This is a genomic window from Variovorax sp. P1_H2 (assembly GCF_056405295.1).
The window spans coordinates 1-44,935 of sequence record NZ_JBFUCJ010000047.1; the positions used below are offsets into that span (position 1 = coordinate 1).

A 44,935-nucleotide genomic window follows, 5' to 3' on the forward strand; every position below is an offset into this window, starting at 1 on the left:
TCGGACTGCTTATGCGACGAGCGGGGATCGGACGGGTCCTATTCTACCGAAATTCATCGTTAGACCCTCTATAAGTTAGTGGTCGCCAACCAAAATCCATGGTCCGAGCTGTCAAAAAAATTTCTTGGACGCTGCGGCCGGAACGCGACAACGGCCGAAAAATGGCCCCAAACCCGACTGCCGGGTGGGGCCACTTGACCGTTGATGGCCCCCACGCTCCCCCACTTCGTGTGGGTCGCTGCCCCCCGAGGGGGCGCAGCCCGGCTTGGGAGCGGCCCGGCGCCGGTCTGGCGCCCGCTCAACGAGCCGGCCGGAGCAGCGCGTATTGCGCCCAGTCACCGCGGCGGAACAGCAGGCTCACCGGCTTGCTCTTGTCGGCCTTGGCCAGCGCGGCATCGAACTCCTTCAGGTTCACGACCTCGACGTTGCTCACCGCGAGCACCACGTCGCCTTCGCGCAGGCCGGCGCGAGCGGCCGCATCGGTGGCGGCATCGATCCGCACGCCGCCCTTGAGCTTGAGCTCCTTCTTCTGGGCTTCGCTCAGGTCGCTGAGCACCAGCCCCATCGACTTGGCGGCGGCCGAGCCCGACGGCTTGGCCGCCGGCTCGTCGCGGTCGGCCGCGACCTTGGTCGGCTTGTCGGGCTCGATCTCGGCGATGGTCACGTTGATGTCGCGCAAGCTGCCGCGGCGGAACACGGTGATCGAGCTCTTGGTGCCGGGCTTGGTGTTGCCCACCAGGCGCGGCAGATCGCTCGGCTTCTCGATGGCCTTGCCGTCGAACTTGGTGATGATGTCGCCCGGCTCGATGCCGGCCTTGTCACCCGGCGAACCGGACTCGACGCCGCGCACCAGCGCCCCCTGCGCCTTGCCCAGACCGATCGATTCCGCCACGTCCTTCGTGACCTGGTCGATCTGGACGCCGATGCGGCCGCGCGAGACGCGGCCCGAAGTGCGCAGCTGGTCGGCGACCCGGGTTGCCTCGTCGATCGGGATCGAGAACGAGATGCCCATGAAGCCGCCCGAGCGCGAGTAGATCTGGCTGTTGATGCCCACCACTTCGCCGCGCATGTTGATCAGCGGGCCGCCCGAGTTGCCGGGGTTGATGGCCACGTCGGTCTGGATGAAGGGCAGGTAGTCGCCGGTGTCGCGTTGCTTGGCGCTCACGATGCCGGCGGTGACCGTGTTCTCGAGGCCGAAGGGCGAGCCGATGGCCATGACCCACTCGCCGACGCGGAGCTTCGACACGTCTCCGACCTTGACCGCCGGCAGTGCGGAGGCTTCGATCTTGACGACCGCGACGTCGGTGCGCTTGTCGGCGCCGATGAGCCGCGCCTTGAACTCGCGCTTGTCGGTCAGCGTGACCAGCACTTCGGAGGCGCCGTCGACCACGTGCGCATTGGTCATCACGAAGCCATCGGACGACAGGATGAAGCCAGAGCCGACGCCGCGCGGACGCTCTTCGTCAGGCGCCTGCGGCCGGTTCGGGCGCGGCCCCTGGCGCGGAACACCGGGCATCGGCTGGCCGAAGAAGCGGCGGAAGAATTCCTGCATCTCCTCGTCGGGCTCGTTGCCGGCCTGCGCGACCTTCTCGATGGTCCGGATGTTGACCACCGACGGGCCGACCTGCTCGACCAGGTCGGTGAAATCGGGCAGTGCCCGCGCCTGTGCATGCACCGGCGTCACGGGCAGCAGCGCGGCGGTCGAAGCGAGCGCGAGCGCGCAGGCCATCAGGGACGAACGGAAGGTGTTCCCCTTGATCTTGAGCATCATCGGTTTCTTTCGTTGGAGAGACAAAAACTGCCAGGGGCACGCCAGGCCGGCGCCGGGCCGCTCCCAAGGCGGCCTGCGGCCCCCTCGGGGGGCAGCGACCACACGAAGTGAGGGAGCGTGGGGGCCAGTTCAGGCCGGCGCGGGGCCGTCCCAAGGCCGCCTGCGGCCCCCTCAAGGGGCAGCGAGTACACGCAGTGACGGAGCGTGGGGGCCATGCTAGCGCGAGCGGACCAGGTTCTGTGCGAACGCATCGAGGGTCTGCGGCGGCACCTCGCCGACCGCGGTCAGCCACCAGTCGCCGTCCTTGTCGGTCATGCGGCGCGTCATGGTGTAGGTGGCGCCGAGCGCGAGCAGCACTTCCTCGGGCTTGCGTTGCGCATCGTAGGGCTCGATGAACAGGGACACGGTCGCCAAGCCATCCGAGAAAGTCCACTGCATCGTGTGGCCCAGTCCTTCGCCGCCCATCGGGCGACGGAAGGAACTGACCGGCCGGAAACCCGGCACCGGCCTGCTGAGCGCCCAGCCTTCGCGCTGCGCGGTGGTGCGCTCGAGTTCCGATTTCTCGACCCGGTAGCCGGCAGTGCTGCCCATCATCTGCGTCAGCGCGTGGACCTTGACGGGCGCATCGAGCTGGAGCTCGGAGAACGCCGACTGCTCGATCACCTTGTTGTCGCGATCGACGGTCTGCAGCTTGATCACCAGGCCCGAGCGGCGCTCGCTCCAGACCCGATAACCGAAGCGCAGCGCGTCGCGCGGCTCGATCTGGACCACGTCGGCATCGAAGCCGGCAACCCGGTCCTTGCCGATCGTGCGGACACCGTAGGATTCGGCGATCGACGAGTCGGGCGTGCCCGACAGATTGGGAAACAGCTCGAGGTTCTCGCGCTTCTCGCGCTTGACCACCTTCGAATCCGGCAGGAAGGTCACGACCTGGTCATTGCGCCGGAAGGTCGAGCGCGGCGGCCCCGACAGGGCTTCGATGCGCTCCATCTGCAGATCGCCCTCGCACACGTGCCAAATCCGTGCACTCGACAGGTTGCCGGCCGGCACCGAGACCACGAAGGTGCCGACATAGCTGCGCAGGCGCGCCGCGGCATGCATGCGCTCCAGCCACTCGACCACACCCATCGCGGGCGCGTCGCCGCCGGTCGCGCTGGGTACGCTCTTCACTGGCGGCGAGGGACTTCGGTTCTGGGCCAGCGACACCTGCGCCATGCACAGTGCAGCCACCAGAACCAGGAACCCGCGCGCGGAGATCGACATCGAATGAGTCATCGCAAGGACTGCAGACGCGCGCGTCAGCGCGACGGTCGATCGAAGGTAGCGTTGCGCAGGAATCCCGAGGGCATCTGCGAAGCGCCTCCTGCCTGCTGGTGTGCTTCGAGCAACTGGTCCAGCCGCGGATCGCGCAGCATGACCTGCGGATTGCCGCTGCCGATCGTGACCCGAGCCGATGCGAAGCTCGGGGCCGGCTGCGTCGGTGCCTCGGCCGTGGCGAACACGGCCGGTGCAGTCTGCTGCAGCGCCAACTGGGCGCCGGCGGGGCGGGAATCGGCGACGCCGACCCAGTTCCATCCGATCGCTGCGGCCGCCGCCAGCGAGGCCGCGCCGGCCACCAGCTTCCAGCGGAACACCGGTTCGTTGGCGGCTTCGACCCGTCGCTGCACCAACTTGGGCTCCGGCAGCACCGGCAGCAGGGCCGGCACCACCGGCTCGGCCGCCAGGCGGCTCTGGAAGCGCGACAGGAACGTCGAAGTGTCGCTGCAAGCGGCGTGGCCACCCGAACGCAAGATGTCACCCACCACGTGATAGGTCTGCCAGGTCGCGCGCAATTCGTCGTCGACGCAGAGTCTGCCGATCACCTGCGCGAACTCGTCGTCGCGCAAATGACCATCGGCGAGCGCGGAAACCTGCTCTTGGACTGTGTTTCTTTGGTTCATCTTGTTCACCTGCTTACCAACGCTTGCCCGACTGGTTGTCCAGCAAGGGCTTGACCCGGGCCGAAATCGCTTCGCGGGCGCGGAAAATCCGCGACCGCACCGTGCCGATCGGGCAGTTCATGACCTCGGCGATCTCTTCGTAACTCATGCCCTCGATCTCGCGCAGCGTCACCGCCTGCCGCAACTCCGCCGGCAGCGCTTCCATCGCCGCCTCGACGGCCGCAGCGATTTCGTTGGCTGCCATCACGGTTTCGGGGGTCTCGTCGGTGATTGGTTCGTTTCCGGGCCGGTAAGTTTCATCCTCGTCGTCAGAAGACGATCGCAGGGCACTCTCGGAGATGGTCGGATCGCGCTTCATGTCGACCAGCGCCTTCTTGGCCGTGTTGACCGCGATCCGATAAAGCCAGGTATAGAACTGGGCCTCGCCGCGGAACTGGTGCAGCGCGCGGTAGGCGCGAATGAAGGTCTCCTGGGCGATGTCCTCGACCAGATTGACATCGCGCACCATGCGCCCGATCAGCCGCTCGATGCGCCGCTGGTACTTGATGACCAGCAGCTCGAAGGCCTTCTGGTCGCCCGCGATGGTGCGCTGGACCAGCTGGAAATCGACCTCGCCCGGCCTGTCCGCTGCCGCAGGCGCATCGGTCTGGCCGGTGCCGGGCGGCACGGGGGGCGGGGAAACTGTCATACGCCGGGATGATGCACCGTGGATGCGCCTGTGTCCGGTTCGGCCGGAAGCACGCGCGCATGGAGCGCCCGGCGCAGATCCAGCCAGCGGTCCGGCAGGGCCTGGCGATCGACCCAGACCCAGCGCCGACGCCGTGCCGGCTCGTCCAGGCTCACCAGCAGCAAGGATTGCAGATCGAGCGCGACGCTGGCACGGGCGGCCTTGAGCGGCACGCCGCCGGAGATCGACCAGTGGCGGCCGTCGAAAGCCAGCCGGCCCGGCGCCGTGCTCTGCAGCAAGCCGGTCCATGCGGCCACGCCGGCCACGACGGCGCTCAGCGCCAGCATGGCGCGCCGCCAGTCGAAGCCCTCGGATTGCACCGACGCGAGCGTGACGCCGACGACGCCAAGCGCCCAGACAAGAACCAGAAGCCGTCGCGCATAGCGCGAACGCCCCACCGGATAGATCACCGACGGGGCGCTGTGCATGGGTCGGGAAATATCAAACGCGCTTGAACACCAGCGTGCCGTTGGTGCCGCCGAAGCCGAAGTTGTTCTTGACCGCGACATCGATCTTCATATCGCGCGCCTCGTTGGCGCAATAGTCGAGATCGCACTCGGGATCCTGATTGAAGATGTTGATCGTCGGCGGGCTCTTCTGGTGATGCAGTGCCAGCACCGTGAACACCGACTCGATGCCGCCCGCGCCGCCCAGCAGGTGGCCGGTCATCGACTTGGTCGAGTTCACGACCAGCTTCCTGGCGTGATCGCCGAAGGCGTTCTTGATCGCGTTGGTTTCGTTCAAGTCACCCAGCGGCGTCGACGTGCCGTGCGCATTGACGTACTGCACCTGGTCGGCGTTGACGCCCGCATTGGCCAGCGCCATCTGCATCGAGCGGCGCGGGCCGTCGACGTTCGGCGCCGTCATGTGGAAGGCATCGCCGCTCATGCCGAAGCCCGAGACTTCGGCGTAGATCCTGGCGCCTCGGGCCTTGGCGCGCTCGTATTCCTCGAGCACGACCACGCCGGCACCCTCGCCGAGCACGAAGCCGTCGCGGTCCTTGTCCCAGGGGCGCGAAGCCGTCTTCGGGTCGTCGTTGCGGGTCGACAGCGCGCGCGCCGCGGCGAAGCCGCCGAGCCCGAGCGGCGACACAGTCGATTCGGCGCCGCCGGCGATCATCACGTCGGCATCGCCGTACTCGATCATGCGGGCCGAAAGGCCGATGGCATGCAAGCCGGTGGTGCAGGCCGTGACCACCGCGATGTTCGGGCCCTTGAATCCATACTTGATGGAAACATGGCCCGAGATCATGTTGATGATCGACGCCGGCACGAAGAACGGCGACACGCGGCGCGGGCCGCGGTTGACCAGCTCGGCATGCGTGTCCTCGATCAGTGGCAGCCCGCCGATGCCGGAGCCGATGTTGCAGCCGATGCGCACCGCTTCTTCTTCGGACAGCGCGTCGCCGGTGGGCAAACCGCTGTCCTGCACCGCCTGGATGGCGGCGGCGAGCCCGAGATGGATGAAGCGGTCCATGTGGCGCGCTTCCTTCTCGGGGATGTAGTCCTTGATGTCGAAACCCTTGACCTCGCCTGCGAACTTGCAGGAAAAGGCGCTCACATCGAACTTGGTGATGGTGTCGATGCCCGAATTCCCGGCCAACAGGTTGGCCCAGGATTCGGCAACGGAATTTCCGACAGGAGCGAGGCAACCGAGTCCGGTCACGACGACGCGGCGTTTGGTCATGCCGGCAAACCTTTCTGGGAGCTGAGGCCGCTGGCCGGTGCGCGCAGGCGTTGAAACCGCGGACCGGGGCGACGGCGACTCAGCGCGGCCGTATCAGGCCTTTTGATTCTTGGTGGCGTAGTCGACGGCATTCTGCACCGTCGTGATCTTCTCGGCGTCTTCGTCGGGGATCTCGATGCCGAATTCGTCTTCGAGCGCCATCACGAGTTCGACCGTGTCGAGCGAGTCCGCGCCGAGGTCGGCGACGAAAGCCTTTTCATTGGTGACTTGGGACTCTTCAACGCCGAGTTGTTCGGCAATGATTTTCTTGACACGTGCTTCGATATCGCTCATTTTGTTCCCTCTGAGGGTTGTAGGTAATCGGTTGATTTTAGCCGGCCGCATTGTGGCATTTGCCGCACGGCCGTAGGTGAAAGCGCTTGCGTTCCCAGGGCTACATGTGCATGCCGCCGTTCACGTGCAGCTCCTGCCCCGTGACATAGGCGGCCTGGGGCGACGCCAGGTAGGCGACCGCGTGGGCGATATCGGCTGGCTTGCCGAGATGGCCGAGGGGAATCTGAGCCAGCAGCGCCTGCTGCTGGGCCTCGGGCAGGCTGGCCGTCATGTCGGTCTCGATGAAGCCCGGCGCGACGCAGTTGACCGTGATGTTGCGGCTGCCGAGCTCGCGCGCCAGCGCCCGCGTCATGCCCGCCACGCCGGCCTTGGCGGCCGCGTAGTTGGCCTGGCCGGCATTGCCGGAGGCGCCGACCACGCTGGTGATGCTGATGATGCGCCCGTAGCGCTGCTTCATCATCGGCCGGATCACGGCGCGCGACAGGCGGAACACCGCCTTCAGGTTGGTATCGATGACGGCGTCCCAGTCGGCGTCCTTGAGCCGCATGGCGAGCATGTCGCGCGTGATGCCGGCGTTGTTGACCAGCACGTGGAGCGCGCCGTACACCTTGACGATCTCGTCGATCAGGGCCTCGACGGCGGCGCCGTCGTTGACGTCCAGCACGCAGCCTCGGCCATCGAAGGCGGCGAGTGCGGCCGTGATCTTGGCGGCGCCCTCTTCGGTGGTGCCGGTGCCGATGACCTTGAGTCCGCGCTGGGCCAGCTCGAGCGCGATGGCTGCGCCGATGCCGCGGGTCGCGCCGGTGACCAGGGCAACCTGGCCTTCGAATTTGACAGTACTCATGAACAGAACCTCTGGGCCGGCGCTCAGGCGCCTAGCAATTGCCTGGTTTCGGCGAGCGTCGCCGGATCGTAGACCGCGGCCGCAGCCAGTGCCGGCGCGATCCGCTTGGCCATGCCGGCCAGCACCTTGCCGGGGCCGCATTCGACGATCGCCTCGAGCCCGCGGGCCTCGAGGGCCTGCACCGTTTCGACCCAGCGCACCGGCCCCGCCGCCTGGCGCACCAGGGCCGCGCGGATGCGCTCCGGGTCGGTCTCGACCGCGACATCGATGTTGTTGACGACCGGAATCCGGGGCGCCGCCAGCTGAATCGAAGCCAGCCGCTCGCGCAATGCCTCGGCCGCCGGCTTCATCAGGCTCGAATGGAAGGGCGCCGAGACCGGCAGCGGCAGCGCGCGCTTGGCGCCGTTGGCCTTCAGGACCTCGCAGGCCTTGTCGACCGCCGCCTTGCTGCCCGCGATCACGGTCTGCATCGGGTCGTTGAAATTCACCGCCTCCACCACTTCGGCGCTGCCGGGGCCGAACGAGGCCGTGACCTCGGCGCAGCCGGCCTGCACCTTGGCGGCCTCCATGCCGAGCACGGCGGCCATCGCGCCGACGCCCACCGGCACGGCCTGCTGCATCGCCTGGGCGCGAAAACGCACCAGGGGCGCAGCCTGCGCCAGGGTCAGGACGCCCGAAGCCACGAGGGCCGAGTATTCGCCCAGCGAATGGCCGGCCACCACCGACGGCTCGGCGCCGCCTTCGGCCCGCCAGGCCCGCCAGGCGGCGATCGCAGCGACCAGCATCACGGGCTGGGTGTTGGTGGTCAGGGCCAGGGCTTCCTTGGGGCCTTCGCGGATCAGGCGCGCGATGTCTTCATCGAGCGCGTCCGAGGCCTCGCGCAGCGTTTCGGCCACGGCCGGGTGATCGCCCCAGGCGTCGAGCATGCCGACGGCCTGCGAACCCTGGCCCGGAAATACAAAAGCGAAAGACTTCATGATCTTGTGTCTCCAAGACGCCGCCCGCTGCGGGCAGCGCGCTGTATCAATAGTTCAACRGCACCGCGCCCCAGGTGAAGCCGCCGCCGACGCCTTCGAGCATCAGCGTGTCGCCCTTCTTCACCTTGCCCGAACGGACCGCTTCGTCCAGCGCGAGCGGAATCGAAGCCGCCGAGGTGTTGCCGTGCTCGTCGACAGTGACGATCAACTTGTCGCGCGGCAGCTTGAGCTTCTTGGCCGTGCCTTCCATGATGCGGATATTGGCCTGGTGCGGAATCAGCCAGTCGATGTCGGTCTCGGTCTTGCCGGCCTTGGCCAGCGTGGCACGTGCGGCTTCCTCGAGCACCCGGACTGCCAGCTTGAAGACGGCCTGGCCATCCATATGCAGCAGCGGCTTGCCCAGCACCTCGCCGCCCGAGACGTGACCGGGCACGCACAGGATGCCGACATGCTTGCCGTCGGCATGCAGGTCGCTCGCCAGGATGCCGGGCTCGCTGCTGGCCTCCAGGACCACGGCACCGGCGCCGTCGCCGAACAGCACGCAGGTCGTGCGGTCATTGAAATCCAGGATCCGGGAGAACACCTCGGCACCGACGACCAGCGCGCACCTCGCCGAACCGGTGCGGATCATCGCGTCGGCCACCGTCAGGGCATAGACGAAGCCACTGCAGACCGCCTGGACATCGAAGGCCGCGCAGCCTGCGACGCCCAGCTTGTTCTGGAGGATCGCCGCCGACGACGGGAACACCATGTCGGGCGTCGAGGTCGCGACGATGATCAGGTCGAGGTCGCCGGCGCTGCGGCCGGCGGCCTCGAGCGCATGCCTGGAGGCCTCCAGCGCGAGGTCGCTGCTGGTGACTTCGGGGGCGGCGAAATGGCGCGCCCGGATGCCGGTGCGCTCGATGATCCACTGATCGGAAGTCTCGATGCCGCGGGCGGCGAGTTCCTTAGCCAGGTCGTCATTGGTCACGCGGCGGGGCGGCAGGAAGCTACCGGTGCCTGTAATGCGGGAAAAAAGGGTCATCAGACGTGGAGCGCCGGCGCGTCGGCCGGCACCGCCGGGTCTTGCCGCGCCAGCAATGGCGCGGCGTGGGCGATGCGGGCCCGAACGCGGTCGAGCAGGTTGTTGCGAGCGGCATCATAAGCGCGATCCAGCGCATGGCCGAAAGCCACCTCGTCCGCCGAACCGTGGCTCTTGAACACCAGCCCGCGCAGGCCGAGCAAGGCCGCGCCGTTGTAGCGCCGATGATCAAGGCGCTTTTTAAGCGCTTTTAGAACCGGATAGGAAACGATTGCCGCGAATTTACTGAAAATGCCATTCGAGTACTCGATCCTCAGGAAGTCGACGATCATCGACGCGACGCCTTCGGTGGCCTTCAGCGTCACGTTGCCGACGAAGCCGTCACAGACGACGATGTCGGTCGTGCCCTTGAAGATATCATTGCCCTCGACATTCCCGTAGAAATTGAGATCCTGCGAACTGGCCGCTTTTCGAAGCAGTTGGCTCGCCTTCTTGATGGTTTCGCTACCTTTGATGGCCTCTTCGCCGACATTCAACAGGCCGACGCTGGGCGACTCGTTGCCGGTCAAGGCGGAAACCAGCGCCGACCCGAGCACCGCGAACTGAAGCAGGTCCTCGGCGTCGCAATCGACATTGGCACCCAGGTCGAGCACGGTGGTGGCGCCGCCCTTGCTGTTGGGTAGCTGGGGGGCGATGGCGGGGCGGTCGATGCCGTCGAGCGTTTTCAGGAGATAGCGGGCGATCGCCATCAATGCGCCGGTGTTACCCGCAGAAATGGCAGCCTGCGCCGCACCATCCTTGACCTGCTGGATGGCGACCCGCATCGACGAGTCTTTTTTCTTGCGCAGCGCGACCTCGATCGGGTCGTCCATGCCGACCACCTCGCTGGCGCCGACGATCGTGGCGCGCGGATGCGAGAAACCCGCCAGCGCAGCCGGCGCACCGACCAGCAGCAGCGATGCTTCGGCGTGCCGCTCGAGAAAGGCCTTGCAGGCCGCGAGCGTGACGCGCGGCCCGTGATCGCCACCCATGCAATCAACGGCGAGCGTGATCACGGCAGGCACTGGAACGGAGGCTGAAGGTGTGGCCATCAAAACAAAGGCCCGACGCTACACATAGAGTAGCTTCGGGCCTTGGCCTTGGAACGGAGCTCAGGCTTCGGACTTGGTCTTGAGAACCTTGCGACCACGATAGAAGCCGTTCGGGCTGATGTGGTGGCGCAGATGGGTTTCGCCGGTGGTCGGCTCGACGGCGATGCCGGGCACGCCCAGCGCATTGTGCGAACGGTGCATGCCGCGCTTCGACGGCGACTTCTTGTTTTGCTGGACGGCCATGCTGGCTCCTGGAAATATGGGTGTGAGTTGGCGGTGTGCGTGCGGGGCGGCCTACGAATAGGAATGCGGATACGAAATCTGCATGAATCACATGCCCAACGGCGCGCGCGAAGCCCATGATTATAGCCCATCCGCATTGCCGTGACCAGTGCTGCGCTCGCGCAACGTCCTCGAGCCCTTCAGGGCTTCCCGGACTTGCCGGAGCGCAGGGCGCCCAGCACAGCGAAGGGATTGGGGCGGGCCGCTTCGGCGCCGTCGAAGTCGGGGTCCACGGCCGACAGCCGGGTCGGCTCCGGACAGACCTCGTGCCGCGGCGTGACCGGGATCTCCATCAGCAGCTCGTCTTCGATCAACACATGCAGGTCGAAATCACGGCTGGCGACCAGCACGTCCTCCTCGGACTCCTCGTCCTCGGCGGCCGCGGTGTCTTCGTCCGGCGCAAAGCGGAACCAGCGGTCGACCTTCAATTCGATCTCGACCGGCGAAAGACAACGCTGGCAGATCAAGGGCGCCTCAGCCTGCGCTTCGAGGTGCAGCCAGGACACTGGCCTGCCGTCGGCACCGCTGCGCGACTGGCCGGTGCCCTTCCACTGAACCGTCGCATCGGCGGCCGGGGCCGCCAGTTCGGCGCTCAGGCGCTCGAAGCCCGACAGCGGGTCGCTTGCGGAAAGGGTCGCTGCCGCGGCGGCGAAGCCGTTCACGTCGAGCCGGCCGGGGACAAATTCTTTGGTCATCCACGCCAGTCTAAACCGCTCGCGCACAATCACGCCCATGCAACGCCCCCTGATCCTTGCCTCGACTTCCCGCTACCGCCGCGAACTGCTGACTCGCCTGCACCTGCCCTTCGACGTCCAGGCGCCGGACGTCGACGAAACCCCACTGGCGCACGAGGCGCCGCGCGCCCTGGCCGAGCGGCTGGCACTCGAGAAGGCGCGCGAAGTGGCCCGCCGTTTTCCGCAGGCCGTCGTGATCGGCTCGGACCAGGTCGCGGACCTGGCCGGCGAGCCGCTCGGAAAGCCCGGCGACCATGCCCGTGCCACGGCGCAGCTGCGGCGGATGCGCGGCCAGGCCCTGGTCTTCCAGACCGCGGTCGCCGTGGTTTGCCAGGCGACCGGCTTCGAGGCGCGGGACCTGGCACCGGTGCGCGTGGTGTTCAGGCAGCTCGACGACGCCGCGATCGAGAAATACCTGCGCGCCGAGCAACCCTATGACTGCGCCGGCAGCGCCAAGAGCGAGGGCCTGGGCATTGCCCTGCTCGAGTCGATCGACAGCGACGACCCCACCGCCCTTGTCGGGCTGCCGCTGATCCGCACCGCCCGCATGCTGCGCGCCGCTGGCGTCGACCTGCTATGAGCGCCCTGCCCCTCGGAAGGCTCTACCTCGTCCCCGCGCCGCTGGATTTCGGCTGCGAGGAGCAGGCGCCGCTGGACGACGCGCTGCCCCGCGGCACGCTGGCGACTGCCGCCGGCATCACGCACTGGATCTGCGAGAACGCCAAGTCCGCCCGCGCCTACCTCAAGCGCATCGACGCCACCACGCCGCTGGCGGCACCGATGCAGGCACAGCAAATCCAGGAGTTGCCGCGCGAAGTCCACAAGAAGGGCGATCATGGGGGGCAGTTCGATGCACGGCCGCTGCTGGCCCCCGCGCTGGCCGGACACGACATCGGACTGCTCAGCGAGGCCGGGATGCCCGCGGTGGCCGATCCCGGCTCGTCGGTCGTGCGGGCCGCCCACGAGCTCGGCATCACGGTGGTCCCCTTGACCGGACCGGTGTCGCTGCTGCTTGGCCTGGCGGCCAGCGGGCTCAACGGCCAGAACTTCGCTTTCGTCGGCTACCTGCCGCAGGAGGCGGATGCGCGCAATCAACGCATCCGCGAACTCGAGGCGCTCGCCCTGCGGACCGGCCAGACGCAACTCTTCATCGAAACGCCTTACCGCAATGCCGCCCTGCTGCAGGCGCTGACGCAGACACTGCAGCACAACACCCGGCTGGCCGTGGCGCGCGGGTTGACGCTGGCGTCCTGCAACGTGCGCAGCGACACTGTGAAGAGCTGGCGTGGCAGGCCGCTGCCGGCCGACGAGCGCACGCCGGCGGTGTTCGCGATCGGCCGCTGACCGCCTCTTGCACATGGAGATCTCGAACCGCATGCGCTGGGCCGCGCGCGCGCAGTTCTTTTGCTCGGGCTTCGTGTTCGCGACCTGGGGCGTGCACATCCCGACCATCAAGGCCCACTACGGCGTCGACGAGGCCGAACTCGGCCTCGCGATGCTGGCCGCAGGCGTCGGCGCCCTGCTGGGGCTGACCCAGGCCAGCCGCTGGATCGGCCGCCACGGCGCCCGCCGCACCGCCGCCATTTGCGGTGTCACCTACGCCCTGCTGCTCGCCGGGCTGCTGGCGATGCCGGACTATCCGGCACTGCTGGGCCTGCTGGCCGTGTTCGGCATCGCCACCAGCGTGTTCGACGTGGCGATCAACACCGAAGCGGCGCAACTCGAGCTTCGAGACGGCCAGCCGCTGATGAGCGGCATGCACGGCATGTTCAGCCTCGGCGGCATGGTCGGCGCCCTGACCGGCGGTGCCGCGCTTGCGGCGGGCCTGCGGCCGCAGTTCCACCTTGTCCTCGTCGCCGCGGCGATGGCACTGACCATTGCCGTGGCCGCACGCTCAATGCTGCCCAGGGAAGCCACGGCCTCTTCCGGCGCAGACCACGGCTTCCGGTTGCCGCGCGGCACCCTGGCGCTGCTGGGCGTGCTGGCGGCGCTCGGCCTGGTTGCCGAAGGCGCGATCTACGACTGGAGCGTGCTCTACCTGCAGCAGGAACTGGGCAGCCCCCAGCAGCAGGCCGCACTGGCCTATGCGAGCTTCTCGGCCGCGATGGCGCTGGCCCGCTTCGGCGGCGATGCGATGCGCGCCCGCTTCACGCCGGCCGTGCTGCTGCGCGGCAGCGCGCTGCTGGCGGCAGGATCGATGGCCATGGTGCTGCTGACCGACCGGCCATGGCTGGCGCTGATCGGATTCGCCGGCGTCGGCGTCGGGTTCGCCAACGTGGTGCCGATCCTGTTCGCAGCCTCGGCGCGCGTTCCGGGCATGGCGCCGGCACGCGGCATCGCAGCGGTCTCGGCGCTGGCCTATCTGGGCTTCATGGCCGGCCCGCCAGTGATCGGCTTCCTGGCCCAGGCCAGCTCGCTGACCCACGCGCTGTATGTGGTGGTGGCCTTCGCCGCAGCGCTGGCGGCGTCGGCGCGCTACGCCGATCCGGCGTGAGTCTGCCACGGCGGAACGCGCCCCCTCTGGGGGCAGCGCGTACACGAAGTGACGAGCGTGGGGGCTCAGTGCAGCGCCGGCACGGCGCGCAGCGCCCGCACCGAGGCATCCCCGAGCGCGGCGCCGAACTTCTTGGCCAGCTTCTCGGCCACGTTTTCGCGCCGTGTGTAGTCGATCACTTCCTCGGCCTTGATGACCTCGCGGGCGACGAAATCGACATTGCCGAGTTGGTCGGCCAGGCCGAGTTCGATCGACTGCTGGCCGCTCCAGAACAGGCCGCTGAAGAGCCCGGGGGTGCCGGTCTTGAGCCGATCCCCGCGGCCGTTCTTGACCACCTCGATGAACTGGCCGTGGATCTGGTCGAGCATTTGCTGGGCATGCGCCTTCTGGGCGTCGTTCATCGGGCTGAAGGGGTCCATGAAGCCCTTGTTGTCCCCGGCCGTGAGCAGCCGGCGCTCCACGCCCACCTTGTCCATGAGCCCGGTGAAGCCGAAGCCGTCCATCAGCACGCCGATGCTGCCCACGATGCTGGCCTTGTCGACGAAGATCTTGTCGGTCGCGGCGGCGATGTAGTAGGCCGCGGACGCGCAGGTCTCCTCGACCACCGCGTAGACGGGCTTGTCGTACTTGGCGCGCATCCGCTTGATCTCGTCATTGATGATGCCGGCCTGCACCGGACTGCCGCCCGGCGAATTGATCAGCAGCACGATGCCCTTGGCGCCGTCGTCCTCGAAGGCCGACTTCATTGCCGCGACCACGAACTCCGCGCTGGCATCGGCGCCGGCGGCGATCTCGCCCTTGATCTCGACCACCGCGGTGTGCGGCGAGGCCTTCGCGGTGGACGGCGTGCCGCGCGACAAGGCGAGCCAGACCAGGAAGATGAAGAAGGCGAGCCAGCTCAGCCGGACGAAGGTCTTCCAGCGCCGAGTGGCGCGCTGTTCGCGGACGGCGGCAAAAGCCAGCTTCTCGAGCGTCGCACGCTCCCAGCCGGCGGATTGCGCCGGATCGTTCTTCGCCATGTTTCTCGTACCGTCTGCGGTAAATGTGGGCGCCGTGCGCTCGATAGGCTCGAAACCCTCGGGTTCCGTGCGGTTGGAATCGGTCATTTCAGAAGGCCAGAGCTTGAAGATTCCAGGCAGTATGCCAGTGCACCACGCCGTCCCGCTCGCTCAACGCGATCTTCACGAGCCCCCCGCGGCAGGGCCCGCCGGCGCATTCGCCGGTGTCGGGCTGGTAGACCGCGCCGTGCGTCGCGCACAGCAGCCACTGGCCGCTGTCGTCGAAGAAGCGGTCGGGCTGGAAGTCCATTTCCATCGCCACATGGCTGCAGCGGTTCAGGTAGGCATGCGGCGCGCCTTCGAAACGCACCGCGAAGGCCCGGCAGGTCTCGCCGCCATGCACCACATCGAAAGGAACCGCACGACCGCCCTCGACCAGGTCGGCCGAGTTGCAGAGGGGAATCGACTCGCTCATTGCAGGCTCAGGCGTTGTCGACCAGCCATCGCGAGAGCCCGGCCACCGAATGCGCCACGTGCAGCGGCGCCAGCGCATCGAAGCTCCCCGCCTCGTGGGCGCCATAGCTGACGCCGACGCTGGCGCAACCGGCATTGAGGGCCAGCTGCAAGTCGTGGGTAGTGTCGCCGATCATGAGCGTCCGCTCGGCCGGCACCTCGAGTTCTTCCATCAGTTCGAGCAGCATGCGCGGATGCGGCTTGCCGAAGGTCTCGTCGGCCGTGCGCGAAGCGTCGAAGCGATCGCGCAGCGACGCCGTGGCCAGCGCCTCGTTCAGGCCGCGGCGCGACTTGCCGGTGGCCACCGCCAGCTTGTGGCCGCGCCCCCGCAGGGCATCGAGCATCGGCAGCACGCCATCGAACAGCACCAGGTCGTCCTGGTGCTGCAGGAAGTGAAAGCGATAGCGGGCGCCGAGCTCGGGGTACTTCTCCTTCGGCACATCCGGCGCCGCGCGGGCCAAGGCCTCGGCGAGTCCGAGCCCGATCACCCAGGCGGCATCGCTTTCGCTCGGTCTGGCGCCGCCGACGTCGACCACGGCAGCCTGAATGCAGCGCGCGATCAGGCGCGTGGAGTCGTAGAGCGTGCCGTCCCAATCGAAGGCGAGCAGGTCGAAGCGGCGGGGTCGGATGTCAGTCATGGGCTTGAACGAAGGGATGGGCGGCGAGTGCATCGAGCGCAGCGGGAGGCATCAGCGCGTGCAGTTCAGGCGGCAGGTCGGCTTGCAGCGCGACACGCTCGGCGCTCGCAGGATGGGTGAACTGGAGCCGCCACGCATGAAGGAACATGCGCTTGAGACCCAGCTTCTGCAAGGCCCGATTGCGCTCGAAGACGCCATATTTGTCGTCGCCGGCGATCGGATGCCCGGCCGAGGCGAGATGGACGCGGATCTGGTGGGTGCGGCCGGTCTTGATGGTCACCGCCAGCAGGGAGAACTCGGCGCCATCGCCGGGAAGCGAAAAACGGGCCAGCACCTTGACCAGCGTGACGGCCCGCATCGCGTCCGGATGATCCTTGGCGACGACGCGGACCCGCCGTTCCCCTTCGGCCGCGCCCGCAGGCGCCGGCAGCAGATACTTGGCCAGCGGCGCGTCGAGCACCTTCTTGTTGGCGGGCCAGGCGCCCTCGACCAGCGCCAGGTAGGTCTTGCCGGTCTCGCGCTCGCGGAACTGGTCCTGCAACGCGGTCAGGGCGCTGCGCTTCTTGGCGACCAGCAGGATGCCCGAGGTCTCGCGGTCGAGCCGGTGCACCAGTTCGAGGAAGCGCGCCGCGGGCCGCGCCCGGCGCAGCTGCTCGATGACGCCGAAGCTCACGCCGCTGCCGCCGTGCACCGCGACACCGGCCGGCTTGTCGATCGCCAGCAGCGCGTCGTCCTCGAGCAGCAGCGGGAACTCGCGCGCCGGTGCCGCCGGCGCGCCGCCTTCTTCGGAGCGGGCCGACACGCGGACCGGCGGCAGCCGCAGCACGTCGCCCGCGGCCAGCCGCGACTCGGCCTGGGCACGCCCCTTGTTGATGCGCACCTCGCCGGAGCGGATGATCCGGTAGACGTGGGTCTTGGGCACGCCCTTGAGATGGCGGAACAGGTAGTTGTCCAGCCTTTGGCCGGCGGAATCCTCGTCGACCGTCAGAAAGCGAACTTCTGCCGCCGCGGGGACCGGCTTCGCACCTATAATGTTTTTCACCAGCGCGGTCTTGTAAGTGCTTGATTAATCAGAAGTTTAGAGCACTGCAGGAAGCGCTGTGAGGTCGATGCCGCTTTGAGGCAGCGTCCGCAGGCCACGCGCAAGAGCGCAAGGCGGCGGGCCCTGCAGCCGAGTCAAGCCGACGCCCACGAAACACCGATACGGAATACCCCAGCCGGCAGGCTCCAATCTGCCGGCGGATCGAAGCGAGTCCCTTGTGTTGATGCTGCTGATTCAACTGATCCTGCGCTGGCAAAAGCCGGCAGCGTCAGCCATTGAATCTCCGCCAGCGCGCGCCACCCCTGCGCCAGTTGCTATCAAAATAATAGCAAATCGACCCCACATGCGGCTCGCGCTCATCCACGCGCCCCCACCCCGTCTGACATCGAGTTGACTCTCGATGTGGTTGTCCGCGTCCGCGCGGCGGCCCCAGCAGCCTGGGTACAGCGGCAATTCCTTCGTTTCGCGAGCGTCGTCCGTGCATCGTTAGGTCCGTCATGGACCGGTAAGAGCGATACGAACAGACATAAGGACAACGCATCATGAAACGGATGCTGATCAACGCCACGCAGCCTGAAGAGCGCCGCCTGGCCATCGTCGACGGGCAAAAGCTCCTCGACTACGAAATCGAGATCGAAGGGCGCGAACAGCGCAAGGGCAACATCTACAAGGCCGTCGTGACGCGCGTCGAGCCCTCGCTGGAAGCCTGCTTCGTCGACTACGGCGAAGACCGCCACGGCTTCCTGCCGTTCAAGGAAATCTCCAAGCAGTATTTCGCCGAAGGCGTCTCGGCCAGCCAGGCCCGGATCCAGGACGCGATCCGCGAAGGCCAGGAACTGGTCGTTCAGGTCGAGAAGGAAGAACGCGGCAACAAGGGCGCGGCGCTGACCACCTTCATCTCGCTGGCCGGCCGCTATGTCGTGCTGATGCCGAACAACCCCCGCGGCGGCGGCGTCAGCCGGCGCATCGAGGGCGACGACCGGGCCGAACTCAAGGAGGCGATGGACCAGCTGGAGTACCCGAAGGGCGCCAGCATCATCGCCCGCACCGCCGGCATCGGCCGCTCGGCGCCCGAGCTCCAGTGGGACCTGAACTACCTGCTCAAGCTCTGGACCGCCATCGACGGCGCCGCCAAGGGCGCCAAGGGCGCGTTCCTGATCTACCAGGAATCCTCGCTCGTGATCCGCGCGATCCGTGATTATTTCAATCACGACATCGGCGACATCCTGATCGACACCGACGACATCTACGACCAGGCGCAGCAGTTCATGGCGCACGTGATGCCGGAGCATGCGGCCCGCGTGAAGCGCTACCGCGACGACGCGGCGCTGTTCAGCCGCTTCCAGATCGAGCACCAGATCGAATCGGCCTACGCCCGCACGGTGCAACTGCCGAGCGGCGGCGCGATCGTGATCGACCACACCGAGGCGCTGGTCTCGGTCGACGTCAACTCGGCCCGCGCCATCAAGGGCGGCGACATCGARGARACCGCSACCCGCACCAACCTGGAAGCCGCCGACGAGGTGGCGCGCCAGATGCGCCTGCGCGACCTCGGCGGCCTGATCGTGATCGACTTCATCGACATGGACGAGTCGAAGAACCGCCGCGAGGTCGAGAGCCGCCTGCGCGACGCGCTGCGCCAAGACCGCGCTCGCGTCCAGTTCGGCTCGATCAGCAAGTTCGGCCTGATGGAAATGAGCCGCCAGCGCCTGAAGCCGGCGCTCAGCGAAGGCTCGTCGATCCCCTGCCCGCGCTGCGGCGGCTCGGGCCACATCCGCGATACCGAATCGAGCGCGCTGCAGATCCTGCGCATCATTCAGGAAGAGTCGATGAAGGACAACACGGCCGCCGTGCATGTCCAGGTGCCGGTCGAGGTGGCGTCGTTCCTGCTGAACGAAAAGCGCCCCGAGATCGCCAAGATCGAGCTCAAGCAGCGCGTGACCGTGCTGATGGTGCCCAACAAGACGCTCGAGACGCCCAACTACAAGCTCGAGCGGCTCAAGCACGACGATCCGCGCCTCGACCACATCGAGGCCAGCTACAAGATGGCCGACGAGATCGAGGATCCGACCTCGGTCACGCGCCGTTCGCAGGAGCCGACCAACAAGCAGACGCCGGTGATCAAGGGCGTGCTGCCCGATGCGCCGGCGCCGGTGGCGGTGCCGAAGCCCGAGGCGGTGCGGCCGGTGGCAGCGGCGCGGGCGCCGGTCGCAGCGCCCGCACCGGTGGAAGTGCCCGCCAAATCGGCCGAATCCGGCCTGTTCGGCTGGATCAAGAGCCTCTTCGGGGGTGCCCCGGCGGCACCGGCTCCGGCTCCGGCCCCGGCGACGATCCCGGTGGAAGCACCGAAGCCGCGCCGCGATGGCCGCGGTGCGCGCGAGCGCGATGGCGAGGGCGCGCGCACGGCACGTGACGGCGAGCAGCGCCGTGGCGGCCGTGGCGAAGGCCGAGGTGCTCGTGACGGCGAAGCGCGCAGTGGCGAAGGCCGCGGTGGCGAACGCCGAGGTGGTCGCTCGGGAGAGCGCCGCGACGGAGAACGCCGCGAAGGGCGCGAAGCCCGCGGCGAGGCCCGCACCGACAGCCAGGTCCGGGAACAGCGCGAGCCGCGCGAGACCCGTGCGCCGCGCGACAGCGAGCGTCGCGGGCGCGGCGAGCGCCGCGATGGCGAGGCGCGCCAATTGCCGGCCGAAGCCACCGACATCCAGCTCGATGCCCAGGCACTCGCGCCGAACGCCGGCGAAGGCGGCGAAGCGGCCGGCCCCTCGGAACGCGCACCGCGCGGACGCGGCGAGCGCCGTGAACGCGGCGATCGCAGCGGCGATGGCGCCCGCGAACGCAATGGCGACATGTCCCGCGAAATCCAGGGCGAGGCCACCCCGGAAGGTGCTTCGAACGAGCGCGTCGCACGCAGTGGACGCGGCGAGGACCGCCCGCCTCGTGGCGAACGCGGCGACGGCCGCCGCGAACGGCGCAACGACGGGCCGGCACGCACGCCGGAAGCAGCGGGCGCGGCGGAATCCTCGCCCGCCGAGGCCGGTGCCACGGAGTTCGCCGCGGGCGACGACCAGGGCGAGACCGCGCCGCGCCGCGAAGGCGACGAGCGCCGCGGCCGGTCGCGCGACCGCTACGGGCGCGATCGCCGCGAGCGCGGTCCGCGCGAAGACGCCGGCGAAGCGATGCCGGCAGCTGCTGCGGCAGCGGTCGACGTCGAGGAAGCCGCCGTCCACTCGGCCCTGCCRCCGGCACCGGTGCGCGCCGAGCGCCCGGCCGTGGCGCCGGCAGCGCCGATCGTGGTCGAGGCCAAGGCCCCGTCCTCGCGCGCACTGCCGAAGGTCCAGCCCTTCCAACTGCCGCTCGACGAACTGGCCCAGGTCGCGGAAGGCTCGGGCCTGCACTGGGTCAACTCGGATGCCGAGCGCGTGGCAGCGGTTCGCGCGGCCATCGATGCCGAACCCAAGCCCCGGCATGTGCCACGCGAACGCCCGCCGGCGATCGTGATCGACGAAGGTCCGCTGGTGCTGGTGGAAACCCGCCGCGACCTGAGATCGATGACGCTGCCCTTCGAGGATGCAGCGCGCGGCGCCAACGCGCCGCACTGAAGCCAGGGGGAGGCGGCCAGCCTCCCTCCGCTTCACCCTTCAAGGGAGGCTGCGGCCTCCCTTTTTCGTTTTCGGGTCCCGCCGACCGCTGCGGCCTGCGTTGCCGGCGGCGCGTTCGTCCTGGCCGATCCATCGTTCGACGGCCGACCCGTTCATGGACGAAATGCGCCCATCGCCCATTCCGAGTGCTTGCTCACAAACGAATCCATAGGTACTAATCCTCAAAATCTCGAACGGCGTGCACAAACAACAGCTCGATGCCAGCTTGCATTAACATTTTGTCATACCAAAGGACTACACTCTTACACGCGATGTTGCGCTGCACCATTACCCTTTTCCGAGGGTTCTCACAGAGGAGGCAGCCTACGCCGTTTGGCGGACGATGTACGGCTTTAGTTGACACGACAGCGGCTGCGACATATGTTCAAATTCTTGCCGATAGTAGTAAAGCGTTACACTGCCACGCTCTAGTTTGAGGCAGCACCCGATACGGGGGAATATCAGATGTTTCGTTCCGATTCGACCGCCAGCGGCAACGTGGTCCGACGCTTCACCCCGGACGGCAGCGGTCCCTCTGCGCCCCCCGTTCAGGCCAGGCCGCGCCGGCTGTCGCTGCTCGAGCGCATCGTCAAGCGCAGCCTCGACATTTTCGGCGCCTTGTTCTTCTTTGCCGTCTTCGGGCCGCTCTACCTGCTGGTCGCACTGGGCGTGCTGATCAGCATGGGGCGCCCGGTGCATTACTGGCAGAACCGGCTCGGCGAGCGCGGCCAGCGCTTTCGCTTCTACAAGTTCCGCTCGATGGTCCGCAATTCGGATGACGTGCTGGACGAGTTCCTGAGCCGCAGCGACATGGCCCGCACCGAATGGGACACCTTCCAGAAGCTGGAGAAGGATCCGCGCATCACGCCGATCGGCCACTTCATCCGCAAGCTGAGCCTGGACGAACTGCCGCAATTCTGGAATGTTCTCAAGGGCGACATGAGCCTGGTCGGCCCCCGCCCCTGCATGGAGCGCCAGCGCAGCCTCTACGGCAAGGGCTGGGAACACTACTGTGCGATGCGCCCCGGCATCACCGGCCTGTGGCAGGTCAGCGGCCGGAACCGGCTGTCCTACGCCCGCCGCGTCGAGCTCGACGTCGAATACGTCAGCAACTGGTCGTTGTGGCTCGACATCAAGATCCTGCTGAGGACGGTTCGGGCCGTCATCACCGGCGAGGGGTCGCGATGAGTCGGATCCAGCCGGTGGTCCTGTGCGGAGGCAGCGGCACCCGGTTGTGGCCGCTCTCGCGCAAGACGCTGCCCAAGCAGTTCGCGCCGCTGGTCGACAACAAGAGCCTGCTGCTGCTGACGCTCGAGCGCTTGCGCCAGCTCAATCCGGAGGTGACCTGCGTGGCCGCGGAGGAGCATCGCTTCCTGGTGCAGGAAGCGATCGACGCGGCGCAGGTCAGCGGCAAGCAGTTGCTCGAGCCGGTGGCGCGCAATACCGCTGCCGCCATGGCCGCGGTGGCCTTGCTGGCCGACCCGGATCGGTTGCTGCTGTTCGCACCCGCCGATCACTACATCCCCGAGCCGGACCGCTTCGTCGCAACGATCCTGCAGGGCGTCCCGGCCGCCATGGCCGGCTACCTGGTGACCTTCGGTGTCGAGCCCTCCTTCCCCAGCACCGCCTATGGCTACATCCGCCAGGGTGACAAGCTCGACGGCGCGCTGGCCGAGGACGCGGGCCGCGCGGTAGCGGCCTTCATCGAGAAGCCGCCGGCCGAACGCGCCGAGCGGCTGCTGCTGGAAGGGGGCAATCTCTGGAACGCCGGCATCCTGCTGGTTCAGGCCAAGGTCCTGATCGCGGCACTGCAAGCGCATGCACCGGACATTCTCGAGAGCTGCCAGCTGGCCATCGCCGCCGTCGAGACCGACGGCGACTTCCTGCGAATGGACCCCGCGGCCTTCGGACGCTGCCGCAGCCAGAGCATCGACTATGCGGTGCTCGAGAAGTGCGACCGCGTGGCGGTGATCCCGTTCCAGGGCCGGTGGAGCGACGTCGGAAGCTGGAATGCGGTCGCCGACCTCCACGACACCGATGCCAACGGCAACCGCATCAGCGGCCAGGGCTTCGCCATGAGTGCGACCAACACCTTCATCCATGCGCCCAGCCGCCCCGTCGTGGCGCTGGGAACCAAGGACCTCCTGGTGATCGACACGCCCGACGCCCTGCTGGTCGTGCATCGGGAGTGCGCGGAGCAGGTCAAGGACGTGGTCGCCCTGCTGACCACGCACGGCCACAGCCAGGCCACCCGGCACCGCCGCATTCCGCGGCCATGGGGCGCCTACGACAGCATCGACGACGGCGAGCGCTTCGCGGTCAAGCGGCTGACGGTCAAGCCGGGCGCCCGCCTGGCCCTGCGGATGCACCACCACCGCGCCGAGCACTGGGTGGTGGTCAAGGGGACGGCGCGCGTGGTGTGCGACGACAAAGATGTGCTGGTGAAGGAGAACGAGTCGATCTACATCCCCGTGGGCGCGGTCTACCGGCTGGAGAACGCCGGCAGGACCGCACTCGAGGTGATCGAGGTCCAGACCGGCGGCTATCTGGGCGAGGACGACATCGTGCGCTTCGCCGACGTCGAGTCGCCCGGCACCGGCGACAAGAGAAAGCTCGCCTGAATTTCCGACGGCGACCCCAGGCGATATGTCAATGAACGAGTTGCAAAAGCGAATCTTCGTCGCAGGTCACCGCGGCATGGTCGGCAGTGCCATCGTGCGCTGCCTGGAGCAGCGGGGCTATGCCGCGATCCTCACGAGGAGCCATGCCGAGCTCGACCTCACGGACCAGGGGCAGGTGCGAGCCTTTTTTGCCGAAGAGAAGCCGCAGGAGGTCTACGTCGCGGCCGCGAAGGTGGGCGGCATCCACGCCAACAACAGCTATCCGGCCGAATTCATCTATTCGAACCTGATGGTCGAGGCCAACCTGATCCACGAGTCGTGGCGCACCGGCGTCGCCAAGCTGCTGTTCCTGGGCTCGAGCTGCATCTATCCGCGGCTCGCGCAGCAGCCGATGCCGGAGGACGCCCTCCTCACGGGCAAGCTGGAGCCGACCAACGAGCCCTACGCGATCGCCAAGATCGCCGGCATCAAGCTCTGCGAGAGCTACAACCGCCAGTACGGCTGCGATTTCCGCAGCGTGATGCCGACCAACCTCTACGGACCGGGCGACAACTACCATCCCGAGAACAGCCACGTGCTGCCGGCGATGATCCGGCGCTTCCACGAGGCGAAGGCCAGCGATGCCCCGACCGTCGTGATCTGGGGCACCGGCACGCCGAAGCGGGAGTTTCTGTATGTCGACGACATGGCGCGGGCCTGCGTCCACGTGATGGACCTGCCGCGCGAAACCTACGCGGCCCACACCGACGTCATGGCGAGCCACATCAACGTCGGCACCGGCGAGGACCTGTCGATCGCCGAACTGGCGCAAATGGTGAGCGAGGTGGTCGGCTACCAGGGCCGTATCCACTACGACACCAGCAAGCCCGACGGCACGCCGCGCAAGCTGCTGGACATTTCGCGCATCCGCAAGCTCGGCTGGAAACCGGCCGTGGCCTTGCGCGACGGCATCGCGACCGCCTACGAAGACTTCTGCAGCGAAGCACTGGTGGCCTGAAGCTCCGGCCGCCTTGCCGTGATTCAAGGATGAACGCTTCTTCCTCTATTTCCATCGTTCCGCCAGGCCTTGGCGGCGTGAGGGACTACGCCTCGCTGGTCAGCGGCGCGCTGGATGCCCCGCTGGTCGAACTGACGCCGGCCACCCGCATTGACGGCTTCGGGGGGCGTCTGTTGTTACTGCACCTCAGTGGCTACGGATACCAGAAGCGCGGCGCGCCCCTGTGGCTGGTTCGCGCGGTGCGCGAGATGCGGCCCCGTTTCGACAGCGTCGGCATCGTCTTTCATGAGCTGTTCGCCGTCGGCCCGCCGTGGCGTTCGGCCTTCTGGCTCACCGGACTCCAGAAGCTCGTTGCGCGCGACCTGCTGGCAATGGCGGATTTCTGGATCACCAGCCGGGAAGACTCGGCGCGCTGGCTGCTCGCCGGCCGGGCCAGGCAGGTGCCGCACCGGGTGCTGCCGATCTTCTCGACCGTTGGCGAGCCGGATGCGATCGCGACGCCGCGCAAGGACGAGATCGTCGTCTTCGGCACTCCCGGCGTGCGGGCGAGTGTCTATCGATGGGCTGGCGGCGAAATCTTCCGCTGTGCCGAGCGCAGGGGACTACAGATCCACGACATCGGCGCCGCATTCCCGCCCCAGAGCGCGCTGTCGACCCGCCTGGCGGCAAGCGGCGCCGTGGTGCACGGCAAGCTGCCCGCCGACGCGGTGAGCGCCCGGATGGCCGAGGCCCGGTATGGCGCGCTGGCCTACCCGGCCGAAGACGTCGCGAAGAGCAGCGTCTTCGCCGCCTATTGCGCGCACGGCCTCTGCCCGATCCTGCTGTCGCCCTCCGACCGCACCCGGGACGGACTCGTGGCCAACCGCAACTTCGCGTTCGGTTTCGAGGCACTTGACGACGCCGGCATCCATCCCGCCCGGGTCGGACGGGAAGCGAGGAAATGGTACGAGCCGCATCGGCTGTCGGCCCACCAGGCGGTGCTCCAGCAACTGGCGGCACAAACGGCACAAGCCCGTCGCAACACGGCGCTGRCCATCGCCAAGCCACCGATGCATGGCGTTGGATTGCGATCATGAGTCCGGTGCTTGTCACCCATCCGGGTCTGCAGCATTCGCACCAGCTGGCCCTGGCCCTTTACGAGCGATCGCTGCTGCAGTCGTTCTGGTCGGGCGTGCCCGTGGCCGCGAAGGGCGAACCGGCTCCCTGGTGGCTGCCCGAAAGATACCGTCAGAAGGTCCGCACCGTCGACATTCCCCGCGCCTTGCGCCGCCACCCGGCGCGCTTCCAGCTGGCCATGCGCGCCGCGCAGGCGATCCATTGGGGCGGCCCGGGTTCCGACGGCGCGCATCGCATTTTTCATTGGTTCGACGCCTGGGCAGCGCGGCAAATCCTCAAGCTCAGGCCCAAGGTGGTGGTCGCCTACGAGAACGCGGCGTATCACTCCTTCCAGGCGGCAAGGTCGGTCGGCGCGCGCTGCGTGCTGGATGCCGCGGCCTTTCACCATCAGGCGGCCAAGGAGCTCTTCGGCGGCTTCGACACCCCCTATACGCCCGAGATCAACCGCCGCAAGGATGAGGAGGTCCGCCTGGCAGACCTGATCCTCACCTGCTCCCCGCTGGCGGCGGAAAGCTATGTGTCGAACGGCGTTGCGGCGGACAAGCTGCGTCCCTTGCTGCTCGGCGCCGAGCCTCCGCAGGACATTCCGACATGGCAACCCAGCCGGGGCGCACCCCGGTTCGTCTTTGCCGGCACCCTGTGCCACCGCAAGTCGGTCGACGTGATCGTCGAAGCCTTCGGCCGCCTCCACGCCGAGGGCCTGCGCTACGAATTGCAGTTCATGGGCGGCGTCGATGACCCGGCATTGCTGGCCGCGGTCGAGGCAACGCCGAATGCCCGCCATCTCGCAAATGCGCCGCAGAAGGCGCTGTATGGGGTGCTGGCCCAGGCGGACTGCCTCCTGCTCCCCTCCCGCTCGGACTCGTTCGGAATGGTCGTCGCCGAGGCGATGGCCTGCGGTACGCCGGCCATCGTGTCGACCCAGACCGGCGCCAAGGCCATGATCGAGAACCATCCGGGCAGCGGCTGGATCGTCGAACCGGACGTAGACTCCCTGCATGCCACGGTGCGCCGGTTGATCGAGAATCCCGAACTCCTGCGGGCCGCACGGCCGGCGGCACTGCGCTCCGGCCAGGCATTCTCGTGGGCCAACTACCGAGACCGGGCGGGCCAACTGCTCGAGGAGTTCGTTCGATGAACAGCGCTGCGGCCTCCTTGCCGTTCGACCGGGTCCGCCGGGCTTCCCTGAGCCGGGCGGGCTACGTCTTTATCGCCGTCCTGCTGATCGTCGTGCTCGAGGGCGCGGTCCGCAAATGGGCCGTGTCGTCCGCGACGCTCCCGCTGATCCTGACGCGCGACCTGCTGGTCGCCTATCTGATCATGTCCGCGTGGACGCGAGGGCATTTCCGTCGGCAACCGGTCGCCACCGCGGTGCTGCTCGGATGGTCGTGCCTGGTCGTGGCCTGGGGCCTGCTGCAGCTCATCGGAGGAGAAAGCTCCCCGACCGTGCTGCTGATCGGCTTGCGCTTCTGGCTGCTCTATGCGTGGTTCGCGGTCGCCGCAGCCTCGTCGATGAACGAGGCCGACTACCGGGCCGCGTTGCTCGTCGCCGTGTGGTGCCTCGTGCTCATGGCGCCCCTGGCGGTGCTGCAATACCTGTCGCCGCCAGGGGCGCGCATCAACGCGCAGACGGAGGGAGACGAAGGTGCCATCTTCACGGTGGTCCCCGGCGTTGTCCGCACCACGGGCACCTTCAGCTTCACGCTCGGCTACGCGACTTTMCTGGCCATGGCGGCGCCTTTGGTGTTTGCCGTCGTCGGCGCGAGAAAGCGGACGAAGGCGCAATCGCTTTTTGCGACGGCAGCCCTTGGCTGCTTCGTGGCCGGCAGCGTGGTCAGCGGCTCGCGGGCTGCGATCATTTTCTCGGGCGCCATGCTGCTGGCCTACTTCCTGGGCAGGCTCTGGCTGGCGCGAGGCAAGGCGCGCACGCGCGCCGGGGTGACGGTCTTGCTGGGCCTGATGCTCGTTGCCGTCCTGCTCTATGCGTTCAGCGGCGCCCTCGAAACCACAAGCCAGCGCTTCGAGCAGGCCGCGGCCGGCGAGGACTTCCTGGGTCGGCTGCTGATGAACTTCATCGGCGAATCCAACGTCTACGACAACTTCACCTGGCTCGGCCAGGGTCTCGGGCTGGGCTCCAACCTGGCCGGCTTCGTACGAACCGGAAGCCAGGCATTCACGATCGCTGAAATCGAGGCCGGACGGATCCTGCTGGAAGGCGGCCTGATCGGCTATGCCTTCACGGCGCTCAAGGTGGTGGTCATCGTGGTCTGCATCGGCCAGAGCCTGCGCCTGGCCTACCGGCTGCGTTCGCCCTATCCGCTCCTGATGTGGTTGACCGTGGCCGTGGCGTTGCTCACCTGGCCGGCGATCGGCCAACTTTCGGCGCACGGCCTGCTGGGCCTCACGCTGGCCTTCGGCCTGCTCGTCTTCAGGCATCCGACGACCGATTTCTTCCCTTCTCGCAAGCCATCGACGTGAGACTGCTCCACCTGATCCCCTCGGTCGACCCCCGGGGTGGCGGTCCGATAGAAGGCGTGCTTCGCATCCATGAGGCGCTCGTTGGACTCGGCCACGACAGCGAACTGCTGTGCCTGGACGACCCGTCGTCGGCCTGCGTGATCGACTGTCCGGCGCCGATTCACGCACTGGGGCCGTCGCGCACCAGCTACCGCTACACCCCCCTGGCTGTCGATTGGCTGCGCGACCATGCCGCCGCCTACGACGCCGTGATCGTCAATGGCCTGTGGCAGTACACCGGCTTCGCCGCCTGGCGCGCGCTGCATGCGTCGACCACGCCCTATTTCGTCTACACCCACGGCATGCTCGATCCGTGGTTCAAGCGGCGCTATCCGCTCAAGCACCTGAAGAAGTGGCTGTACTGGCCCTGGGGCGAGTACCGCGTGCTGCGCGACGCGGCCGCCGTGATCTTCACCTGCGAGGAGGAACGCCTTCTTGCCCGCCAATCCTTCTGGCTCTACCGCGCCCGGGAAGTGGTCGGCTCCTACGGCACCTCCGAGCCGCCATCGGACGCGGCGGCACTGACCGAAACCTTCCTGGCCCGCTTTCCCGAGCTGCGGGGCAAACGGGCGCTGCTCTATCTCGGACGCATCCACGAAAAGAAGGGCGGCGACCTGCTGGTTGATGCGTTCGCCCGTGTCGCTGCCGATGCGCCAGACCTGCAACTGGTGATGGCGGGCCCCGGCGAAGAGGACCGGGTGCGGCAGCTCAAGCGCCGCGCCGTGGAACTCGGCATCGCGGCGCGCATCACCTGGACCGGGATGCTGCAGGGCGACCTCAAATGGGGTGCCTTCCACGCGGCCGATGTGTTCTGCCTGCCATCGCACCAGGAGAACTTCGGCATCGCCGTGGTGGAGGCCCTGGCCTGCGGCAAGCCGGTCCTGCTCAGCGACAAGGTCAACATCTGGCGCGAGATCGAGCAGGACGGTGCGGGCATCGTGGCCGCCGACACGCTGGCCGGCACGATCGACACCTTGCAGCGCTGGCTCGCACTGGCACCGGCGGAGGCGGCCGCCATGCGGGTGGCCGCGCGGCGCTCGTTCCGGCAGCGATTCCAGGTCGGCGAGGTGACGGAAACGCTGCTGCGGATCGTCAGCGACAACGCGCCGGCGCTCGATGCCCCGGCATCGTCGAAAGAACGCCGCCGCGGCGCCGGAATGCTGTCCGAGGGTCAATGAAACTTCTCGTCTACGGAATCAATTTCGCGCCGGAACTGACCGGCATCGGAAAATACACAGGCGAGATGGTCGCCTGGCTCGCAGCCAGGGGGCATGAGGTGCGGGTGGTGACGGCACCGCCCTACTACCCGGATTGGGCGGTCTGGCCAGACTACAGCGGCTCGCGCTACACCCGCGAGGACTGGCACGGCGCCACCATCTTCCGCGCGCCGCTGTGGGTGCCGCGCAAGGTGACGGGGCTGAAGAGGCTGGTCCACCTGGCCAGCTTCGCGCTGTCGAGTATTCCCACCCTGCTCGCGCAATGGCGCTGGAAGCCCGACCTGGTATGGGTGACCGAACCGCCGCTGTTCTGTACGCCGGCGGCGCTGGCCTTCGCGCGGCTGCGCTCGGCGAAGGCGTGGCTGCACATCCAGGACTACGAGGTGGATGCGGCCTTCGAACTGGGCCTGCTCAAGGGGGCCGGCGCACGCGCCTTCGTCTCCGCCGTCGAACGCGGCCTGATGCGCCGCTTCGACCGCATCTCGACGATCTCCCTGCGCATGATGGAGCGCGCGAGCAGCAAGGGCGCGGAGGACGCGCGGCTGGTCTCGCTGCCGAACTGGGCCGACGTGTCGGCCGTGCAGCCGCTGCGGGCGGCAAGCCCCTATCGCGCGGAACTGGGCATCAAGCCCGATGCCGTCGTGGCGCTCTATTCCGGCAACATGGGCGCCAAGCAGGGCCTGGAGCTGCTGGCCGAGATGGCCCGCCTGCTGCAGCATCAGCCCGGTCTCGAGTTCGTGTTCTGCGGCAATGGCGCCGGCCGCGCCAACCTGATGYAGCGCTGCGAGAAGCTCGCCAACGTGCGCTTCCTCGACCTGCAGCCGGTCGAGCGTCTCGGCGACCTGCTGGGCCTCGCCGACATCCACCTGCTGCCGCAGCGTGCCGACGCCGCCGACCTGGTGATGCCCTCCAAGCTCACCGGCATGCTCAGCAGCGGCCGGCCCGTCGTCGCCGGCGCCGGGGCCGAGACGCAACTGGGCAAGGTGGTCGCCCAGTGCGGCCTGGCCGTTCCACCCGACGATGCCCGCGCCTTCGCCGACGCGGTGCTCAAGCTGGCCTCCCAGCCCGAACTGCGCCGCGAGCTCAGCCTCCGCGCCCGCGCCTTCGCCGAAGCGAACTTCGACCGCGACGCCGTCCTCGCGCAATTCGAACGCGACCTGCAGGCCTGCCTGAAAAACTGAAAAGGCCGGCGAAGCCCGGCCTTGTTGGTGAAACACCGCGGAACCGGCTTCGCCGGGCCGCTGGTGTTGCCCCCGGCAGGGGGTGGGCGGGCTACACGCAGTGAGCCCAACCTGGGGGCGAGCAACAGCCACGCGGAACCGGCTTCGCCGGGCCGCTGGTGTTGCCCCCGGTAGGGGGTGGGCGGGCTACACGCAGTGAGCCCAACCTGGGGGCGAGCCTATTGCTCTTCCGGCAGGATGCTCTCGTAGTTGTAGTTGGTGTAGCGATAGCGGCCGTACTTGTAGGCAGCATAGGCCCGGCGGCTGACGTTCATGCCGTTGAGCAGCACGCCCGTGGCCGCCTTGCCGCCCATCGAAAGGCGCCGGGTGCTTTCCTTGAGCTCGCCCATCGTCGACAGGTCGGCGCGCGCCACCAGCAGCACGGTGCCCACGTGCGTCGCGATGGTGCTCGTATCAGCGGCCACCAGCACGGGCGGCGCATCGACCACGACCAGGTCGTATTGCTCGGACAGGCGCTCGAGGTTGGTCTTGAACGAATCCGACACCAGCAGTTCGGCCGGGTTCGGCGGCAGCTGGCCGGTGGCCAGGAAGTCCAGGCTGGGAACCACCTGCCGGTGCACGGTCTGCTGCACCGTCAGGCTGCCGGCGATCAGTTCGGACAAGCCGCCATGACGCTGCAGACCAAAATACTGGTGCGTGTGGCCGCGCCGCAGGTCGGCGTCGATCAGCAGCGTGCGCCGTCCGGCGGCAGCCATCAGCGCCGCGAAATTGGCGGCCACGAAGCTCTTGCCGACGCCCGGGGTGGGACCGGTGATCAGCACGCGGTTGTTGGGCGCCTCCAGCATCGCGAACTGCAGGGCCGTACGTAGGCTGCGCAGACTCTCGACGGCGGGGTCGTCGGCCTTTTCGATCGTCAGCAGCCGCACGCCGGTGGCTCCGCTCAGGCGTCGGGCGGCAATGGCCTGCTGCGCCGGGCTCATGGGAATGGTCGAGAACACCGGCAGGCCGATATCGCCCTCGACTTCGTGCGGATCGCGGATGCGCTGCTCGATGAACGCATTGCGGATGAAAGCGGCGCAGACGCCGAGGAACAGGCCCAAGGCAAGCGCTGCGGCCATGATGACGTTGCGGTTCGGCTTGATCGGGGCCCGCGGCACCACCGCCTCGTCGAGCACGCGAACGTTGCCGACCTTGCCCTCCTTCACCAGCCGCAGCTGCAGCGAGCTGTTGAGCAGCGACTGATAGAGCTCGGTGTTGACCTTGACGTCGCGCTCCATGCGCACCGCTTCCTGCTGGATCGCAGGCAGACCCTTGATCCGCGTCTGGATGCCGGCCATGTCGGCCTTCAACGCCGCGATCTGGGCGTCCAGCGTCTGCACCATCGGATGACTGGAAGTGAAGCGCGCCTCGAGCTCACGCCGGCGTTGCTGGGCGTCCAGCAGCCGGGTCTGGCGGTCGACCGCCTGGCCGAGGATCAGGGTCGCCTCCTCCGAGAAGGCCACGGTGCCCTTCTGGTTGCGATAGCGGTTGTAGGTTTCTTCCGCGGCCTCCATCTGGCGCTTGAACTGCGGCAACTGGACGTCGAGGAAGGCCAGCGTCTTCTGCGCTTCAGCCGCCTTTCGCTCGATGTTCTGCTGCACGTACTGCACGCCGACGGCGTTCAACACCTGGGCCGCACGGTCGGGATCGATGTCCTGCAGCGCCACGTTGATGATCCCGGAGGCCTTGACGCGCTCGCTCAGGCTCAGGCCCGATTGCAGCGAGATGACGGTCGGCAGCTTGGCGAGGCGCCGCAGGCTGAACTCGGCGCCCGGCTTGCCGTCCAGCTTGCTCACGACCAGTTCGATGGGCCCGTCCGGGGTCTCGGCCTTCAACGGCGTGCCGACCGAACCGACCAAGGCCTGAGCCAGGTGCGGGGAGCTCAGCGTGTACTGGCCGCCCCCCTTGGCAGTCACCTTGAAGAACGTCCCTTCCATCGACGTCGGCACGTCGAATCGAGACACCGCGATCTGCTCGGTGCCCGAGACATAGCCGCCGAAGCCCAGGAAACCCGGCTCCGACAGGCCGGTCGCCCGCCGCGTCAGCCAACCGCCGATGTAGGGAATGTAGTTCGGGCCGGCCACGATGTAGAGCTTGATCGCGTCCACGGCCTTGCCCAGCACCATCCGCGAGCGGATGATTTCCATTTCGGCGCTGGCGGGTGTCTTGAGGTCGATCAGCCCGCCGGCTTCGCTGAGGATGCCCTTGCCGCCGGGTTCCGGGTCTTCGACCTGGACCACCATGTTCGACTCGTAGACCGGACGCTCGAGGAACGCGTACGCGGCCCCGGCCAGGAACACAACCAGGGCGATGAAGGCGATCAGCCACTTGTTCGCCACCAGCACCTCGAGGTAGTGCCCGATGTCGAAATCCTCCTCGTCCGCCGTACCGAACGAACTTGGATTGGGTTTGGGAGTGAGAGAGGAATTCATCGACTGGATACTCTTGAAATGCGTTGGAGCCATTGCTGGGTACCGTCTTCGATGAGCGCCAGGGACCGCTCGAAGGAGGCACGGCCGGYCCGGTAGGGGTCCGGAATGTCCTGATCGCTGAACTCACAGAGACGAAATACCTTGCCGGAGGCAAACAGGTAGCGCTCTTCGACCGCGCGCCGCTGCGCGACGTCCATCACCAGGATCAGGTCGGCACGCTGGCAGGCGTCGAGGCTGATCTGCCGCGCACGGTGCTCGTCGATCGAAATGCCGCGCTGCTGCATCAGTTCACAGGCGATCGGGTCCGCGGGCTCCCCCACCAGGGCTCCGAGGCCGGCTGACGCCACCTGCGCGTCCGGCAGCGCCGCGGCGATCAGGCCTTCGGCCATCGGGCTGCGGCAGATGTTTCCGATGCACACGACGAGGATGTTCCGGATGGTCACGTCTGTTGCGACTAGCGGCCGGTGGCGGTGGTGCCGACGGACTGGTACGTGATCGCCGTGGTGGCGGTCGGCAGGATCAGGTTCAGGACGCGGTTCCACTGCACCAGAGGCACCGGGTCGACGTAGACCACGTCCTTCGCCTTCAGCGGGAAGCCCTCCGCCATCGCGATCGCCGTGGGCGTGCGAGCGTCGAGGTGGAAGATCGACTGGCCCTGCGCCTCGTTGCGAATCACGTAGATCTGGCGCGGATTGGCGGTGGTCAGGTTGAGGCCAGCCACTTCGGTCAGGGCATCGGTCAGGCTCAGCTGGCCATTGCGCATCAGCACGCCGGTCTGCGCGGTCGTCTCGCCCATCACGGTGACCTTTCGCTCGTCGCGGCCGCGCACATAGATCAGGTCGCCGGGGCGCAGCGGGATGCGGCTGGGGTCGACACCTGCATCGGCCATGGCCATCAGGTCGATGGGAATCGTCTTGCCGTCGCGCGTCAGGTTGATCGCCGAACGGTCGCCGTTGGGCGTCAGTCCGCCGGCACGATTGAGCGCCTCCGCCAGCGTCATCGGGATGTCGGAGAACAGCATCAGGCCGGGTGTGCGGATCTCGCCATCCAGGTAGGCGCGCTTGCTGCGGAAAGCCTGGACCCGGACGAACAGCTGCGGATCCTTGAAGACGCGTCCCAGGCGCTTCACGAGGACATCCTCGATCTCCTGGATGGTCATGCCGGCCACCTTCAGCGAGCCGACATACGGGAAGCTCAGGAAGCCGGTGCTGGAGACGATGAACCCGGCCGCGGGAGAAACGCTGGCGGCATCCCCGACCCCTCCTGGCGGACCGGCGCTGAACGTGATCTCTGGGTGGTCGTACACCACGATGCCGATCACGTCGCCCGGGCCGATGCGGTACGGCTCGACCGGGCCGACCAGGCCCATCACCTCGGGGCTGAGCTTGGTCTGACGGACGGCCGCGCGATGCGCTGCGATCAGCGTCGGCGTGATCTCGGTCAGCGCACCGGCCGGCGGCGGATCGATCTCGGCGGTCGAGAAGCCGGATGGAGAGACGGCCTGCGCGGCATCATTGCTGGCCGAGCGGAAACCCGGCGCCAGCGGCGCGCAGCCCTGGACCAGCAAGCCCACCGAAGCCAGCAGCACGGCATGTATTAGAAAATGCTTCAATTGCAGCTCCGCATCGTGACCCTGAAATGAATACTTTTGCAAACAGTTACGACTGTACATCAGGTCAAGAGGCTACTCAAACCCTTTCTTGGCTTATGACTTCTGGTGGAGGAAATATTCCCGGCAGCTGCCGAAATATCACGATTCCTTTGGAATCCGGGTCGGCTCCAATCGCCAAGCGGTCCTTATCGGAATGCTACGAATTCAATAGCATCCAACCCGCTTGAAGCAAGGCGGCGTCAGAGGCTTTCGGTTTGTGCCGCGCGCTTCCAGGCGGCCGAAGCCTGGTCGGCGTCATCGCGCGCTTCGGCCAATTGCGCCAGCGCCTGCCAGGCCCGGCGATGTAGGTTGGTGTCCTGCAGGCCCAATCCGGCCTGTGTGAGCAACTGTTGCGCCTTGCCCCATAGCTGCCGCTTCATGCAGGCCATCCCCGCCAGGTACTGCAGATTGGCATCGCGCGGGTTGTTCCGCTGCGCCGATTCGATGCGCGCCAGCCAGTCGGCATCGACCGAGTCGAGGCCGGCCTCGAGTGCCCGGACCAGTTTCACGCGCAGGGATTCGCCCAGGCTCTGCGGATGCGCGACCATGCGCTCCCAGACCGGCAGCAGCCAGGCGCGCGCCAGCGCGAGGTCGCCGCGCAGCGCGACCATGCGCTGGGCCGCGTGGATCGCGACCTCGGGCATCTCGCGCTCCGAGGCGTCGAACTCGCCCCAGGCGCGCAGCAGCTGGGCCGGATCGTGGGCCCCCGACAGCAATTCGGTGGCCAGTCCGCGCACGATGCTCTGCGCAGCGGCATCGGAAAAAGCCCGGTGCTTGGCCAGCAGCCGCGCGGTCTCGAGCGCCTCGAGGGTGCGCCGGTCCTGGCGCGCGGCTTTCAGCCGCAGGCGCAGCGCCAGGGTGCGGCGTTGCGCGCCCTGCGGCAGCTCCGCGAGCCGCGCCAGGGTGGCCGGCGCATCGCGGTCGTCGAGCGCCCAGCGGGCGGCACGCAGTTGCACGCCCTCTCGGGTTTCCGGCGCGACCATTGCGCCACGCTCGGCACTCTCGTTGAGTGCCTGTTGAAGGTGCGCATCGCGCGCCGGGCGATCCTGCAGCGACTGCGCGCTCTCGGCCGCCAGCAGGTGCGCCAGCACGCGCACCTGGAGCGCCTGCGGCAACCGGGCATCGAGCGCGGCCAGCCGCCGCTCCTGCACCAGTGCCGATTGCGCCGCCTTGCGCGCCCGCGAGAATCGGCCGGACAGCAATTGCGCGGCGGCGTCGAGCAGCGCCGAATGCAGCGCGCGCTCCTTTTGCTGCAACCGCCATTGGCGCGCCTGCCTGGGCAGCGAGAACAAGGCCGAGAAGCCCCGCAGCGCCAGGTGCAACAACACGAACACGGCGAACAGGAGCAGCAGCACGAGGTTGAGCGACAGGTCGACCCGCCAGGGTGGCCAGAAGACGGTGATCGTGCCCTGGTTGTTGCCCGCGAACAGCGCCACCGCGGCGGCGATGCCGAACAGGGCGAGGAACCAGAGGACGGCGCGCATGGCTTCGGGCCTGCCTAGCGGCCCGCGGCCGCGGTGGCGAGCGCGGCCAGCGTCTCGTCGACGCGCGGCGGCTCGCTGGTGCGGATCTGCGCCTGCACCTGCTGCACCAGCGTGGCTGCGGCCTGGACCCGGCGCGATGCCGGGTCGAAATAGCGGTTGATCGACACCGAGACGGCGGCCATCTCGCCGCGGGCCGTGTCGACTTGCCGGGACAGCAGGGCCAGCCGGGCGTTGAGCAGCTTCAGCTTGAGGTTCTCGCGCAGGAAGAAGGTCTGTTCGGGCGTCAGCAGCACCGCCTCGGGCCGCTCGATGCGCCCGACCCGCAAAAGCGAGCGCGCCTCGTTGCGCACCATCACCAGGAAGCGCTGCCACCAGGGCGCGTCGGCCGGCAGCGGCTCGGCCTGCCGGGCGTCGAGCCCGCCGCCGCGCATCGCCACCGCGTTGAGCGCCGGCAAGTCATCCACCGTGCGCATGAGTTCGTCGAGCTTCTGCAGCGCATCGGTGTTGTCGGCGCTGGCACTGCTGCGAAGGCGGTCCGCATCGTGCTGCATGGCGCGCTGCAGCGGCGCCAGGCGGGGTTGCGCGGCGCGCGTGATGCGCAGGTCGCCGGCCTTCAGCGCGGCCAGCAGCGGCTGCACGTTGCCTGTGACCTGGGCCTGCTGCAGGGCCAGCCGCACGGCGGCCTCGATGTCGATCACCAGATTCTCGTCGCGCGAGCGCGACAGGCTCTGCATCAGTTCCTCGAGCTGGGAGCGTTGCAGCGCCACCTCGCCGACCCGCGTTTCGGCTAGCGCCAGCCGGGCCGCCGTGTCCCGCACCACTTCCTGCGCCTGTCGCGCCAGGGTGCGGGCTTCCATCGACTGTGCCAGGGCATCGGCGCTCTGGCGCGCCAACTGCTCCTGCATGCCGCTGACCTTCTGCCAGAGTGCCAGCGCCATCAGCAGCGCGACCACGGCGACGATGCCGAGCAGGCCGAAAGCGAGCCGCGAGAGCAGCGCTGCCGCGGCCGCATGAGCGGCCGGCAAGGGAGCCGGAACCGGCGCGCGCAACGCGGGATCCGGCAGGGACTCGTTGAAGACGGGCGCGTCGCTCATGCCAGGGATTCTATCGACGCGACCAGTTCGGCCAGCGAAGGCCGCGACACGTGCACACGGCCGAATCCGGCGGCGCGGGCGGCCTCGGCGATGCGTTCGTGGGTGGCGAGCGCGCGCGCCGACTGCCAGCCGACGGTGGGCAGCAGCCGGCACAGGTTGGCAATCGCCTCCGAACTGCTGAACAGCCAGGTCGCGGCACCGCTGGCGCCCTCTGCCGCCAGCCGCCGCTCGGCCTCGCCGAAGGACGGCGGCAATCGACGGTAGGCCGCCACCGCATCGCAGCGGCCGCCGGCGGCCGTGATCTCGCGGGCCAGCCAGTCGCGACCCGCGGCCTGCCCCGCGGCATCGCCGCCCCGGACGATCAGGAGCCGGAAACCCGGACGCACCTGCGGCGCCACGAGGCGCCACAGGGTCTCGGAATCGAACTGCGGCGCATCGGCGGGCGGCGCGTCGATCGCCGACGCCGGCACGCCGGCCTCGCGCAGCCCCCGCGTGGTGCCGGGACCGGTAGCCCAGAATCGCAGCGTCGAAGGAAGGCGGACATCGATCCCGCAGAAGAAATGCTCGGCGGCCGCGGCGCTGACGAACATCAGCGCGTCATAGTCGGACAGGCGCTGCCAAGCGGCCTGCAGCGGCGCCGGGTCGTCGAGCGGCTCGATGGCGATCAAGGGCAGCGCCACCGCGTCCAGGCCCGCCGCGCGCAGATCGTCCACCCATCGCGCGGCCTCCCTGGCCGGTCGTGTGATCAGCAGCATGGACAAGCCGGACGCCGTCTCATTCCTGCAGCAGCCGCGCCGCCGCTTCGCCCAGCGCCGCGGCCTGGGCCGCATCGCCGGCCTCGGCCACCAGCTGTGCCCGCAGCAGCGGCGCCAGGCCTTCGGGATCGCCGAGGGCGGCATCGATGCGCAGGCGGCCATCGGGCTGCCAGCGCGCGTGCGCGGCGAGCGGCATCGAGCAGCTGCCGCCCATGGCGCGGCTGACGGCGCGCTCGGCCGCGGTGGCGAGGCCATCGGCGCGGCTGGCCAGCGGCGCCAGCAGCGCAAGCAGGTCGGCGCGGTCGGAGCGGATCTCGATGCCGAGCGCACCCTGCCCGGCCGCGGGCAGCATCGTGTCGGGCTCGAAGCATTCGCGGATGCGCCCTTCGAGGCCGAGCCGCTTGAGCCCGGCGGCGGCCAGGACGATGGCGTCGTACTGGCCTTCGTCGAGCTTGCGCAGCCGGGTGTCGAGATTGCCGCGCAGGGGCTCGATGCGCAGGTCGGGCCGCAGCGCTCGCAGCAGAACCACGCGGCGCAGGCTGGAGGTGCCGACCACCGCGCCTTGCGGCAGCTCGGCCAATGACGCGTGGCGCGGCGACACCAGCGCATCGCGCGGATCCTCGCGCTCGAGCACGCAGGCCAGCATGAAGCCTTCAGGCAGATCCATGGGTACATCCTTGAGCGAATGCACCGCGATGTCGGCGCGCCCTTCTTCGAGCGCGAGTTCGAGTTCCTTGACGAACAGGCCCTTGCCGCCGACCTTGCTGAGCGATCGGTCGAGGATCTGGTCGCCACGGGTGGTCATGCCGAGCAGCGCCACCGCATGGCCTTGTTCTTGCAGGAGGGCCTTGACGTGTTCGGCCTGCCACATGGCCAGGCGGCTTTCGCGCGTGGCGATGACGATGTTGCTCAAACCGTTTTTCCGTATGAAAGAGAGACTCGCGGGATGCTAGCATGTTGCGCCGCAGCAACGCCGGCATATCCCCAGCCCACGAGGAGATGTTTCGAATGAAGACGAGCCCCGCACCGGTTGCCGCGAAGCGCCGGACCCGTGACGAAGACCTGCCCCTGATCGCCGATATCCGGCTCCTGGGCCGCATCCTCGGCGACGTGATCCGCGAACAGGAGGGGGACGACAGCTACGCGCTGGTGGAGAAGATCCGCACCCTCTCGGTGGCCTTCCGGCGAGACGCCGACCATGCCGCGGACCGGGCGCTCAAGAACCTGCTGAAAGGACTCAGCGCCGCCGAGACCGTGAGCGTGATCCGCGCCTTCACCTACTTCAGCCACCTCGCCAACCTGGCCGAGGACCGGCACCAGATCCGCCGCCGCACCGAGGCCGAGCGCGCCGGCGACAGCGCCGAAGGCAGCCTGGAGATCGCGCTGGCGCGCATCCGCAAGGCCGGCATCAAGCCCGAGGCGGTGGTCGAGTCGCTGGCTCACAGCTACGTCTCGCCGGTACTCACCGCCCACCCGACCGAAGTGCAGCGCAAGAGCATCCTGGATGCCGAGCGCGCCATCGCGCAGCTGCTCACGGCGCGCGACGAGATCGGGCTGCGCCAGCGTGCCTTCGCTGCGGCCAAGGATGCGCTGACGCCGATCGAGTACGCAGACAACGAGCGCCAGCTGCGCACCCGCGTCACCCAGCTGTGGCAGACGCGCCTGCTGCGCTTCTCCAAGCTGACCGTGGCCGACGAGATCGAGAACGCGCTGAGCTATTACGAGGCCACCTTCCTGCGCGAGATCCCGCGGGTCTACGCCGAACTCGAGAAGGCCCTGGCCCACGGCGGCAGCGTGCCCTCGGTGGCGCCCTTCCTGCGCATGGGCCAGTGGATCGGCGGCGACCGCGACGGCAATCCGAACGTGACCGCCGAAACGCTCGAGTACGCACTGCGCCGGCAGAGCGAGCTGGCACTGCGCCACTACCTGACCGAAGTGCACTACCTCGGCGGCGAGCTGTCGCTGTCGGCCACGCTGGTCGACGTATCGGTCGAGATGCAGGCGCTGGCCGAGCGCTCGCCCGACAGGAACGAGCACCGCGTCGACGAGCCCTACCGCCGCGCGCTGACCGGCATCTACGCGCGACTGGCCGCCACCTTGCGCGAACTCACCGGCGGCGAGGCCGCGCGCCACGCCGTGAAGCCGCAGAACCCGTACCAGACGGCCGAGGAGTTCCTGGCCGACCTGCGCACCATCGAGGAGTCGCTGGCCGACAAGCACGGCAGCGTGCTGGCGGCGCCGCGCCTGCATCCGCTGATCCGCGCGGTCGAGGTGTTCGGCTTCCACCTGGCGACCGTCGACCTGCGCCAGAGTTCCGACAAGCACGAGGCGGTGGTGGCCGAACTGCTGGCCACCGCGCGCATCGAGCCCGCCTATGCAGCGCTGGCCGAGGAAGACAAGCAAGTGCTGCTGCTGCGCCTGCTCGACGATGCCCGGCCGCTGCGGGTGCCCGATGCCGACTACTCGGCGCTGGCCCGCAGCGAGCTCGCGATCTTCGCCACCGCGCGCAGCGCACGCGCACGCTTCGGCGCGGCGGCGATCCGCCACTACATCATCAGCCACACCGAGACGGTGAGCGACCTGCTCGAGGCGCTGCTGCTGCAAAAGGAAGTGGGCCTGCTGCGCGGAACTCTCGGCAACAATGCCCCCACGCTCGGCACTGACGTGTCCTCGCTGCCCCCCAAGGGGGCGCGTGCTGGCTTGGGGCGGCCCGGCGCTCAGCACGGCACCGCCACTTGCGACCTGATCGTGGTGCCGCTGTTCGAGACCATCGAGGACCTGCGCAACGCGGCGCCGATCGTGCGCGCCTTCTATGCGCTGCCGGGCATCCACGCGCTGGTGCAGCGCTCGGGCGCCGAGCAGGACGTGATGCTGGGCTACAGCGACAGCAACAAGGACGGCGGGATCTTCACCAGCAACTGGGAGCTGTACCGCGCCGGGCTGGCGCTGGTGGCGCTGTTCGACGAGCTGAATGCGCACAGTGGCATTGCCATCCGGTTGAGGATGTTCCATGGCCGCGGCGGCACCGTGGGCCGTGGCGGCGGCCCGAGCTACCAGGCGATCCTGGCGCAGCCGCCGGGCACCGTGCGCGGCCAGATCCGCCTGACCGAACAGGGCGAGGTGATCGGCTCGAAGTACGCCAACAGCGAGATCGGCCGCCGCAACCTCGAGACGCTGGTGGCGGCGACGCTCGAGGCCACGCTGCTGCCGACCGCCAAGGCGGCGCCCGCCGCCTTCGTGRCCGCGGCGGCCGAATTGTCGGCAGCCAGCATGGCGGCCTACCGCGCGCTGGTCTACGAGACGCCGGGCTTCGGCGACTACTTCTTCAGCGCCACGCCGATCCGCGAGATCGCCGAGCTCAACATCGGTTCGCGCCCGGCCTCGCGCAACCCGAGCCGCAGCATCGAGGACCTGCGCGCGGTGCCCTGGAGCTTCAGCTGGGGCCAGTGCCGCCTGACGCTGCCGGGCTGGTACGGCTTCGGCTCGGCGATCGAACGCYTCCTTGCGCAAGCCCCCAATCCGGGCGCGCGCAAGGAACGGCAGGCGCTGCTGCAGCGCATGTACGCGCAATGGCCCTTCTTCAGCACGCTGCTGTCGAACATGGACATGGTGCTGGCCAAGAGCGACCTCGCCCTGGCCTCGCGCTACGCCGAGCTGGTGGCCGACAAGAAGCTGCGGCAGAAGGTGTTCTCGATGATCGAGGCCGAATGGCACCGCACCTCCGATGCGCTGACGCTGATCACCGGCGCCAAGCAGCGGCTGGAGGGCAACGCCGACATGCAGCGTTCGATCCGCCATCGCTTCCCCTACATCGACCCGCTGCACCACCTGCAGGTCGAGCTGATGCGCCGCTACCGCGCGGGCCAGGTCGACGAGCGGCTGCAGAAGGGCATCCACATGTCGATCAACGGGGTGGCGGCGGGCTTGCGCAACACCGGCTGACGAACCCGGCCCGCAAGGCGAGAGCGGGTGGTGTCCGCTCTCTCCTACACCCATTCACGGCGAAGCGGATAAAAAGGCCATTGCAGAGGGAGTACCCTGGCCCGCACGTTCACAGCTCTCGCAATCGCGCGGCGGCTTCAGGGTCGTTCACAGGAAACTCCGCCATGTCATCCCCGCAATCGCTTGCCCGTTCCCCGATCGACTTCGTCAGCGGCGACTTCGACGCGCTGGCATCGCACATGCGACATTGCGCGCGGGCCCGGGGACGATGGTTCGCGGTGCGCAGCCATCTGCAGCAGGTGCGTTCAGTCGCCGCTGGCCGCATCGTGACGATGGCCTGCGTGGCCGGCGTGCTCGCCCTCGGACTGTTCGCGATCGCTTGAGCGCCGCAGCGGTCGTCGACCGACTCGACAGCCTCAGCCGGTACGCGCGCGACCTTCTCCTCGGGCCGCACGAGCCGGTCGAAGCGCCGATCCGCGCCGAGCTGTTCGGCGCCCAGCGCTTCGCGCAGCACGGCCACAGCCTGGCACGTGCGCAGGGGGTGCAGGCCGGTCCCTCGCGCGGCGACACCACGCCCTTCTTCCCGCGCGTCGACAAGAACCTCGAGTCGCTGCGCAGCGCCTTCGACTACATCGCGCTGATCTCGCAGAGCGGGCGCTACGTGTCGCCGGCAGCCGAATGGCTGCTCGACAACTTCCACCTCGTGGAGGCCCAGCTCCAGCAGATCCGCGAGGGCGTGCCGCGCCGCTACTACGCCCGCCTGCCGAAGCTCGCGGCGGCGCCGCTGGCCGGCCTGCCGCGGGTCTACGGCATCGCCTGGGCCTATGTCGCACACACCGACAGCGTGCTGAACAAGGCGCTCTTCACGGCTTTCCTCGATGCCTACCAGGACATCGATGAACTCACGCTCGGCGAACTGTGGGCGCTGCCGACCACGCTGCGCGTGGTGCTGCTGGAAAATCTGCGGCGGGTGGCCGAGCGCATCGCCGAGAACAAGGTGGCGCGCGAGGTCGCGCACGCGGCCTGGGACGCGGCCGATTCGCTGTCGCCGCACGAGCTCGACGTACTCTATCGCGCGCTGCAGAGCCGCGGCATGCAGGACAGCTACCTGACCCAGCTCTGGCAGCGGCTGCCGGTCGAGCACGGCGAGCATCCGCCCGCACTCGTCAAGTGGACCGAGCAGCACTGCCCGAGCGGCCCGGCGCTGATCGCCGGCGCCCAGGCCGCACAGGCGGCCGCCAACCTCACGGTCGGCGACATCATCACGACGCTGCGCATGATCGGCCAGGTCGACTGGGCCGACCTGATCGAACCGGTCAGCCGCTCGCTGCGGGTGCTGCGCGAACTGCCCAGCTTCGGCCGCGAGAGCGAGTTGACGCGCAAGMAGATCACGCAGGCGATGGAACAGGTGGCACGCAGCACCCGCCGGACCGAGCGCGAAGTGGCGCAGGCGGTGGTCGGCCTCGCGCTGCAGGCCGGCGCCGATTGCACCGGCGCCGAAGACGCGCAGGCAAGCCGCTGGTCGCAGGCCGAACGGACCGCCGGCTATCACCTGTTCGGCGAAGGCCGCGCCGGCCTGCTCGCCGCGCTGGCACCGGCGCGCGGCGATGGCGCGGCCGCGGCGGTGCGGCGCCACCGCCTGCCCCGCCATTGGCGCCTTGCACTCTATGTGACGGCCATCACCGCCGGCACGGCGCTGCTGCTGGCCACCTTGGTGCATGGCCTGGACCGAAGCGGCTGGCCCGACCCTCGCTGGCCCTCGCTGGTGGCCCTGGCGCTGATCGCCTGGCCGCTGTCCGAAACGGTGATCGCGCTGGTGCATCGCATCGTCGCCGAATCGACCCGCGTCCGGGCCTTGCCTCGGCTCGAATTCGCCGATGGCATTCCGGCAGCGCACCGGGTGCTGGTGGTGATGCCCTCGATGCTGAATTCGATCGACGCCAATGCCCAGCTGGCGCACCGGCTCGAATTGCACTGGCTCGCGAACCGCGAGGACCAGGCCCAGTTCGCACTGCTGACCGACTGGGGCGATGCCGACCTGGCCGCGATGCCCGGCGATTCGCTGCTGCTGGACGATGCCCTGCGCCGGATCGGCGCCCTCAACGACAGCTACCCTGCGCCTGGCGCCACCCCGCGCTTCCTGCTGCTGCACCGGCCGCGCACCTGGTCCGAGACCGAGCAGCGCTGGATGGGCTGGGAGCGCAAGCGCGGCAAGCTCGAGATGCTGCTGCGCCTGCTGGCCACCGGCGATGCCAGCGGCTTCCTGCCGGCGGCCAACGGCGCCCGGCTGGCGGCCCGCATTCCCTACGTGATGACGCTCGACAGCGACACCGGGATGCCGCCGGGCACGCTGCGCGAACTGGTCGCGGTGGCGGCGCACCCCCTGAATGCGCCGCACGTCGATGCCGTCGGCGGCCGCGTGACGGCCGGCTTCGGGGTCTTCCAGCCCCGCATCGTCACGCCGTTCCCGGAGCGCCAAGAGCGTTCCCTGTTCCACTGGATGTTCGCCGGCCAGTGCGGGCTCGACCCCTACAGCAACAGCGCCTCCGACATCTACCAGGATGTCTTCGGCACCGGCTCCTTCACCGGCAAGGGCCTGCTCGACGTCCAGGCGATGCACGCCACGCTCGATCGCCGGCTGCCCGAGGGCGCGGTGCTGAGCCACGATCTGCTCGAAGGCGCGGTGGCGCGCTGCGCCGTGGTGAGCGACCTGGTGCTGGTCGAGGACCATCCGCACCACGCCGACGTCGCCGCCTCGCGGATGCATCGCTGGGCCCGCGGCGACTGGCAGCTGCTGCCGCTGATGCTGCGCGCGCGGCGCTACGGAATCGATGCGCTCGGACTCTGGAAGATGAGCGACAACCTGCGACGGACGCTGGTGGTTCCGGCCTCGGCCGTGCTGCTCGCCTGGGTGGTCTTCACGGATTCGCTGCCGCTGGCCTGGGCTTTCGGCGCCGTCGCCGCGGCCCTCGTGCTCGGCCCGCTCCTGGGCGCGCTGGCGGGTCTGGTGCCGACGCGACGATCGATCCAGCTGCCGCACTTCTTCGACGTCGGCGCCACCGAACTGCTGCGCGCGATGGCTGGCGCGGCCTGGCAGTTCGTGCAGCTGGCGGCGCAGGCCCGCCTGCTGCTCGACGCCAGCGGACGGGCCATCTGGCGG

38 protein-coding genes and 1 pseudogene are annotated in these 44,935 nt (G+C 68.4%); 15 read left to right on the top strand and 24 right to left on the bottom strand.

Features of this window, described 5'->3' with window-relative positions:
• Positions 1 to 298 precede the first annotated feature (298 nt).
• The 13 genes from AC1D2E_RS17480 to AC1D2E_RS17540 form a co-directional block, all read right to left on the bottom strand.
• Positions 299 to 1,771: a DegQ family serine endoprotease gene (locus AC1D2E_RS17480; protein ID WP_478198557.1), complete on the bottom strand. Its 1,473-nt coding sequence runs from the start codon at positions 1,769 to 1,771 to the stop codon at positions 299 to 301.
• Between the two features lie 216 nt (positions 1,772 to 1,987).
• A complete protein-coding gene (locus tag AC1D2E_RS17485) occupies positions 1,988 to 3,046 on the bottom strand; it encodes a MucB/RseB C-terminal domain-containing protein (RefSeq protein WP_478198558.1) in 1,059 nt (352 codons plus the stop codon).
• A gap of 23 nt (positions 3,047 to 3,069) precedes the next feature.
• Positions 3,070 to 3,711: a sigma-E factor negative regulatory protein gene (locus tag AC1D2E_RS17490; protein ID WP_478198559.1), complete on the bottom strand. Its 642-nt coding sequence runs from the start codon at positions 3,709 to 3,711 to the stop codon at positions 3,070 to 3,072.
• 13 nt (positions 3,712 to 3,724) lie between these two features.
• On the bottom strand, positions 3,725 to 4,399 hold the full coding sequence (gene rpoE / locus AC1D2E_RS17495) for an RNA polymerase sigma factor RpoE (protein ID WP_478198560.1): 675 nt from the start codon (positions 4,397 to 4,399) through the stop codon (positions 3,725 to 3,727).
• Positions 4,396 to 4,866 carry a hypothetical protein gene (locus AC1D2E_RS17500; protein WP_478198561.1) on the bottom strand — a complete coding sequence of 157 codons (471 nt, stop codon included), beginning with the start codon at positions 4,864 to 4,866 and terminating at the stop codon, positions 4,396 to 4,398. Before AC1D2E_RS17500 ends, rpoE begins: the two co-directional genes overlap by 4 nt.
• 13 nt (positions 4,867 to 4,879) lie before the next feature.
• Positions 4,880 to 6,124, bottom strand: coding sequence for a beta-ketoacyl-ACP synthase II (gene fabF, locus AC1D2E_RS17505; protein ID WP_478198562.1), 1,245 nt, complete (start codon positions 6,122 to 6,124; stop codon positions 4,880 to 4,882).
• 93 nt (positions 6,125 to 6,217) lie between these two features.
• Positions 6,218 to 6,457, bottom strand: a complete 240-nt coding sequence (acpP, locus tag AC1D2E_RS17510) for an acyl carrier protein (protein WP_007830471.1) — start codon at positions 6,455 to 6,457, stop codon at positions 6,218 to 6,220.
• Positions 6,458 to 6,557: 100 nt separating this feature from the next.
• Positions 6,558 to 7,301: a 3-oxoacyl-ACP reductase FabG gene (gene fabG / locus AC1D2E_RS17515; RefSeq protein ID WP_478175698.1), complete on the bottom strand. Its 744-nt coding sequence runs from the start codon at positions 7,299 to 7,301 to the stop codon at positions 6,558 to 6,560.
• 23 nt (positions 7,302 to 7,324) lie between these two features.
• Positions 7,325 to 8,278, bottom strand: a complete 954-nt coding sequence (gene fabD, locus AC1D2E_RS17520; protein WP_478198563.1) for an ACP S-malonyltransferase — start codon at positions 8,276 to 8,278, stop codon at positions 7,325 to 7,327.
• A gap of 46 nt (positions 8,279 to 8,324) precedes the next feature.
• Positions 8,325 to 9,302 carry a beta-ketoacyl-ACP synthase III gene (locus AC1D2E_RS17525; protein ID WP_478198564.1) on the bottom strand — a complete coding sequence of 326 codons (978 nt, stop codon included), beginning with the start codon at positions 9,300 to 9,302 and terminating at the stop codon, positions 8,325 to 8,327.
• Positions 9,302 to 10,354 carry a phosphate acyltransferase PlsX gene (plsX, locus tag AC1D2E_RS17530; protein ID WP_478198565.1) on the bottom strand — a complete coding sequence of 351 codons (1,053 nt, stop codon included), beginning with the start codon at positions 10,352 to 10,354 and terminating at the stop codon, positions 9,302 to 9,304. The genes AC1D2E_RS17525 and plsX overlap by 1 nt, the downstream gene beginning before the upstream one ends.
• Before the next feature lie 96 nt (positions 10,355 to 10,450).
• A complete protein-coding gene (rpmF, locus tag AC1D2E_RS17535) occupies positions 10,451 to 10,633 on the bottom strand; it encodes a 50S ribosomal protein L32 (RefSeq protein ID WP_028248601.1) in 183 nt (60 codons plus the stop codon).
• Between the two features lie 179 nt (positions 10,634 to 10,812).
• Entirely contained in the window at positions 10,813 to 11,367 is a 555-nt protein-coding gene (locus AC1D2E_RS17540; RefSeq protein ID WP_478198566.1) for a YceD family protein, read from the bottom strand.
• Between the two features lie 37 nt (positions 11,368 to 11,404).
• Between AC1D2E_RS17540 and AC1D2E_RS17545 the strand changes: the two genes are divergently transcribed.
• From AC1D2E_RS17545 to AC1D2E_RS17555, 3 genes are read left to right on the top strand one after another with little or no spacing between them, the layout of a single operon-like run.
• Positions 11,405 to 11,986, top strand: a complete 582-nt coding sequence (locus tag AC1D2E_RS17545; RefSeq protein WP_478198567.1) for a Maf family protein — start codon at positions 11,405 to 11,407, stop codon at positions 11,984 to 11,986.
• Positions 11,983 to 12,750 (top strand): SAM-dependent methyltransferase, encoded by a 768-nt coding sequence (locus tag AC1D2E_RS17550; RefSeq protein WP_478198568.1) that lies wholly within the window; start codon positions 11,983 to 11,985, stop codon positions 12,748 to 12,750. Before AC1D2E_RS17545 ends, AC1D2E_RS17550 begins: the two co-directional genes overlap by 4 nt.
• 13 nt (positions 12,751 to 12,763) lie before the next feature.
• A complete protein-coding gene (locus tag AC1D2E_RS17555; protein ID WP_478198569.1) occupies positions 12,764 to 13,900 on the top strand; it encodes an MFS transporter in 1,137 nt (378 codons plus the stop codon).
• Positions 13,901 to 13,965: 65 nt separating this feature from the next.
• On the opposite strand, the gene AC1D2E_RS17560 is transcribed toward AC1D2E_RS17555, so the two are convergent.
• Genes AC1D2E_RS17560 through AC1D2E_RS17575 form a run of 4 tightly spaced genes read right to left on the bottom strand, consistent with a single transcriptional unit; the run spans position 13,966 to position 17,091 of the window.
• Positions 13,966 to 15,006: a S49 family peptidase gene (locus tag AC1D2E_RS17560; RefSeq protein ID WP_478198570.1), complete on the bottom strand. Its 1,041-nt coding sequence runs from the start codon at positions 15,004 to 15,006 to the stop codon at positions 13,966 to 13,968.
• A gap of 1 nt (position 15,007) precedes the next feature.
• On the bottom strand, positions 15,008 to 15,373 hold the full coding sequence (locus AC1D2E_RS17565; protein ID WP_478198571.1) for a Rieske (2Fe-2S) protein: 366 nt from the start codon (positions 15,371 to 15,373) through the stop codon (positions 15,008 to 15,010).
• A 7-nt stretch (positions 15,374 to 15,380) separates the two neighbouring features.
• Positions 15,381 to 16,049 (bottom strand): HAD family hydrolase, encoded by a 669-nt coding sequence (locus AC1D2E_RS17570; RefSeq protein WP_478198572.1) that lies wholly within the window; start codon positions 16,047 to 16,049, stop codon positions 15,381 to 15,383.
• A complete protein-coding gene (locus AC1D2E_RS17575; RefSeq protein WP_478198573.1) occupies positions 16,042 to 17,091 on the bottom strand; it encodes an RluA family pseudouridine synthase in 1,050 nt (349 codons plus the stop codon). The genes AC1D2E_RS17570 and AC1D2E_RS17575 overlap by 8 nt, the downstream gene beginning before the upstream one ends.
• Before the next feature lie 542 nt (positions 17,092 to 17,633).
• Between AC1D2E_RS17575 and AC1D2E_RS17580 the strand changes: the two genes are divergently transcribed.
• The 9 genes from AC1D2E_RS17580 (at position 17,634) to AC1D2E_RS17620 (ending at position 30,378) form a co-directional block, all read left to right on the top strand.
• The gene (locus tag AC1D2E_RS17580; protein ID WP_478198574.1) at positions 17,634 to 20,690 is read left to right on the top strand and encodes an Rne/Rng family ribonuclease; all 3,057 of its coding nucleotides are present in this window, start codon (positions 17,634 to 17,636) and stop codon (positions 20,688 to 20,690) included.
• A 504-nt stretch (positions 20,691 to 21,194) separates the two neighbouring features.
• Entirely contained in the window at positions 21,195 to 21,917 is a 723-nt protein-coding gene (locus tag AC1D2E_RS17585) for a sugar transferase (protein ID WP_478198575.1), read from the top strand.
• The gene (locus AC1D2E_RS17590) at positions 21,914 to 23,350 is read left to right on the top strand and encodes a mannose-1-phosphate guanylyltransferase/mannose-6-phosphate isomerase (RefSeq protein WP_478198576.1); all 1,437 of its coding nucleotides are present in this window, start codon (positions 21,914 to 21,916) and stop codon (positions 23,348 to 23,350) included. Before AC1D2E_RS17585 ends, AC1D2E_RS17590 begins: the two co-directional genes overlap by 4 nt.
• A gap of 31 nt (positions 23,351 to 23,381) precedes the next feature.
• Positions 23,382 to 24,347: a GDP-L-fucose synthase gene (gene fcl / locus AC1D2E_RS17595; protein WP_478198577.1), complete on the top strand. Its 966-nt coding sequence runs from the start codon at positions 23,382 to 23,384 to the stop codon at positions 24,345 to 24,347.
• A 77-nt stretch (positions 24,348 to 24,424) separates the two neighbouring features.
• A complete protein-coding gene (locus AC1D2E_RS17600; protein WP_478198578.1) occupies positions 24,425 to 25,423 on the top strand; it encodes a hypothetical protein in 999 nt (332 codons plus the stop codon).
• A 5-nt stretch (positions 25,424 to 25,428) separates the two neighbouring features.
• Positions 25,429 to 26,601, top strand: a complete 1,173-nt coding sequence (locus AC1D2E_RS17605; RefSeq protein WP_478198579.1) for a glycosyltransferase family 4 protein — start codon at positions 25,429 to 25,431, stop codon at positions 26,599 to 26,601.
• A complete protein-coding gene (locus AC1D2E_RS17610; protein ID WP_478198580.1) occupies positions 26,598 to 27,941 on the top strand; it encodes a hypothetical protein in 1,344 nt (447 codons plus the stop codon). Before AC1D2E_RS17605 ends, AC1D2E_RS17610 begins: the two co-directional genes overlap by 4 nt.
• Positions 27,938 to 29,158, top strand: coding sequence for a glycosyltransferase (locus AC1D2E_RS17615; RefSeq protein ID WP_478198581.1), 1,221 nt, complete (start codon positions 27,938 to 27,940; stop codon positions 29,156 to 29,158). The genes AC1D2E_RS17610 and AC1D2E_RS17615 overlap by 4 nt, the downstream gene beginning before the upstream one ends.
• Positions 29,155 to 30,378: a WcaI family glycosyltransferase gene (locus AC1D2E_RS17620; protein ID WP_478198582.1), complete on the top strand. Its 1,224-nt coding sequence runs from the start codon at positions 29,155 to 29,157 to the stop codon at positions 30,376 to 30,378. Before AC1D2E_RS17615 ends, AC1D2E_RS17620 begins: the two co-directional genes overlap by 4 nt.
• A 218-nt stretch (positions 30,379 to 30,596) precedes the next feature.
• On the opposite strand, the gene AC1D2E_RS17625 is transcribed toward AC1D2E_RS17620, so the two are convergent.
• From AC1D2E_RS17625 to hemC, 7 genes are all read right to left on the bottom strand, one after another.
• Entirely contained in the window at positions 30,597 to 32,849 is a 2,253-nt protein-coding gene (locus AC1D2E_RS17625; RefSeq protein ID WP_478198583.1) for a polysaccharide biosynthesis tyrosine autokinase, read from the bottom strand.
• Entirely contained in the window at positions 32,846 to 33,286 is a 441-nt protein-coding gene (locus AC1D2E_RS17630; RefSeq protein WP_478198591.1) for a low molecular weight protein-tyrosine-phosphatase, read from the bottom strand. Before AC1D2E_RS17630 ends, AC1D2E_RS17625 begins: the two co-directional genes overlap by 4 nt.
• 17 nt (positions 33,287 to 33,303) lie before the next feature.
• The gene (locus AC1D2E_RS17635) at positions 33,304 to 34,461 is read right to left on the bottom strand and encodes a polysaccharide biosynthesis/export family protein (RefSeq protein ID WP_478198584.1); all 1,158 of its coding nucleotides are present in this window, start codon (positions 34,459 to 34,461) and stop codon (positions 33,304 to 33,306) included.
• Positions 34,462 to 34,700: 239 nt separating this feature from the next.
• The gene (locus AC1D2E_RS17640) at positions 34,701 to 35,984 is read right to left on the bottom strand and encodes a heme biosynthesis HemY N-terminal domain-containing protein (RefSeq protein ID WP_478198585.1); all 1,284 of its coding nucleotides are present in this window, start codon (positions 35,982 to 35,984) and stop codon (positions 34,701 to 34,703) included.
• Positions 35,985 to 35,998: 14 nt separating this feature from the next.
• Positions 35,999 to 37,078: a uroporphyrinogen-III C-methyltransferase gene (locus tag AC1D2E_RS17645; protein ID WP_478198586.1), complete on the bottom strand. Its 1,080-nt coding sequence runs from the start codon at positions 37,076 to 37,078 to the stop codon at positions 35,999 to 36,001.
• Entirely contained in the window at positions 37,075 to 37,833 is a 759-nt protein-coding gene (locus AC1D2E_RS17650) for a uroporphyrinogen-III synthase (RefSeq protein ID WP_478198587.1), read from the bottom strand. Before AC1D2E_RS17650 ends, AC1D2E_RS17645 begins: the two co-directional genes overlap by 4 nt.
• Before the next feature lie 19 nt (positions 37,834 to 37,852).
• Complete coding sequence (hemC, locus tag AC1D2E_RS17655; RefSeq protein WP_478198588.1) at positions 37,853 to 38,746, bottom strand: hydroxymethylbilane synthase; 894 nt, start codon at positions 38,744 to 38,746, stop codon at positions 37,853 to 37,855.
• 95 nt (positions 38,747 to 38,841) lie between these two features.
• Here hemC and ppc point away from each other — a divergent pair, with 95 nt between their 5' ends.
• The 3 genes and pseudogenes from ppc to AC1D2E_RS17670 form a co-directional block, all read left to right on the top strand.
• A complete protein-coding gene (ppc, locus tag AC1D2E_RS17660; RefSeq protein ID WP_478198589.1) occupies positions 38,842 to 41,775 on the top strand; it encodes a phosphoenolpyruvate carboxylase in 2,934 nt (977 codons plus the stop codon).
• A gap of 164 nt (positions 41,776 to 41,939) precedes the next feature.
• Positions 41,940 to 42,158 carry a hypothetical protein gene (locus AC1D2E_RS17665; protein WP_478198590.1) on the top strand — a complete coding sequence of 73 codons (219 nt, stop codon included), beginning with the start codon at positions 41,940 to 41,942 and terminating at the stop codon, positions 42,156 to 42,158.
• A pseudogene (locus tag AC1D2E_RS17670) lies at positions 42,155 to 44,935 on the top strand (GH36-type glycosyl hydrolase domain-containing protein); the annotation flags it as partial. The gene AC1D2E_RS17665 and the pseudogene AC1D2E_RS17670, both read left to right, overlap by 4 nt.

Bases quoted from the DNA above. Each gene is read 5' to 3' on its own strand.
- AC1D2E_RS17545 (WP_478198567.1), top strand. From the start codon at position 11,405: ATGCAACGCCCCCTGATCCTTGCCTCGACTTCCCGCTACCGCCGCGAA.
- fabG (WP_478175698.1), bottom strand. From the start codon at position 7,301: ATGAGTACTGTCAAATTCGAAGGCCAGGTTGCCCTGGTCACCGGCGCG.
- AC1D2E_RS17640 (WP_478198585.1), bottom strand. From the start codon at position 35,984: ATGCGCGCCGTCCTCTGGTTCCTCGCCCTGTTCGGCATCGCCGCCGCG.
- AC1D2E_RS17540 (WP_478198566.1), bottom strand. From the start codon at position 11,367: ATGACCAAAGAATTTGTCCCCGGCCGGCTCGACGTGAACGGCTTCGCC.
- AC1D2E_RS17590 (WP_478198576.1), top strand. From the start codon at position 21,914: ATGAGTCGGATCCAGCCGGTGGTCCTGTGCGGAGGCAGCGGCACCCGG.
- rpmF (WP_028248601.1), bottom strand. From the start codon at position 10,633: ATGGCCGTCCAGCAAAACAAGAAGTCGCCGTCGAAGCGCGGCATGCAC.
- AC1D2E_RS17480 (WP_478198557.1), bottom strand. From the start codon at position 1,771: ATGATGCTCAAGATCAAGGGGAACACCTTCCGTTCGTCCCTGATGGCC.
- AC1D2E_RS17665 (WP_478198590.1), top strand. From the start codon at position 41,940: ATGTCATCCCCGCAATCGCTTGCCCGTTCCCCGATCGACTTCGTCAGC.
- AC1D2E_RS17625 (WP_478198583.1), bottom strand. From the start codon at position 32,849: ATGAATTCCTCTCTCACTCCCAAACCCAATCCAAGTTCGTTCGGTACG.
- AC1D2E_RS17555 (WP_478198569.1), top strand. From the start codon at position 12,764: ATGGAGATCTCGAACCGCATGCGCTGGGCCGCGCGCGCGCAGTTCTTT.
- fabF (WP_478198562.1), bottom strand. From the start codon at position 6,124: ATGACCAAACGCCGCGTCGTCGTGACCGGACTCGGTTGCCTCGCTCCT.
- AC1D2E_RS17650 (WP_478198587.1), bottom strand. From the start codon at position 37,833: ATGCTGCTGATCACACGACCGGCCAGGGAGGCCGCGCGATGGGTGGAC.
- AC1D2E_RS17490 (WP_478198559.1), bottom strand. From the start codon at position 3,711: ATGAACCAAAGAAACACAGTCCAAGAGCAGGTTTCCGCGCTCGCCGAT.
- AC1D2E_RS17645 (WP_478198586.1), bottom strand. From the start codon at position 37,078: ATGAGCGACGCGCCCGTCTTCAACGAGTCCCTGCCGGATCCCGCGTTG.
- AC1D2E_RS17565 (WP_478198571.1), bottom strand. From the start codon at position 15,373: ATGAGCGAGTCGATTCCCCTCTGCAACTCGGCCGACCTGGTCGAGGGC.
- AC1D2E_RS17550 (WP_478198568.1), top strand. From the start codon at position 11,983: ATGAGCGCCCTGCCCCTCGGAAGGCTCTACCTCGTCCCCGCGCCGCTG.
- acpP (WP_007830471.1), bottom strand. From the start codon at position 6,457: ATGAGCGATATCGAAGCACGTGTCAAGAAAATCATTGCCGAACAACTC.
- AC1D2E_RS17585 (WP_478198575.1), top strand. From the start codon at position 21,195: ATGTTTCGTTCCGATTCGACCGCCAGCGGCAACGTGGTCCGACGCTTC.
- AC1D2E_RS17560 (WP_478198570.1), bottom strand. From the start codon at position 15,006: ATGACCGATTCCAACCGCACGGAACCCGAGGGTTTCGAGCCTATCGAG.
- AC1D2E_RS17485 (WP_478198558.1), bottom strand. From the start codon at position 3,046: ATGACTCATTCGATGTCGATCTCCGCGCGCGGGTTCCTGGTTCTGGTG.
- rpoE (WP_478198560.1), bottom strand. From the start codon at position 4,399: ATGACAGTTTCCCCGCCCCCCGTGCCGCCCGGCACCGGCCAGACCGAT.
- AC1D2E_RS17570 (WP_478198572.1), bottom strand. From the start codon at position 16,049: ATGACTGACATCCGACCCCGCCGCTTCGACCTGCTCGCCTTCGATTGG.
- fabD (WP_478198563.1), bottom strand. From the start codon at position 8,278: ATGAAGTCTTTCGCTTTTGTATTTCCGGGCCAGGGTTCGCAGGCCGTC.
- fcl (WP_478198577.1), top strand. From the start codon at position 23,382: ATGAACGAGTTGCAAAAGCGAATCTTCGTCGCAGGTCACCGCGGCATG.
- AC1D2E_RS17500 (WP_478198561.1), bottom strand. From the start codon at position 4,866: ATGCACAGCGCCCCGTCGGTGATCTATCCGGTGGGGCGTTCGCGCTAT.